This window comes from Microtetraspora sp. NBRC 13810, assembly GCF_030268685.1.
Taxonomy (GTDB): Bacteria; Actinomycetota; Actinomycetes; order Streptosporangiales; family Streptosporangiaceae; genus BSRQ01.
Genome location: NZ_BSRQ01000035.1, coordinates 1 through 50,016, shown reverse-complemented (window position 1 = coordinate 50,016; position 50,016 = coordinate 1). Strand labels below are relative to the sequence as shown.

At 69.8% G+C, this 50,016-nt stretch carries 38 protein-coding genes and 2 pseudogenes; 19 read left to right on the top strand and 21 right to left on the bottom strand.

Annotated elements, in window-relative coordinates; genetic code table 11:
* The 11 genes and pseudogenes from QSK26_RS40125 to QSK26_RS40075 all read right to left on the bottom strand — a co-directional run.
* Nucleotides 1-635 (bottom strand): annotated as a pseudogene (locus tag QSK26_RS40125) (hypothetical protein); the annotation flags it as partial.
* Nucleotides 636-1,062: 427 nt separating this feature from the next.
* Entirely contained in the window at nt 1,063-1,842 is a 780-nt protein-coding gene (locus QSK26_RS40120; protein ID WP_285780616.1) for a hypothetical protein, read from the bottom strand.
* On the bottom strand, nt 1,839-2,681 hold the full coding sequence (locus QSK26_RS40115) for an MbnB/TglH/ChrH family RiPP precursor modification enzyme (protein ID WP_285780615.1): 843 nt from the start codon (nt 2,679-2,681) through the stop codon (nt 1,839-1,841). Before QSK26_RS40115 ends, QSK26_RS40120 begins: the two co-directional genes overlap by 4 nt.
* Entirely contained in the window at nt 2,605-4,506 is a 1,902-nt protein-coding gene (locus tag QSK26_RS40110; RefSeq protein ID WP_285780614.1) for an ABC transporter ATP-binding protein, read from the bottom strand. The genes QSK26_RS40115 and QSK26_RS40110 overlap by 77 nt, the downstream gene beginning before the upstream one ends.
* Nucleotides 4,503-5,234, bottom strand: coding sequence for a nitroreductase family protein (locus QSK26_RS40105; RefSeq protein ID WP_285780613.1), 732 nt, complete (start codon nt 5,232-5,234; stop codon nt 4,503-4,505). Before QSK26_RS40105 ends, QSK26_RS40110 begins: the two co-directional genes overlap by 4 nt.
* Nucleotides 5,225-6,889 (bottom strand): TOMM precursor leader peptide-binding protein, encoded by a 1,665-nt coding sequence (locus QSK26_RS40100; RefSeq protein WP_285780612.1) that lies wholly within the window; start codon nt 6,887-6,889, stop codon nt 5,225-5,227. The genes QSK26_RS40105 and QSK26_RS40100 overlap by 10 nt, the downstream gene beginning before the upstream one ends.
* A gap of 37 nt (nt 6,890-6,926) precedes the next feature.
* Complete coding sequence (locus QSK26_RS40095; RefSeq protein WP_285780611.1) at nt 6,927-7,571, bottom strand: TOMM precursor leader peptide-binding protein; 645 nt, start codon at nt 7,569-7,571, stop codon at nt 6,927-6,929.
* Nucleotides 7,550-8,839 (bottom strand): YcaO-like family protein, encoded by a 1,290-nt coding sequence (locus QSK26_RS40090; protein WP_285780610.1) that lies wholly within the window; start codon nt 8,837-8,839, stop codon nt 7,550-7,552. Before QSK26_RS40090 ends, QSK26_RS40095 begins: the two co-directional genes overlap by 22 nt.
* 476 nt (nt 8,840-9,315) lie before the next feature.
* On the bottom strand, nt 9,316-10,050 hold the full coding sequence (locus QSK26_RS40085; RefSeq protein WP_285780609.1) for an AfsR/SARP family transcriptional regulator: 735 nt from the start codon (nt 10,048-10,050) through the stop codon (nt 9,316-9,318).
* Between the two features lie 177 nt (nt 10,051-10,227).
* On the bottom strand, nt 10,228-13,497 hold the full coding sequence (locus tag QSK26_RS40080; protein WP_285780608.1) for an AfsR/SARP family transcriptional regulator: 3,270 nt from the start codon (nt 13,495-13,497) through the stop codon (nt 10,228-10,230).
* Nucleotides 13,498-13,755: 258 nt separating this feature from the next.
* The gene (locus tag QSK26_RS40075) at nt 13,756-16,167 is read right to left on the bottom strand and encodes an RICIN domain-containing protein (RefSeq protein ID WP_285780607.1); all 2,412 of its coding nucleotides are present in this window, start codon (nt 16,165-16,167) and stop codon (nt 13,756-13,758) included.
* Nucleotides 16,168-16,928: 761 nt separating this feature from the next.
* Between QSK26_RS40075 and QSK26_RS40070 the strand changes: the two genes are divergently transcribed.
* Together QSK26_RS40070 and QSK26_RS40065 are read left to right on the top strand one after the other, a co-directional pair.
* On the top strand, nt 16,929-17,708 hold the full coding sequence (locus QSK26_RS40070; RefSeq protein ID WP_285780606.1) for a hypothetical protein: 780 nt from the start codon (nt 16,929-16,931) through the stop codon (nt 17,706-17,708).
* Complete coding sequence (locus QSK26_RS40065; protein WP_285780605.1) at nt 17,702-20,428, top strand: outer membrane protein assembly factor BamB family protein; 2,727 nt, start codon at nt 17,702-17,704, stop codon at nt 20,426-20,428. The genes QSK26_RS40070 and QSK26_RS40065 overlap by 7 nt, the downstream gene beginning before the upstream one ends.
* A 12-nt stretch (nt 20,429-20,440) precedes the next feature.
* Here QSK26_RS40065 and QSK26_RS40060 read toward each other — a convergent pair whose 3' ends face one another.
* The gene (locus QSK26_RS40060; protein WP_285780604.1) at nt 20,441-21,043 is read right to left on the bottom strand and encodes a CGNR zinc finger domain-containing protein; all 603 of its coding nucleotides are present in this window, start codon (nt 21,041-21,043) and stop codon (nt 20,441-20,443) included.
* A 66-nt stretch (nt 21,044-21,109) separates the two neighbouring features.
* Between QSK26_RS40060 and QSK26_RS40055 the strand changes: the two genes are divergently transcribed.
* The 3 genes from QSK26_RS40055 to QSK26_RS40045 all read left to right on the top strand — a co-directional run bounded on the left by QSK26_RS40055 (nt 21,110) and on the right by QSK26_RS40045 (nt 24,312).
* Nucleotides 21,110-21,499 (top strand): RidA family protein, encoded by a 390-nt coding sequence (locus QSK26_RS40055; RefSeq protein ID WP_285780603.1) that lies wholly within the window; start codon nt 21,110-21,112, stop codon nt 21,497-21,499.
* Between the two features lie 189 nt (nt 21,500-21,688).
* Complete coding sequence (locus tag QSK26_RS40050) at nt 21,689-23,101, top strand: MFS transporter (protein WP_285780602.1); 1,413 nt, start codon at nt 21,689-21,691, stop codon at nt 23,099-23,101.
* A 113-nt stretch (nt 23,102-23,214) separates the two neighbouring features.
* Nucleotides 23,215-24,312, top strand: coding sequence for a serine hydrolase domain-containing protein (locus QSK26_RS40045; protein WP_285780601.1), 1,098 nt, complete (start codon nt 23,215-23,217; stop codon nt 24,310-24,312).
* Nucleotides 24,313-24,333: 21 nt separating this feature from the next.
* Here the strand turns inward: QSK26_RS40045 and QSK26_RS40040 are convergent, their stop codons facing one another.
* Both QSK26_RS40040 and QSK26_RS40035 read right to left on the bottom strand, forming a co-directional pair.
* Nucleotides 24,334-25,242 carry an NmrA family NAD(P)-binding protein gene (locus QSK26_RS40040; protein ID WP_285780600.1) on the bottom strand — a complete coding sequence of 303 codons (909 nt, stop codon included), beginning with the start codon at nt 25,240-25,242 and terminating at the stop codon, nt 24,334-24,336.
* A 189-nt stretch (nt 25,243-25,431) separates the two neighbouring features.
* Entirely contained in the window at nt 25,432-26,151 is a 720-nt protein-coding gene (locus QSK26_RS40035) for an SDR family oxidoreductase (protein ID WP_285780599.1), read from the bottom strand.
* Between the two features lie 123 nt (nt 26,152-26,274).
* Between QSK26_RS40035 and QSK26_RS40030 the strand changes: the two genes are divergently transcribed.
* The gene (locus QSK26_RS40030) at nt 26,275-27,162 is read left to right on the top strand and encodes a LysR family transcriptional regulator (protein ID WP_285780598.1); all 888 of its coding nucleotides are present in this window, start codon (nt 26,275-26,277) and stop codon (nt 27,160-27,162) included.
* A 90-nt stretch (nt 27,163-27,252) separates the two neighbouring features.
* Here the strand turns inward: QSK26_RS40030 and QSK26_RS40025 are convergent, their stop codons facing one another.
* Nucleotides 27,253-27,801, bottom strand: a complete 549-nt coding sequence (locus tag QSK26_RS40025) for a winged helix-turn-helix transcriptional regulator (protein WP_285780597.1) — start codon at nt 27,799-27,801, stop codon at nt 27,253-27,255.
* Nucleotides 27,802-27,908: 107 nt separating this feature from the next.
* On the opposite strand from QSK26_RS40025, the gene QSK26_RS40020 reads away from it, so the two are divergent.
* Both QSK26_RS40020 and QSK26_RS40015 read left to right on the top strand, forming a co-directional pair.
* Nucleotides 27,909-28,211 (top strand): putative quinol monooxygenase, encoded by a 303-nt coding sequence (locus QSK26_RS40020; RefSeq protein ID WP_285780596.1) that lies wholly within the window; start codon nt 27,909-27,911, stop codon nt 28,209-28,211.
* A gap of 54 nt (nt 28,212-28,265) precedes the next feature.
* On the top strand, nt 28,266-29,033 hold the full coding sequence (locus QSK26_RS40015; RefSeq protein WP_285780595.1) for an SDR family oxidoreductase: 768 nt from the start codon (nt 28,266-28,268) through the stop codon (nt 29,031-29,033).
* A 35-nt stretch (nt 29,034-29,068) separates the two neighbouring features.
* On the opposite strand, the gene QSK26_RS40010 is transcribed toward QSK26_RS40015, so the two are convergent.
* The 3 genes from QSK26_RS40010 to QSK26_RS40000 form a co-directional block, all read right to left on the bottom strand.
* Nucleotides 29,069-29,224: a hypothetical protein gene (locus tag QSK26_RS40010; protein ID WP_285780594.1), complete on the bottom strand. Its 156-nt coding sequence runs from the start codon at nt 29,222-29,224 to the stop codon at nt 29,069-29,071.
* Nucleotides 29,225-29,384: 160 nt separating this feature from the next.
* Nucleotides 29,385-29,798 carry an SgcJ/EcaC family oxidoreductase gene (locus QSK26_RS40005; RefSeq protein WP_285780593.1) on the bottom strand — a complete coding sequence of 138 codons (414 nt, stop codon included), beginning with the start codon at nt 29,796-29,798 and terminating at the stop codon, nt 29,385-29,387.
* A 131-nt stretch (nt 29,799-29,929) separates the two neighbouring features.
* On the bottom strand, nt 29,930-30,919 hold the full coding sequence (locus QSK26_RS40000; RefSeq protein WP_285780592.1) for a sigma-70 family RNA polymerase sigma factor: 990 nt from the start codon (nt 30,917-30,919) through the stop codon (nt 29,930-29,932).
* A gap of 160 nt (nt 30,920-31,079) precedes the next feature.
* Here QSK26_RS40000 and QSK26_RS39995 point away from each other — a divergent pair, with 160 nt between their 5' ends.
* Entirely contained in the window at nt 31,080-31,463 is a 384-nt protein-coding gene (locus QSK26_RS39995) for a VOC family protein (protein ID WP_285780591.1), read from the top strand.
* A gap of 65 nt (nt 31,464-31,528) precedes the next feature.
* On the opposite strand, the gene QSK26_RS39990 is transcribed toward QSK26_RS39995, so the two are convergent.
* Nucleotides 31,529-31,663, bottom strand: coding sequence for a hypothetical protein (locus tag QSK26_RS39990; protein WP_285780590.1), 135 nt, complete (start codon nt 31,661-31,663; stop codon nt 31,529-31,531).
* A gap of 24 nt (nt 31,664-31,687) precedes the next feature.
* Between QSK26_RS39990 and QSK26_RS39985 the strand changes: the two genes are divergently transcribed.
* On the top strand, nt 31,688-32,710 hold the full coding sequence (locus tag QSK26_RS39985; RefSeq protein ID WP_285780589.1) for a helix-turn-helix domain-containing protein: 1,023 nt from the start codon (nt 31,688-31,690) through the stop codon (nt 32,708-32,710).
* Nucleotides 32,711-32,731: 21 nt separating this feature from the next.
* Here QSK26_RS39985 and QSK26_RS39980 read toward each other — a convergent pair whose 3' ends face one another.
* Complete coding sequence (locus tag QSK26_RS39980; RefSeq protein ID WP_285780588.1) at nt 32,732-33,661, bottom strand: FMN-dependent NADH-azoreductase; 930 nt, start codon at nt 33,659-33,661, stop codon at nt 32,732-32,734.
* Nucleotides 33,662-34,006: 345 nt separating this feature from the next.
* Here QSK26_RS39980 and QSK26_RS39975 point away from each other — a divergent pair, with 345 nt between their 5' ends.
* The 8 genes from QSK26_RS39975 to QSK26_RS39940 all read left to right on the top strand — a co-directional run bounded on the left by QSK26_RS39975 (nt 34,007) and on the right by QSK26_RS39940 (nt 40,822).
* The gene (locus tag QSK26_RS39975) at nt 34,007-34,501 is read left to right on the top strand and encodes an RNA polymerase sigma factor (protein ID WP_352244484.1); all 495 of its coding nucleotides are present in this window, start codon (nt 34,007-34,009) and stop codon (nt 34,499-34,501) included.
* The gene (locus QSK26_RS39970) at nt 34,498-35,445 is read left to right on the top strand and encodes a hypothetical protein (RefSeq protein WP_285780587.1); all 948 of its coding nucleotides are present in this window, start codon (nt 34,498-34,500) and stop codon (nt 35,443-35,445) included. Before QSK26_RS39975 ends, QSK26_RS39970 begins: the two co-directional genes overlap by 4 nt.
* A 237-nt stretch (nt 35,446-35,682) precedes the next feature.
* A complete protein-coding gene (locus tag QSK26_RS39965) occupies nt 35,683-36,561 on the top strand; it encodes a hypothetical protein (protein WP_285780586.1) in 879 nt (292 codons plus the stop codon).
* 385 nt (nt 36,562-36,946) lie between these two features.
* Entirely contained in the window at nt 36,947-37,225 is a 279-nt protein-coding gene (locus QSK26_RS39960) for a hypothetical protein (protein ID WP_285780585.1), read from the top strand.
* 279 nt (nt 37,226-37,504) lie between these two features.
* Nucleotides 37,505-38,098 (top strand): RNA polymerase sigma factor, encoded by a 594-nt coding sequence (locus tag QSK26_RS39955; protein ID WP_285780584.1) that lies wholly within the window; start codon nt 37,505-37,507, stop codon nt 38,096-38,098.
* Nucleotides 38,099-38,101: 3 nt separating this feature from the next.
* On the top strand, nt 38,102-39,220 hold the full coding sequence (locus QSK26_RS39950) for a hypothetical protein (RefSeq protein WP_285780583.1): 1,119 nt from the start codon (nt 38,102-38,104) through the stop codon (nt 39,218-39,220).
* Between the two features lie 199 nt (nt 39,221-39,419).
* Nucleotides 39,420-39,929, top strand: coding sequence for a SigE family RNA polymerase sigma factor (locus QSK26_RS39945; protein WP_285780582.1), 510 nt, complete (start codon nt 39,420-39,422; stop codon nt 39,927-39,929).
* Nucleotides 39,930-40,285: 356 nt separating this feature from the next.
* Nucleotides 40,286-40,822, top strand: coding sequence for a hypothetical protein (locus QSK26_RS39940; RefSeq protein ID WP_285780581.1), 537 nt, complete (start codon nt 40,286-40,288; stop codon nt 40,820-40,822).
* Nucleotides 40,823-41,335: 513 nt separating this feature from the next.
* On the opposite strand, the pseudogene QSK26_RS39935 reads toward QSK26_RS39940, so the two are convergent.
* Nucleotides 41,336-42,527 (bottom strand): annotated as a pseudogene (locus QSK26_RS39935) (IS3 family transposase).
* A gap of 681 nt (nt 42,528-43,208) precedes the next feature.
* Between QSK26_RS39935 and QSK26_RS39930 the strand changes: the two are divergent.
* A complete protein-coding gene (locus QSK26_RS39930; RefSeq protein ID WP_285780580.1) occupies nt 43,209-49,499 on the top strand; it encodes a DNRLRE domain-containing protein in 6,291 nt (2,096 codons plus the stop codon).
* The last annotated feature ends 517 nt before the right edge of the window (nt 49,500-50,016 follow it).

The following is a 50,016-nucleotide window of genomic DNA, read 5'->3' as shown; positions in this document are numbered from 1 at the left end:
TCGTCGCCGGGTGGGACCGGGACCTGGCGGCCGGGGCTGGTGGCGATGATGTCGTCGAGTTCGGTGCGGATGGCGTTCACCGGGCGCAGCGACGCGGCGACGACACGGTGACCGAGGCAGGTGATCGTCACGGCGAGCAACAGCGCGGACTCGCCGACCAGCGCCGCCAGCCAGGGGTCCACCCCCGGCGGGATCGTCGGCGAGGCGGCGTACACGATCCAGTTCCCCTCGGGACGGTGGGCCGACTGCGCGACCACGACGTCGCACCGGCCGGGTCCGAAGACCCCGTCGCAGACGACCGCGTCCCTGATGTTCTGGACGCCCGGCGTGAACTTCGTCATGGGCGGTTTGCCGCGCAGCGCCATGGTGGAGGCGACGACCCGCCCCTCGTGGTCGACGATCTGAAGGTTGCGCGACTGGCTCCGCGCGAGCGGGAACTCCACCCTGTCGCCCGCCTCCACCTTCATGGCGACCCGGCCGCCGGCGGCGCGGACCTCCTTGATGAGCGCGCCGGTGGCGAAACGGTGGATGGCGACCATGAGCACGACGGCCAGCAGCGTGGACAGCAGAGCGGCCACCATGCCGGTGAACAACGTGATCCGGGCGGTGATCGAGGTTCTGTGGTTCGCGTTCATCCTCCGGCCCCCCTCGGCCGGCGGGCCGTGAGGGCCCCAGGACTCGGTGCGGAGGGTGTCGTCGGGCTGGACTGGGTGTGGAGGTCACGGTCTGCGTCTGCGCCATGACGTTTCGACCATACCTGCTGGTGGCGCCGCATTGCCAACGCGTGGCCTCCTCGGGCCTACCTGGGAGGTGATCGACCCGCTTACCGGCCGGCTGCCAGCCTCTCGAACGTCGCAAACTCGGCAAACCTCATATAACGGAGGAAATGACCATGCCGTACTTCGAGGCCACCGACGGAACCCGGCTGTCGTACGAGGACTACGGGACGGGGGCGCCGATCGTGTTCGTGGCTACCGGCCGGCCCGGCCGGTAGCCGGTCGAGGGTCGAACCTGTGTACGAGTCTGTGGAAACTGTGGATAACCCGTTCGATCCCCGGTCCGTCAGCAGGTGCCGAACGTGATGTCGACGCCCTTGGCCCGCAGGTTCACCAGGGCGCGTCGCACCGACTCGGCGGGGATCCCGAGCGTACGGCCCAGAGTCGTGACCGGCCGCGAACCGTCGCAGTGGGCGAGGAGAGTCCGGAGGGCGGCCGGGATGCGATGGGCCAGCACCCTGGTGCCGGAACCGGGGGCGAACACGTAGTGGGTGCGCCGCTCCCGCAGGTCGTCGAAGGGAACACGGTCGATCACCCGCCGCTGGACCTGGGTGACCGGGCAGTCGAAGGTCTCCACGGTCACCCCGGGCCCGAGGGCCGGATGGGCGGCGGCCCGGCCGGAGTGCTCCTCCCGGGCCCGCCCGCGTACCTCGTGCAGCAGCACCTCGTACCGGAGCAGGTCCCGGACGACGGGAAGGTCGGCGGCGGGGGTGGTCCCGGTGACCAGCTCGCCCAGCCGTACGGCGGCGTCGATCACTCCTGGCAGGGTCGTCATCCTGGCCCCCACCAGGCAGCGGCCGAAGATGGTCTCGTCGTCCCACGCCGCGCGGCACAGGGTCAGCGTGGCGGGCAGCGCGACCTCGGCCACCTCGAACTTCTTCAGGCGCGTCACCAGCCCCGTCATCCTCAGCCCCGGCGCACCGGCGGCACAGAGCCGGCGGACGTCGGCGGGGGAGAGGCCGTAGCGGGCGGCGAACGCCTCCGGAGCCGCGCGGACGTCGGCGAGGAGCGCCGGCTCGGCCAGCAGCCGGGCGAGCAGGGCCTGCGCTCCCTGCGGCGTGCTCATCGCGCCGGCCCGGACTGCACGACCCACCGGGCCAGGCGCAGCTCGCCCACGATCTCCCCGAAGTCGTCGGGGAAGTTGTCGTCGCGCTCCAGCAGGATCCCCTTGACATGCTGCCGGTCCAGCAGGTGGCCGAGCAGCCTCAGCACCTCGTCGCTCACGGCGTCGTCATGGCTGTCCACCTGGAGCGCGTCCGGGCCCTCGGCGGCGGTGTTCCCCGCCAGATGCACCTGCTCGACCCGATCCAGCGGCAGCGCGTCCAGGAAACGGAACGGGTCGTAGCCGTGGTTGCGCGCGTTGACGGCCACGTTGTTGAGGTCCAGCAGGATCCCGCAGTCGCAGTGCCGCATCACCTCGGAGATCATCTCCGCCTCGGTGAGCTCACCCGGCAGGTCCACGTAGTAGGTGATGTTCTCCAGCAGGAACCTGCGGCCGAGCCTGTCCTGTATCCGCTGGGCCTTCTCGGCGATCCGCCGCGCCTGCCGGTACGTGCGCTGCACCGGCGCCAGGCTGTCCAGGTGGATGCCGCCGTCGCGGGTGAAGCACAGGTGGTCGCTCACCCACGGCGCGTCCACGGCGTCGGCCACCGCCGCGACGCCGTCGAGATAGTCCTCGTCGAGCGGCTCCTCGGAGCCGACCGACATCTCCAGGGAGTGCGGGACGATGGGAAAGGTCTCCCGCAGCCACTGGAGGTCCCGTAGCCCCGCCGGGTCGCCGATGTAACCGTCCGTGATGACTTCGAGCCAGTCGATCTCGTGTTCGTGCTCAAGAATCCGATCGTGCAGCTGTGAGCGGTATCCGAGTCCCACTCCGAGATCCGGCAGGATTCCGCCGACCCCCATCGATCTCCTCCTCCTGGTTCAGCGTGTTCTCTCCGGTACGTGACGGCATTCGTCCGCCGCCGGCCGGCGCCTCCTGCGCGGCCAGCATCGCCGCGTAGGCGCCGCCCGCCGACCGCAGCTCCTCGTGGGTGCCGTGCTCGGCGATGCGCCCGCGGTCGAGCACGAGCACCCGGTCCTCCGCGGCCAGCCGCGGCAGCCGGTGGGCGATCACCACGAGCGTGTGGTGCCGGTAGGCGGACCGCACGGCGTCGTGCACGCGCTGCGCCGTCATCCCGTCGAGCGCGCTGGTGGCCTCGTCGAAGATGAACAGCCGGCCGCCGGCCAGCAGCGCACGCGCGATCGCCAGCCGCTGGCGCTCGCCCCCGGACAACTGGTGACCGCCTTCTCCGATGGGCGTGTCGAGTCCGTCGGGCAGGGACGCGACCAGGTCGTCCAGGCACGCCGCCCGCAGTGCTCGTGCCATCTCGGCCTCGGGGACGTCGTCCCCGGCGAACTCCAGGTTCTCCCTGAGCGTGGCGTTGAGGAACGACGTCTGCTGCGGAACGAGGGTGGCCTGCTCCAGGAGGGATTCCGGGCCGGCCGGCAGGCCGTCCACCGTGACGACCCCGTCCGCGGGCCGGAGCAGGCCGGCGAGCAGCGAGCCCAGCGTGCTCTTGCCCGAACCCGTACGGCCGACCACGAGGTGCAGTTCGCCGGGGGCGAGATCGAGGTCGATCCCGTCGAGGGCTGGACGGTTCGCGCCGGCGTACTGGAAGCGGAGGCCGCGCACCCGGGCCGCCGGCGGGCCGCCGGCCGCCTTGCGCACCGGCGGGAGCGGGTGGGCGGGCAGGTTCGTGTACTCCATGATCCGCTCGAACGTCGCCACCGACGCCTGGATCTGGGCGCTGAAGGCGAGGAGCGTCTGCATCGGGTCCGACAGCCGCATCTGCAGCATGACCAGCGCCACCAGGGTGCCGACCGACAGTTCGGGCAGGTAGAGCCCGGCCACCAGGTAGATGATCGGCGCGATGGCGGCGAAGCAGAAGCCGATGAAGGTCAGCGTCCTGGCGCCGATGACGCGCTGCTGGATCGTGGTGTCACTGATCGACTCGCAGACGCCGGTGAACTGGTCCCGTTGCCGGTCCGTACGCCCCAGGGTCCGGCCCAGCACGGTGCCGTTGAGGGAGAGGGCGTCGGACACATGGCGCATCATCGTGGTGATGTGCCGCTGGCGTTCGGCGGCCAGGCTCCGGCGGCGCCGGGCGAACCTGTTGTTGAGCAGCGACAGCAGCGTGGTCAGCAGGAGTGACGCCACCGCCAGCGGCCAGGAGAGGACGACCATCGCGACGGCGGCCGTGGCGGCGTGCGCGATCGCGGCCACGACGGAGCGTACGGTCTGGCTGAAGAACCGGTCCACCCCGTTCACGTCGCTGACCAGCCGCGCCTGAAGCTCACTGGCGCTTCGCGCGGCGAAGAACTCCAGCGGCTGCGCGTGGGCCCGGTCGAACACCTCTGTCCGCAGGTCCACCACGAGTCGCTGACTGATCCAGTTCGTGATCGCCGCCTCGGCCACGTTCAGCGCGCTGGCGACGCCGCCCAGGACGACGAGCCCCCCGCACAGCAGCAGCAACAGCTCGGTGTCCCGCTGCGGCAGCGCCCGGTCGAGCAGCACCAGCAGGGCCAGCGGATTGAGGACGCCCAGGCCCACCCGGAGCAGCACGATCAGCAGCGCGAGGGCGGTGTGCCCGCGGTAGGGCCGCAGCCGGGCCGCCATGAAGCGGGCGGTGTCCCAGGTGGTGACCGCCTGCGCCGCGGTGCCGTCACCCCGCTGTGCCGAGATCGTCATGAGTCGCCGGCCCGCCGGCGGCCGAGCGCGACCGTGAACAGGTGCCGGACACCGGGATCGTGCCGCCGCATCGCCCGCGTCACGCCGGAGTCGGGCTGGCCGAACACCGAGCAGTCCAGGCCGTATGTGCGTGCCGCGAGCCAGATCGTGTGCCCGAGCGCGCCCGCGTGCACGAGGAGCCCGCCGTAGGAGTCGCCGGAGGCCGCCACGACCGCGCCGCCGATGAAGATCAGCGCCGGCGCGTCGGCGAACGCCCGGGGCCAGTCGGCGGAGGGCGGCGACTCGGGCAGTTCGGCGTACGCACCCGACGGTGACGGGTGGTACAGGCCGGGGGCGAGGCCACCCACGCGGCGGAGCGCCAGCAGGGTGGTGAGCGGCCCGCCCGGCGCGTGCCTGCTCAGGTAGGAGTGCTCGGCCAGGCCCAGCACGGCTGTCAGGGTGTCCAGCGGCAGCGGCTCGGCGGTGAACGCGCGTACCGAGCGGCGGCCCCGGAGCACCTCCTCAAGCGGAAGACGTCCGCCGGCCGCCGGGTGGGCCGGGCTGTCCGGAAGACGTCCGCCGGTCGCCGGGTGGGGCGGGGTGTCCGGGAGACCCCCGCCGGCCGCCGGGTGGGCCGGGCCGGTTTCCGCGCAGAGGCGTGGGCCGGGGGGTGCGGGGGGCAGCGGCGACCTGGTCCGCACCAGGTCGTCGACGGACCGGGTGAACTCGTCCTCGCGTATCAGAGGCATGCCGACTCCCCGCCGTCCCGCCTGTCGTGCCCGTCCCCGATACCGGCGATCCCGGTGACGAACTGGTCCCGGCGGTCGAGGCGGAGAACCTCCGCCACCCGCTCGTCCCAGCTCCGCGCCCACCGGGTGTGCCGGCCGTAACCCGCCGCCACGGTGTCGAGCTGGGTCACGGCGCAGCCCGCGTCCAGATGGACCAACCGGTGCGAGTGCTGATACTTACCTGCGTTGCGCGCGTGGGCGGCGACCAGCACCACCACGGTGGAGTACCCGGCGGGCCGGAGGTCGGTTCCGGCCAGCAGGCCGGCGGCGGTGACGGCGTCGGGGCGGACCGCCGTCAGGGCATGTCCCAGATCGTCGTACCGGAAGAGCGTGCCCGGCAGGCCGGGGAAACCCGCCTCCCGGAGCAGGTACAGCTCCACCGACCCGAGGTTGCCGCCGGTCGGCGTCCAGCGCTGCATCCTGTCCGCGCCGTCGTCCCGCCTGAGGCCGCCCACGCGGCGGAGCAACTCGCCGAGGACCTCTTCGTCGGCCGTCTCCGGCCGCTGCCCGGCCTCCTCCCGGCCGAAGGTCCCGCCGACCGGAAGGCCGGTGCCGGGAAGCGGGCGCCGGGGATGGCTGGACAGCCGGGGGCGTTCGCCCTCCAGACCGGCGACGCGCTCCGCGGCGGCCCCCCGCCCGGCCTCCCTGGGGGTCAGCACGGCGGGGGTTCGCTGGGTCCACCACTCGTACTGCTCGATCGCCGCCGCCGCGGGGGACAGCGCGCGCCCGGCTCCGCAGTGCGCGCACTCGGGATACGGGGCCGCCACGAAGTGCTCCGTCGTGAAGTCGCGCAGGGAGATCCGGGCGACCCGCCGCCCCAGTCTCATCCCGGCGACCTTGGTGATCATGGACACCGTCTCCGCGGCGGCGACCCCGGCGGCGAACTCCAGCGCGTCGGGCGTCTCCTGGTCGCTCGGCTCGCCGTCCCAGGCGGCCTCGCGGCGGCTGCGTTCCAGGCACTCCACACACGTGCTGAACCCCGGGAACAGGTAAGGGCCGACCTCCAGATGCCCCCCGGCCAGGAGCACCCGCAACACGGGCACGCCCTGCGCCGCGCCTTCCCGCGCGGCGGACGCGATCACCTGGGCGGCGTCCGGGCCGGTCCCGACCGCGACGACGAAGTCGGTCTCCGCGAGCGTACGGTCGCCGTCCGCTGTGCCCGGCACCAGGCTGACCGCGCCGGCACCGCTGAGAGTCAGGTCCGCGCCGACGCGGGCGCCCACGGCGTCGTGCGCGAAGACGGCGACGCGGGACCCGGCCAGCAGGGCGGTGACCTCCCCCGTGCCGCGGTAGCCCGCCAGGTCCTTGACCCGGCCGTAGTACGAGACCACCGCGGCGGGCAGGCGGGGCGGGACGGGTTCCGCGCCCGGATGGTCCAGCAGGCCGCTCCTGTCGAGAAGCGAGATCGCCTTGGCCAGTTGCCGGGGGGAGAGGTCCAGTTCGTCGCAGATCTGCCCGCGGTCGCGTACCCCGTCGAGCAGCGGCAGCAGCCGTGGCAGCACCCGCGTCGCGGCCTCGCCGCGGAAGACCTGCCGGCGCGGGGTGCCCGTCACGACCAGGCCGTCCCCGGCCGCCACCACCGCCAGCCCGGTGAGGAGCCTCGGGGCGGCCGGCACGTCATCCGGCCTGTCATCCGGCCTGTCATCCGGCCTGTCATCCGGCATGGGCCGGCTCCGATCCGCCGAGTCCCAGCAGCGCCCTGAGATCGCGTTCGGCGGGCGCCTCGCGGCACCGCGGGCAGGCGTGCTCCGCCACGACGTGGTGGCGGCTGACGGCCAGCGTCGGCAGGGCCACCGTCACCAGGTGTCCCGGCGACGGCCGGCCCGCGGCGGACTGCCGCAGCAGTCCGGCGGCCAGCCCCGCCGCGAGACGGGCGTGTTGCGGGAGGCTGCCGCGGGGCCCCAGCGTCCGGTCGCGTTCGTACCCGGCGCGCAACGCCGGGGTGGTGTCCCAGTGCGGGTCGTGCTGAACGGCACGCCGCTCGAAGCAGCGGAAGCACGGACCGTCTCCCGGCATGACGAAGGGACCCACGCGCAGGGTGAGATGGTCCAGGACGACCGGCAGCCACGGCACCCGGGTCTCGTGGGCGAGCCGGTCGGCGCGTTCGCACAGGGCGTGGTCCGCCCGCCACAGCGCGGCCACCACCACGTCCGGCCGCATGGCGAAGGACTCGTCGAGGTCCGTGCCGCGCAGGATCCGCGCCGCGGGCAGACACGTCTCCAGCACGGCGTTCACCTGGTGACCGAACTCGCCGCCGGAGAACAACACCGCCTTGCTCAGGCGAAGGGCTGCGGCCACGGATTCAACTCCTCCTCGGAAAGGACCCGGTACCCCATCAGACGGGGGGCGGTGTAGAGCCGGCTGTGCCCCTTGAACTGCGCCCAGGGATGGGTGCTCATGGGTTGCAGGTCCGGGATGACCACGTTGACCGCGGTGAGGCCGACGTCGCTCAGCTCCTGGGTGGTGCGGTCGAGCACCGCGACCTGCATCCCCGCCGCGGAGAGGCGGCCGGTCAGTACGGCGAGGGCCTGGCCGGGATCCCGCGGCAGTGACCCCCGTTCGCCCGGGGTGACCCCTCGGTCGCCCGTCCCGAGCAGGAAGTCGAAGGCGTGGGCCCGCTCCCGCGCGGCCATGAACCGGCTCGTCTCCCCGATCTCGCCCCGGATGTCCTCGTAGCCGGTGAGCGGGGCGGCGCGGTGGACGTGCTCGTCCCCGCCCAGCGTCTCGAGGAGTGCCTTCTCCGCCGCCTGGGCGAGGCTTCTGCCCGTGCCGGCCCCGACGAACCTGGACGCTCGCGGGTCGTGGTCGGCGGCCCCCACGGCGTAGACGGTGGGAACGCCGAGTTCGGAGGTGGCGTCCAGGAGGTGCACCCGCATGAACCTGCGCTCGAACCACTCGATGAGGGTGGCCATGGCGTCGGTGGTCAGGCCGGGCCGGAGCGGCGGCAGCGGCAGCCGTTGCAGCCACAGCACGGCGACGCTGTCACGCTCGACAACCTCGCAGATGCCCCGCACGACCGCTTCCACCGGGTCCGTGTGCACGGCGTAACCGGTGGAGATGGGGAAGGTGAACTGCTCGGCCGACACGGCGGGGTCCGCGGCGTAGCTGGCCATCACGGCCGGCACCCACAACGCCCTTCGCGTGACCAGGTCCAGCCCGCGCACCCACCGTATGGGGGCCGCGCGGTCGAAGGGCACGACGGGACATCTCGGATGGGCGTACTCCGTCGCGGAGCAGCGCGGGTATCGGCGTGGTTCCAGGCACCCGCCGGCGAGTTCGTCCGCGCTCGCCCACAGGGATTCCCCGTCGATCGGGGCCATCGCCGCGTAGCGCTCCGCCGCCTCGGCGACGGCCAGCAGCCGGGCGACCTCGGCCGACTCCGGAGAACTGCCGCCACACGTGACGTGGTGGTCCCGCAGCGCCCCTCTTCCCGGCCTGCCGCTACCGAGCCTGGAATAGCATCTGTGCGTTTCCCCCAGCTCCGACTCTTTGGCGGGCCGGTCGACGCCGCTTATCACGCCGAACGGGGAGACGAGTCCTTCAAAAGCTGCGAGCGTATCGGTCACATTGCTTTTTCGTGTTCCGCGCACGCCCATTCCTCGCCTCTTTTCCTTCTCTCCGACTCCGCGGACCGCAGGTCCGCGCCGGGCCCTCTCAGCGGAGCGCAGGGCAGGTCCGTCCCCTGCGCGCGGACCTTACCTGTGAACCGCCGCGTATCGACGACCCGGCGCGAAACCCCAGGACTTGCGCACCGTGCTCACCAGCACGTCGGAGGTTTTGCGCGTGTCCCGGCCCAGTTACACCTCGGCGAGCCGCCCGCCGCACCCCTGGCAGATGGGGCCGGCCGGAGCCAGGTCGAACTCTTCCGTCTCCTCGACCTCAAGATCGAAATCTTCGTTAGTCAATGCCACAGAAATCTCCCTTCGTCAGCGACGATCTTCTTGGTGGCCGGCATGAGCGCCTTTCCGTCACTTAGTTTCCCAGCCGGATCTTTCGCTGTTCTTTCGAGGATCTGTCGGGTAATCGCCGAGGGTGCCGGGTCTCAGACCGCCGCGGCGGCCGGTTCCGCCCTGACCGGGGTGGGCTCGCGGCGCAGGATCCGCGCCTGGAGATTCCGCAGGTCCGGCCCCGGCTCGACGCCGAGTTCCCCGACCAGCCGGTGCCGCAGGCCGGCGTAGTGGTCGAGGGCCTCCTGCCGGCGTCCGCCGTGGTACAGCGCGGCCATCAGCAGACCGGCGATGCGCTCGTCGAGTGGATGCTCCCTGGCCAGCCGGTACAGGTCCGGCGTGTCCTCCACGTGCCTGCCGAGCCGCAGGCCGGCCTCCGCCCGGCCTATCTGGGCGCTCGACAGCTCATGGTGGAGCTGGACGCGCACCCGCGCCGCCCAGTCCGAGCCGAGGCCGGGCAGCGGGAGCGCTCCCCAGAGCGCCAGCCCGCGATCGAACAGCTCGGCCGCCGCCTCGTCGTCTCCGTGCCGCGCCGCGTTCCGCGCCTGCCGCAGCCAGGCCCGGAACCTGTGCAGGTCCACGCTCTGCGGATCGACCGCGAGGAGATATCCGCCGCGCTCACGGCGTACCGGGCTCGCGGTGGCCCCGGGGTCGGCCCGGCCGAACGCCTGGCGCAGCCGGGTGGCGCAGGTGTAGAGGGAATCACGCGGGTGCCGCGGCAGATCGTCGCCCCAGATCTGCTGGATCACGGTGTCGTCGGACACGAACTGCTCCGGTTGCCAGGCGAGCGCGGCCAGCAGACGGCGCGCCGGCTCCGACTCCGGGCGCACGCACCCTCCACGACCGCTGACTCGTACGTAATTGAGCAGGTGAATCTCCATCGATAGCCCCCTGACTGGAATGGATCTCGATGTCCAACTTGGTACGCGCCCGCATGGCCGCCGTTCGGATCTTGTATGGCTACGGCAGGCGGACGGGACCGGCACCGCCGGAGGGGGCGGACCCGCTCACCCGGTGGACGTCGCCGCCTCGCCCGGCACGGGGACGCCGATGGCGTCGAACAGCGCACGGGCGGAACGCCAGGCCGCCTCCGCCGCCCGCTGATCACCGGCCCGCCGGTGCGCGTGTCCCAGCGTCGTCAGGGTGCGGGCGCGGACCAGCCGCTCTCCCATCCGCTCGGCGGCCCGCAGCGCCCGCCGGCACGCCTCGACGGCGCCCGCCGCGTCGCCGAGGTCGAGGAGGACCGCCGCCAGCACGCCGTGCGCGCGCCCCAGGGCCAGGGGGTTCCCCTCCAGCGCCAGCTCGATGGCCCGGCGGGCGTGCCGGTGGGCGTCCTCCGTCCGGCCCTCCCCGCGACGCGCCTCCGCCGCCGCGATGAGGACGTCCACCAGCCCGGTACGGTGCCCGGTACGGTCGGTGATCTTCAAGGCCAGGGTGACGTGCTTCATGGCGTCGCCGGTACGGCCGAGCCACACCTCCGCCAGCGCGAGCCCCGCGAGGGCGTCGACCTGGCAGTTCTGGTTCTCGGCCCGCCGCGCGATGTGCAACGCCTTCCGGTGCGCCTCGGCCGCCTCCTGGTACCGGCCCAGGTCGTTGTACACCCGCCCGAGGGTCTCGTAGGCCACGGCCTCGGCGTACCGGAAGTCGTTCCCGGTGGCGGCCTCGCAGGCCTGGTCGAGTGCGGTGATCGCGCCGTCGAAGTTGGCGCGCTTCTGCCGGATGAGCCCGAGGTTCACCAGGGTCAGCGCTTCGAGGTGCCGGTTCCCGGTGTCCACCGCGAGCGGCAGGGTGCGGGTCAGGCAGGACTCGGCCTCGTCCAGCACGCCGAGCGTCAGCAACGCCGACGCCAGGTTGTTGAGGGTCACCGCCTCCCCGCGTTTGTCACCGATCGCGCGGGCGATCGCGATCGAGGCCCGGTAGCGGGGAAGCGCCTCCTTCGGCTCGCCGAGTTGCTTGAGCACGACGCCGCCGCCCCGCAGCGCGATCGCCTCGCCCTTCGGCCAGCGGACCGACCGGGACAGCGTCTCGGCCCGCTCGTAGTGCGCCTTCGCCGTCTCCAGCTCGGCCATCCGCCACCGCGCGTGTCCCAGCGACAGGTGCATGGCGGCCCGGCCGGTGTCGTCGCCGGCGCCGTCCGCGGCAGCCAGCGCCAGCTCGGCGAGGCGGACCCACTCGGTGAGCGGCCTGCGATGGTGCAGCACATCCTGCACGGCGTCCACCAGCAGCCATGCCATGGGCCGCGGGCCGTGCTCGGCGGCATGGGCGATCGCGGCCGTGACGTCCTCCCACGCGGCGTCGATCCAGGCCATCGCCCGGGACTCGTCGTCGAAGGACTCCGCGACGGCGCCGGCCGGGGATCGCTCGTGCGGCACGACGAGCTCGTGGAAGCCGCTGATCCGCGTCACGTTCACGATCGAGGTCAGGTAGTAGTCGAAGAGGCGCTGGACGGCCGCGTGGCGATCGTCGTGGTGATCCTCCGCGGCGGCCCGCTCCGCCGCGTACTCCTTCAGCAGGTCGTGACAGGAGAAGCGGTCCGCGCCGATCTCCGACAGGAGATGGATGCGGGCGGCGGCGTCCAGCAGGTCACGCGCCTCGCCGGGGGACAGACCCGCCAGCGCCGCCGCGGCCGACGAGGTGAGCCCGCCGCTGGGCGCCAGCCCGAGCAGGCGGAACATGCGCCGGGCCGGCGGGGTCAGGGTCTGGTAGGAGAGGGTCAGCGCGGCCCGCACCGCCGTGTCCTCGTCTCCGTCGATGCTCAGCCGGGTCAGCCGCCCCCGCTCCGCCAGCTCCCTGACGTAGTCGTCCACGCCGTGATACGGCTGGTCCGCGAGCCGCGCCCCGGCCACCGTCAGAGGCAGCGGCAGGCGTCCGCACTGCTCCGCCAGCCGGGTCGCGGCGCCGGGTTCGGCGCTGATCCTCTCCTGCCCCACCCGCTGCGCGATCAGTTCCAGCGCCTCTTCGAGGCGGAGGGGGTCGAGCGAGAGCCGGCTGGCGCCGTCCAGCGCCACCAGGCCCGGGAGCCGGTCCCGGCTGGTGACCACGACCAGGGACCGGGGGTCACCGGGTAGCAGCGGACGGACCTGCTCCGGCCGGGCGACGTTGTCGAGCACCACCAGGACCTGCCGGCCGGCCAGCAGCGACCGGTAGAGCTGGCCCTGCGCGTCCACATGGTGCGGGATCTGGTCGGGCGCACGGCCGAGTGCCTGCAAGAGGAGCGGCAGGGCCTCCACCCGCGACATGGGTTTGCCCGGGTCGAATCCCCTCATGTCCAAGAAAAGCTGGCCGTCGGGGAACCGCTCGGCCGCCCGTCGTGCCCAGTGCACGGCCAAGGAAGTCTTCCCGGCCCCGGCGGCGCCGACGATGAGGACGACCCGGCTCGTGTCCGAGCTCAGCCGGTCGAGCCGCGCCAGCTCGACCTTGCGTCCGACGAAGCGCCCGGTGGAGGCGGGAAGCTGCCGCGGCACCGGGAACGAGCCGGCCGACGCGCCGGGGGGACCGGGCGTCTCCGGCTCCCGGGCCGCGGACACGTCACTCCGCAGGATCCGCTGGTGCAGCTCCCGCAGGCTTCCGCTGGGCTCCACCCCGAGCTCGCCGACCAGATAGTCGCGGAAACTCCGGTACGCCTCCAGCGCCTCGGGCCGGCGACCGCTCTGCTGGAGTGCGCGCATGAGCTGCCCCCGCAGCCGCTCCCGGAGCGGATTCTCCGGGATCAGCTCGCTCAGGTCCGCCACCACGTCCTGGAAGCGCTCCAGGGCCAGCATCACCTCGGCCTGGCACTCCAGGGCGTCCAGCCGCTGCTCGTTCAGCCGGGACGCCTCCGCGCGGATCGCGACGCCGCCGTTGACGTCGGCCAGGGGAGCGCCCCGCCAGAGCGCGACGGCCCGGCGATACGAGTCCAGGGCCTGGTCGAAGTCGCGGAGCCCCGCCGCCCGCTTCGCGGCGCCGACCAGCTCGGTGAACACCTCCGTGTCCAGCTCGCCGTCCCGCACGCGCACCAGATAGCCGGGGTTGCGGGTGACCACGAGGTCGCTCCCGCGAGCACCGCACGCCCGGCGTAACTCCGCGACCAACTGCCGCACCCGGGCGGCGGCCGAGGCCGGCGGCTCCTCGCCCCACAGGCCGTCCGTGATCCGCTGCACGGACACGGGACGGTTGGCCTGAAGCAGCAGGATCGCCGCCAGGAGCCGCTGCTGCCCCGTCAACGCGACAGGCCGGCCCTCGATGGTCAGCTCGACCGGGCCCAGCAGCCGGAACCGCACTCCCGATTCCGCTACCACGTAGTCATCCGGTCCTGTCTCCGCATGGTGAGTCCACCCTAATCCAGAAACCAGGACGCCCGCGGGGCTTCGCACGCCGTCGCCTCCCGGCCCGATCCGCTCCGGCCCCCGGCCGCTCCGGCTTCCCGCCTGGCGGGGGTGCCCGTCATCCACGCCGGGGCTCGGCTGAGCGCGAGGACGTGGATGACGGGGGCGTGTTCGTCACACGGGGACGATCCCCGGTTGACGCCGGAGAGACCGAGGGCCCCTCACCGGGCCTCAGGTCGTGGTGGGACAGGCGCCGGGTCCGCGCCAGCCGTCACACCAGTTCGCCTTCGGTCCCCAGATCGCTCCCACGGAGGGAAGGCCGTTCCCGGCGGTCAGGTCCTTCAGCGAGAAGGTGAGGAGATAGACCACGTTCCCGGCCTTCACCGTGTAGTTCCCGCCGAGGATGGGTCCCCAGAACATCCAGCGCTCGTTGCGGCCGGGGCCCGAGGGTTTGCTCGCGTCGTAGTAGTGGTCGGTGGTGAATATCGTCATGGCCCGCATCTGGTAGTTGACGACCTGGAAGTGCATGCTGACCACGCACTTGGGGCCGACGACATAGGCGCGGGTGTCGAGGAACATGCCCCCGACGGGTCCGCTGCCGGGCCGGTGGGCCGCGGTGTTCCAGTAGCCCTGGGCCCGGCACCTGCCGTGGCGTATGTCGACCAGCCGCTCCGGATACTTCACCGTGAACCATTCGTTCGCCGCCTTGGCGTCCGCCGCCCTCCCGGCCGGGGCCGGGCTCGCCGGGCCGGTCGCGCCGGCGTCCGAGGACGGGCCGGCCACCGTGGGCGTGATCCCGCCCGGTGTGATGGTGGTGGCGGTCTCCAGGGTCCAGGTCTGCTCGGGGCCGGTGTTGGCCGGCCACTGGATCAGTTTGGCGCCGTCGGCGGTGCTGCCGCCGCCGGACACCGACAGCATCAGGGAGCTGTTGACGTTCTTGAGGCGGCTCTCCGTGCCCGCCGGGTGGGCCTGCATGATCCACTGCTGTTCGGCGCCGGACCCGCACGGCCACTGAACGGCCTGCGCGCCGTTGGCGACGCTGCCGGAGCCGATCGCCAGGCACTGCCCGCTGCCGGCGTTCCTGAGCTGCCGCTGTGAGTTCCCGTGCCAGGCCCACCGCTGGTCGGTTCCGCTGCCGCAGGTGCGCTGCACCGCGGGGGCCGCGTTGGCGGTGCCGCTGACCGTCAGGCATCTGCCGCTCTTGACGTTGCGGATCCGGTAGGTGGGCGGGGCCGGGTCGGCGAGCGCCGTGGCGCCGCCGCCGCAGGCTTCCGGAGCCAGCGGGGTGAAGCCGTAGGTCTTGATCAGCCCGGTGTTCTGGCAGATCAGCGAGTTGGGCCCGGTGAAGACCTCACGCCAGGGGCTGGTCCGCTGCTTCGCCACCGGGATCACGTTGTACAACCGGCGCACCAGCGGCCGGCCGTAGTACTGGTTGAGGATGAACGGCCGCTCCACCGTGCCGTCAGCCTGGGCGAGCCCGCCCAGCACCCGGGCGGAGCGCTTGTCCGCGGCCACGCCTTCACGGCCGAGCATCTGACCGATGTAGTCGGCGATGGAGTACGGGATGACGCCGTCAATCTCCAGAGACTGTCCGTCGTTGGCCTGGATCGGGGACCCGTCGGTCCTCGTGGTGCGGATGCACGGGTACCGGTTCGCGGTGAGGTCGGCCTCGGTGATGCCGACCTTCGCCAGCCACGCCGTGCGTACCTGACCGGCCACCGGCAGCAGCGGCGTCGCCGGGAGGCCGCGTACGTCCGTGATCCGGCACTGGTAGAGGTCCCTCAACTCGGTGAGGGTCATGTCCGGCAGATCCGAGTAGTAGTGGGTGGCGTAGCTGACCCCGTCGGGGAACGCCGAGTAGTTGTCCACGACGGGACCCAGGGTGTCGGTCTCCGGCATCTGCACGACGTGCCCCATGCGGAGGTCGGGCCACTTGCGCGTCACGAAGGGCGAGATCGACACCGGCATGATCGCGGACGGGTCCGCCGCGACGGGCCCGGCGTCGTTCTCGTGGATCGGGGTTCCCTCGTAGGTGTCCTTGACGCACGGGTACTTCCCGCTGCTCACCTCCGCCTCGCTGATGTCGAGCGCCGCCAGCCACTCGCTGCGGACCAGTGACCCGGAGGCCGGCAGCAGCGGGTGGAACGCCGTCGAGGCGGGACCACAGGTGTACAGCTCCCGCAGGTAGTCCAGCCCCTTCCCGAGCAGGGCGACCCTGCGGTTCGTGGTGAACGTGATCCCGTCCAGCGCGTACGGCAGGTAGGTCACGTTGGGCACCGGGGCGGTCGGCAGCGAGCTCGGCTCGCCCCCCAGCCGGGCGAAGTCGAGACACCCGTCCGCGGCGCCGATCGAGTAGCCCAGCGCGCCCTGCCCGGCGGCATCGCTCAGCGGGCGGTTCAGCGTGCAGTCCGGGTGTGTCGCGGGATCCTTGGTGGTGATCGTGCGCTTCGCGCCGGGGTAGGCCCGGTAGGAGGCGAGTACCTTCTCCCCGTTGATGGTGATCTTGTCCGACAGCGCGTCCATCAGGTCCTGCGTGGTCGCCGACCCGACGCCGGCCAGCGACCGGTACGTCGGCGCTCCGGTCGGATCCGCCAGCGCCGCCTGGACGGGCAGTCCGCTGAGCGCGCTCGCCAGCAGCGCCACGCCCAACGAAGCGGCCGGCCATCTGAACCGGCCGGTTCTCCTGCTTTTTCGCCGTAACTGGTCCATGTGCGGTCCCCTCTGCCGGTCCCCGGCCGCCCAGTGCCCGGTCATGAGCCGAGCAGGGCACAGCCCCGCTGAAACGACCATGGGGGATCGGTCCGTAAACGTTTACCCGCTGTTAAATGGATCTTCAGCGATTTGTGGCGGTCAATGGTGTGCGGGCCGAGCGGAAAGGCCGATTTCTAGGGAAGTGCGGGTACGCCCACACGCATCCATGGGCCACGCCCACCGGTGATCATGCTGCGTCTCCTTGCTCAGCAGGTCCCGGTACGAAGATTGCCCCACCGGCATCCGGCATCACAAGTGAAATCTTCTACAGCACCATTAAGCTGATCTTCATGTTCACCGTGCAACGCATCCCGCCTCCCGGAAACGCCGAGGAGGGTTCTTTCAACGGATATGCATTGCGCTGACGACCGGTAACCGGTGACGACGCCGGCAGTGGAGAAATTCTCCGATAGCTCAACAGCGCGGCCGGCCCGGCTGTATACAGCAATACAGCGAGGGTTCGCCGTATACAGGGGGACGGTTTCATGGCCAAAGCGCGCCGGAACAGGCGTGCCGGACCGGCTCAGGCCAGATCGGCTCAGGCCAGATCGGCTCAGGCCAGATCGGCTCAGGCCGGTGCGGCTCCCGCCCCTCGGGCCGAGGCCGATCCGGCGGGGGACGCCGATCCGGCCGGGGCCGGGCGATGGAAGGCCATGTGGACGTGGCTGGCGGGGATCCTCAGCGCTGTGATCATCGCGGCGGTCGGTGTCGTGTTCACCGCCTGGTTCAACGCGCGCGGCTCCGACACGGTCGACCGGATCGGCGGGGAGCCCCCGATCAAGGTCGGCCACGTGGCCGTCGACTACGCCGAGCAGGACGCCGTTCTGCGGAAGCCGGTGACCGATCCCGGAGATCGAGCGGCCCTGCTCGGCAACGCGTCCGGCTCGCGACGGGACGCGGTCCTGGCGCGCCATCGGTGGGCCCCGCTCGAAAAGGCGGATGTCACCGTCGTCCTCATCGGGAACCGCAGCAGTCTGCGCATCGTCGACATCAAGCCGCGCGTCCTCGTCCGCGAGCCGGTCTCGGACGGCGCGCTGCTGATCCACACCCCCGCCGGAGAGGTCGGCACCATCGAGCTCGCCGCCGATCTCGACGACCCGGCCCCGCGCTTCGCCACCGCCGAAGACCTGGACATCTCGTACTTCAGAAAGAAGCAGATAGACCTGAAACGGGACGAGCGGGTCACGCTCGTCATGTCGATCACGGGCACGGCGGCGTACTACGAGTTCGATCTCCTGGTCACCGTGCTCGCGGAGGACCGGACCGAGCAGCTGACGATCAAGGGGCCGGACACGAGCCCGTTCCGGGTGACCGGCACCGCCGACGCCTACCGCGCCTACTACACCGTCTCCCCGGCCGGTGGCTGGCAGCCGATCTCCCGTGACCGGGCGTGTGCGATCGAGCGGAAGATCCAGAAGGTCGAGGGGTGCTGACCGTGCACCGGCGCCGCTCGGTCGCGGTCCTGCTCGCCGTGGTCCTGGTGGCCTGCGCGATCCCGGCCGCGGACGCTCCGCGGCTCCCGCTCGTACCCGTCGGGTGGCGTGTGGCGTGGTCGGTGCCCGCGGACGGCGGCACCGGCGAGTCGCCGTTCGAGAGTCCGCGCCACGCCGTGTCCGACCGCGCGGTCGCCGTGGCGACGCGCCAGGGCACCGTGCGGATCCACGATCCGCGTACCGGCGAGCACCGGCGCACCATCCCCGCCGGCCCGGCTCGCACCGCGCCGGTCACCGGCGTGTGGGTCGCGGCGGACACGCTGGTCGTGTCGAGGGGAACGCCGGACCTCGCCGGCCACACGCTGGACGGCCACGACCTGACCACGGGCGCCCCGCTGTGGCGCCGCACGATCGCCCTCGCCGGCCATCGGCCCCCGGCGGAGGGCGCCGGCGGGTACCGGGGCCCGCGGATCATGGTGACCGGGCGCGGCATCGCGGTGTTCGAACGGTCGGCCGAGCCCCTCGACATCCATGCGCTCGATCTTCGTACCGGGGCTACCACGGCACGGGTGACGTATCCGCGGGGCTGCCACCTGCGAGCCGCCGCGACCGCCCGATCGGTGGCGCTGCTCAGCCGGTGCGCGGGAGACGAACTGCGGCTCACCTCGATGGATCCGCGCACCTTGCGGCACGGGTGGACGCGGCTGCTGTCATCGTTCGCCTCGCCGCCGGACGGCGGCCCTCCGATCCAGGTCACGGCCAACGCGGAGGGATACGTGCACGCCTCGGTGGGGGACGACGACTTCTTCTACGGGGCGGACGGCCGCCTGCTGTCCACCGATCCGGAAACCGCCGGGGTCACGACCCCGGCCCGCTGGAGCCCGCCCCTGTACGCCGGCTCGTACTCCGCGCCGGCAGGCCGGGGCGCGGACCTCCACGACGGGTGGCCGTTGCCCGCCTACCTGATCTCCGTGGACTCCGGCACCGGACGGCTCGGCGGACTGCCGCTCGACATGCCCGCCCATCTTGCATCTCTTGTCGGGACGATCCGGGACATGGCCTTCGTGTACAACGATGTCCCCGGTGACGGCCGGATCATCGCGTACGAGCTGATCTACGGACTTTCCCGCGGTCCGGCCCGGTTCGGCGATGTGCCGGCGAGCGCCTGGCCGGATGCCTGCGCCCTGCTGACCGGCCGTGACCTGTCCGTCCTCGCGGACGGCTACCGCGCGGTTCCCGGCGGGGACGAGCCGGTGGGAACGGCGCCGGCGAAATGCGACTGGATACCGCCCACAGACGACGGCGCCGTCGTCTCGCTCTCCGTGGAATGGGTGTCCTCGTCGAGCGCGGGCGCGGGCAGGCTGTTCGCCGCCGAGGCCGCCGCCGTCAAGGAGGCCGGCGCCTTCGATCCCACCACCGAGGAGCCGGGATTCCTCTCCTACAGCGTGGCCAGGACGAACGGGATCTACGGCGCGACGATCATCAATGTGGGCGCCGTCGTCGTCCGGCTGAGCTCCTCCTCACGGCAGGCGGTGCGGCTCGTCTCCCCGTCGCTACGGGACAATCTGCTCGCACGTCATCAGCCGGGCGTCCGCGCTCCCGGCCCCGTACGCGGGCGCGGCTGGAGCCATCCGACCGACGCGGTCGTCCATGCCGAGCCGGTGGTGGCCGGCGGTGTCGTCTACGCCACGAGCGGCGATGGCACGGTGTCCGCGCTGGACGCCGCCACCGGCGTGATCCGGTGGCGGTTCCAGACGGGCGGTCCCCTGGTGTTCGATCACGCGGTGGCGGACGGCACCGTGTTCGCCGCGAACTCGTCCGGCAGGCTGGTGGCACTGGACGCCGCCACCGGCCGGATGAGGTGGAGTCGCAGGATCGGCGCGGCCGGCGGCCTCGCGGTCGCGGCGGGCCGCCTCCACGTCTGGACCAGGAACCCCGCCTGGGCCGTGCACGCCGAGGTCGGCACGCTGGACGCCGCCTCCGGCAGGAGGTTGTGGACCTTCCGCCCGGAGGGCCAGGTACTCAACCCCGATCCCGTCCTCGCCGGCGAAGTCGTCCATGTCGGCGGCGACCACGGCATGGTGTACGCGCTGGACGCCGCCTCGGGAGCACGGAAGTGGCGGTTCCGGGCCGGCGGGGGACGGGCCCGCACCCATCTGGTGCGGGCCGGCGGTGTCGTCTACTCCGCGAGCACCGACGGCGAGGTGCACGCGCTGGAAGCCGCCTCCGGGAGAGTCCGCTGGAGCGCGGAGATCGACGGCTCCGCCGACTTCCGCCCGATGGTGACCGGCGGGATCGTGTACGTCGGCGGCAGGGACGGCACGACGTACGCGCTGGACGCCGGCTCCGGCACGCGGCTGTGGCGCTTCCGGACCGGGGGCGAGCAGTCCGGCTACCGGTGGGACGTCGCGGTGGCCCGGGGCCATGTGTACACCGCCGGCGCCGACGGCAGGCTGTACGCGCTCGACACCGTCACCGGCGCGCCGCGATGGAGCCTCCCGCTGGGCAGGGGCCCTGTCTCCGGCCCCGTGGCGGAAGGCGGAACCGTTCACATCGGGGACGGTGCGGGAACGCTTCACGCGCTTGACGCCGTCACCGGCAGGCTCCGATGGAGCTTCCGAACCGGCGGCACCGTCGAGACCGGCCCGGTCGTGGCAGGTGGCTTCGTGTACGTGGGCAGCTCGAACGGCAACGTGTACGCGTTGCCCGCGGCAGGCTAGGCGCGGGCCCTCTCACGGCTCGGTGGCTCGGCGGGCGCGGAGAGCGCGGAGCTTGTGGCGGTTGCCGCAGCGCTCCATCGCGCACCAGCGCCGGGCGCCGGGGCGGGAGGAGTCGACGAAGACCAGCGGGCAGTTGTCGCCCGCGCACTCGCGGATGCGCCCGGACAGCGGCCCGGACAGCAGGTCGATCATCTCCCGCGCCAGCGTGGACAGCGCCTGCGTCGCCCGAACCGGCGGCGCCCATCCTGCGGTCGTGCCGCCGGCGGCGAGCTCGGGGACCAGCGGGGCCGTGCTCGCGGCCCGGTTGATGGTCGCGACCGCCCCGGTGGGAAGGGGGCGACCCGCGGCCTGGGCGTGCGCCGTGTCCCAGATCGCCTGGCGGAGGGCCTTTGCCGCGGTCAGCTCGCGAACGGTCACGGGGACCGTCATGGCCGCGCCCAGCGACGGCTGGGCCAGCCACTCGGCCAGATCGGCAGGCTCGTGCAGGGTCTCGAACACCGCGTACCGGCCTTCGCCGCCCGTGTGGGCGAAGTCCAGGCAGACGGCGCCGGCGTCGAACCAGAACGACCCGCCCTTGGGGTCGTGCAGCATCCGGCCGGTTGCATTCGCTCGCATGTAACCACTATAACTGGCGTCACACGACACCGCTATAACCGGTGTCATCGTCACGGGAGGCAGCACATGGGCGTACGACACGTCAATCCGGAAGGGCTCCACCGCAGTCCGGCCTTCAGCCAGGCCGTCGTGGTCGAACAGCCGGCGAAGACGATCTACATCGGCGGGCAGAACGGTGTCGACGCCGACGGCAAGATCGTCGGCCCCACGGTCGGCGAGCAGGCCCTCCAGGTGTTCCGCAACCTCGCGACCATCCTGGAGAGCGAAGGGGCGACCCTGGCCGACATCGTGCACTGGCGCATCGCCGTGGTGGAGGGTCACACGTTCGACGAAGGGGTGGCCGCCTTCCAGCAGGTGTGGAACCGGGCCGACCCGCCGCCGGCCATCACGGTCCACGTCGTCGCCGGCCTGGGCCCCGGGTACCTCGTCGAGATCGACGCCGTGGCCGTCGTGTGACCCCGGCGGGCGGGGCCGTCCACCGGTCGCGGCGCCGATGCCCGTGCCCCGGCCCCGGTCCCCGGCCGCCCGGGTGGCCCACTGCCCGGGGCGACCGCACACCGCCGCATCCGCGCCTCCGAACGACCACGATCCGCGTCGGATGAGGGTTCCGATGCGGCACATACCGGCGAAACGAATGAACGGATCATGACGAACGAAGCCGATGCCCCACCGGCCGGGCGGAGTGCCGCCAAGCCGCCCGCTCCCGCCTGGGCGATCGTCGGGCTGATCTGTCTGGCGCAGTTCATGATGGTCCTCGACGTCGCGATCGTGAACGTCGCGCTGCCCGCCATGGAATCCGAGCTCCGCCTGGGCGCCGAGGGGCTGCAGTGGGTGGTCAACGGCTACATCCTCACCTTCGCCGGGTTCCTGCTGCTGGGCGGCCGGGCGGCCGACCTCTACGGACGCAGGCGCACCTTCGTCGCGGGCCTGGCCGTGTTCGCGATCGCCAGCCTGGCCGGCGGGCTCGCCACCACGCCGGAACTGCTGATCGCCGCGCGGGCGTCCCAGGGACTCGGCGCGGCCGTGGTCTCCCCGGCCACGCTGACGATCCTCACCACCGCGATCCCCGCAGGACCGGCGCGGGCCAGGGCCATCGCCACCTGGGGCGCGGTCGGCGCGGCCGGCGGGGCGGCGGGGTCGCTCGCCGGCGGGCTGCTCACCGACTACCTGTCGTGGCGCTGGATCCTGCTGATCAACGCGCCGATCGGGGCGGTCGCGATCATCGCGGCGCTGCGCCTGTTAGCCGAGAGCCGCGACCTCGGCTCCCGCAGGCTCGACCTGACCGGCGCGATCACCGTGACAGCCGGCCTGTCGGCGCTGGAGTTCGGCGTGCTGCAGACCGCCGCCCACGGCTGGGGCTCGGCGCGCGCGCTGGTCCCGATGGGCGTGGGCGTGCTGCTGCTCGCCGTGTTCGTCCTGGTACAGGCCAGGTTCGCGCGGGCGCCGCTGATGCCGCTGCGCATCTTCCGGGCCCGCTCCGTGTCCGGCGCGATCCTCGTGTCGTTCCTGCTGGGCGCCGCGGGCTTCGCGGTCTGGTACTTCCTGTCCCTCTACATGCAGCAGGTACTGCACTACAGCGCGCTCCAGACCGGCCTGGCGTTCCTGCCGCACACCCTCGCCATCGTCGTCGCCTCCAAGGCCACGCCGCGGCTGATGGGCCGGATCGGCCTGCGTCCGCTGCTCACCGCGAGCGCGCTGATCTCGGCGGCGGGCTTCGCCTGGCAGGCCACGATCACGCCAGAGAGCGGCCTGCTCACCGGCATCGTGCTGCCGGGCATCCTCATCACCGGCGGGATGGGACTCAGCGCCGCGCCGATCGCCATGGCCGCCACGGCCGGGATCGCCCCCGGCGAGGCGGGGCTGGTCTCCGGCATCCTCAACTCCTCCCGCCAGGTCGGCGGCTCGCTCGGCCTGGCCGCGCTGACCACCCTGGCCGCCACCCACACCGGCACGCTCACCTCCGGGTACGCCCTGGCGTTCTGGGCCTGCGCCGCCCTCGTGGCCGCCGGGGCGGTAGCCGTACTCGCCCTTCCGAGGACCCCGGGGGAGCCCGCCTGACGAGCGCGACCGCCGTCGAACCGGTCACCGCCTCCCTTGTGTGGGATACCCTCCCCCCGTATATTGCCGGTACGAAGCAGGGCAGGCCGGGCTGTCGTGGAAGGAGGAAGACCGTGCCGAAGGCCGAAGGGTTCGTCGCGGACGGCTATGAAGGTGTGCGCGAGGTCTTTCAGAAGCTCCTGGACGAGGGCAGGGAGACCGGGGCCGGGGTGTCGGTCTGGCGGGAGGGCCGGGAGGTCGTCCGATTGAGCGGCGGGTGGGCCGACGCCGGGCGGCGGCGTCCGTGGCGGGACGACACCCTCGTCCAGCCCTACTCCTTGTCGAAGACGTTCGTGACGCTGGCCGCCCTGGTCGCGGTCCGTGACGGCGCGCTCGCCCTGGACGAGCCGGTGGGCGCGTACTGGGCCGGGTACGGGGTGCACGGCAAGGAGCGCACCACCCTACGCCAGGTGCTCACGCACCAGGCGGGCCAGCCGCGCTTCCCGGCCGAAGCCGCGGGCCTGGACCTGCTGGACGACGCCGGGCTGCGGGCGAGCCTGGCGCGCGCGGCGCCGGAGTACGTGCCCGGCACGTCGCTCGGCGAGCACGCGCTGACCTATGGGCACCTGGTCGACGGCATCCTGCGCGGGGCCGCCGGCACCACGCTGGGCGAGGTGTTCGACGAGGTGGTACGCCCCGCGCTGGAGCTGGACGCCTGGTTCGGCGTACCCGATCACGAGTCGGCACGGGTCGCCGACCTGGAGTACGCCCACCCGGACTGGCCGCGCCGGTTGCACGCGGCGCCGTGGCTGGAGATCCCCGACGGCGTGCTGGACGTCGGGCGGGCGAACTCCGACGCCTGGCGGAAGGCGGTGTTCGGCGCGGTCAACCTGCACACCAGCGCCACCGCCATGGCGGCCTTCTTCTCCCGCCTGACCCGCGACGACGGCCCCGTACGCGCCCTGCTCGGCCCGTCGCTGCACGACGAACTGCTCGCTCCCCAGGTGACGGATTTCGACGAGGTCTTCGGCACCAGGATCACCTGGACGCTCGGCTTCGTCCGCGACCACGGCAAGATCGCCAAGGGCGGGATCGGCGGCTCGGCGGCCTGGTGGTCGCGCAGGCACCACCACGCGTGCGCGTACCTGACCCGCCGGTTGGACGACCACTCCCGCGCCGCCGAGATCGCCGCCGCGCTGGGCGACGACCTCACCGTGGTCGGCGAAGACTGACCGACGCCTCGTGGCTGGTCGTCAGGGAGCGGGGGCGAAGTAGGGGCCGCTGGTGTCGAACTCGGGCCTGTTCGCGAGGACGAACTGCTCGACGGACAGCGGGGCGTGATGGCCGATCTTCTCGACGTTGTCGTTCGTGCCGGCGAACACGCCGTTCCGGTAGTCGACGGCGACGTTGCTCAGGTGCTGGATGAGGTGCGCGGGCAGACCGCGTTCCGCCATGGCCGAGGCGAACTCCTCGACGCTGATCGGCTCGTAGTGCACCGGGAAGCCGAGCGTGCCGGCCATGGTCCGGGCGATGTCCTGGTGGTTCAGTTCGACCGGGCCGTGCAGGGTGAGGACCGCGCGGTCGTGCGGCTCGGGGTCGAGCAGCACGGCGGCGATCACGTGGGCCTGGTCGGCCGAGGCGATCGGCGCGTGCCGGCCCTCGCCGAACGGAAGCCGCAGGTACCCTTCGCCGTCCCGCACCTCCCACCATGACGTCAGCCACTCGGCGAAGAAGGTCGGCCGCAGGTGCGCGGTGAGCAGGTCCGTCCGGTCGAGCAGGCGCTCGGACAGCCAGTGCTGCCGGGCGGCGTCGCTGCCCGCCTCCCGCCGGGCGGAGATCTGCGACATGTTGACCACGGACCGGACGCCGGCCTCGGTCGCCGCCTGGGCGAAGTAGGTCGTCGCCTCGATGAGACCGGGATGGATCGGATAGCACAGGTAGGCGCCGGTCACGCCCTGCAGCGCCGCGGCCACGCCGTCCAGGTCGTGGAAGTCCGAGACGACGACCTCGGCGCCGGCCTCGGCCAGCGAACGGGAGCGCGCGTCCTCACGGTGCACCATCGCCCGGACCCGGTGACCGCGCCGCAGCAGCAGGTCGATCGTGCCGCTTCCGGTCTTGCCGGTCGCACCGGTGACCAGGAAAAGCCTGTCATCGTGAGTCATCCGAACACCTTTCGTAGGACTACGGGTTGCCGTCGAAGGGAGAACAGCGCTTCTTCGGGGCGTCTCGCGGCCGCCCTGTTCACGCGGCACAACGGCGTGTAGTCCCTCGACATAACCGGTTCACTGACTGAACTAGCCCTGGTGGCCACCGTAGCACGCCCGGTTCAGTGAGTGAACCGGAAAGACGGGTCAGACGAGGATGTGCCCGCCGTCCACGGTGAGGACGGTCCCGGTGGCGAACGGCTCGGTCATCAGGAACACGTACGCCCGGGCGATGTCCTCGACCTCGCCGACCCGCCCCACCGGGATCGCGGCGCCGACCTCGGTGTACATCCGCTCGCGCTCCTCTTCCCCCATCCCGGACCACAGCGGGGACCGTACGAAGCCGGGCGACACGACGTTCACCCTGACGGGCGCGAGCTCGACGGCCAGCGCCTTGGTCAGGGACTCCATGGCGCCGCAGATGCTCGCCGCGACCGCCCAGCCCGGGCCCGGCCGGTCCTTGGCGGTGCCGGTGGTGAGGGTGACCGACCCATCCTTGCGCAGGTACGGCAGCACGGCGCGGACCGCCCCCAGTGCGCCGAAGTAGCGCAGTGTGAAGAAGTTCCACGCCGCGTCCAGGTCGAGCGTGTCCATCGGCATCAGCTTCAGCGGCTCGCCGGCGGTGTAGACCAGGTGGGTGAACTCGCCGAGGTCGTCGAACAGCCGGCCCACCGCCTGGGCGTCGGTGAGATCGACGACGCGGCCGTCGCAGCGGTCGGGCAGCCGGGTGAGCGCGTGGTCGACACTGGCCCGCCGGCTGGAGGCGACCGTGACCACGGCGCCCTGTCGCGCGGCCGCCTCCGCGGTGGCCAGCCCGATGCCCGAGGTGCCGCCGAGCACGACGACGCGTTGACCTTGCAGATCCATGATTCGGCCCTTCACAGACGGGATTCGGATGTCTCCACGATGGACCCGGCCCATCGCCGCCGTCCAAAACCCTCTACCCCGCCTGTAATACCCTATGGGTATCAAAGGTGGAAGGAGGCGCTGGTGGACGTCGATCTGCGGAAGCTGCGGTACTTCGTCGCGGTGGCCGAGCGGCTGCATTTCGGGCGGGCGGCCGAGGCGTTGCACATCGCGCAACCCGTGCTGTCCCGCCAGATCCGGGTGCTGGAGGAGGAGCTGAAGGCGCAGCTCTTCGTGCGTACCAAGCGGGCCACCGAACTCACCGCCGCAGGCGAGCAACTGCTCGCCGACGCCGGCCCGCTGCTGGCCTCGGCCGAGGCGCTGCGCCGCCGCGTCAGCCGCGCCGCGCGCGGCGCCGACATCTTCACCGTCGGATTCATGCCCGGACTGATCGTCACTCCGGCGGTCCGGGCGCTGCGCGAACGTCACCCCGGGCTGAGCGTGGAGGTGGTGCGCACGACCTGGGACGACCAGACCGAGGCCATCCACGATGGGCGGGTGGACATCGGCTACGTGCGCCTGCCGATCGACCAGCGCGGACTGAGAGTCCGGCCGCTGCTGACCGAGCCGCGCGTCGCCGTGCTGCCCGCCGGCCACCGTCTCGCGGGTAAGGACATGATCGGCATCGCCGACCTCGCCGACGAGCACCTTCTGCAGAACCCCGATGCCGTTCCCGAATGGCGCGACATCGCCACCGAGCTGCGGCGGCCGGGCACGCGCCGCCCCGCGCCGGTCTTCCACGCGGTGGAGGAGAAGCTCGAACACGTCGCGGCGGGCCACGGCGTCATCGTCCTGCCGCTGTCCGTGGTGACCTTCTACACCCGGCCGGACGTCACCTACGTCCCGATTGCCGACATCCCGCCGAACCAGGTGTGCCTGGCCTGGGACAGCGCCCGCCGCAACCCCCTGATCGGCGAGTTCGCCGCCATCGCGACGGACCTCCGGGCCGACGCCCCCTCACCCGCCGGGTGACGCCGGCCGTGGCCAGGACCGGCACCTGCCGGTACGTCGATCCGCGGACTCGGGCGGACCTTACGCGGGCTCGGCGCGCGTCGCGGTGAGTCAGCCTTGGCCGGCCGGTGGCGTGCGCACCGCCATGATCGGTTCGAGGAGTCGTCGTGGCGTGTTGATCGCGTCGGACACGGGGTCGCTCTCGGAGTCCGCCGGATCGAACCCGGGGCCGCGTTCGATCCGGATCTCCGGGATCGGGACGACCGAACCGCAGTCCTGGCAGCGTCCCTCGTGGTCGAGAAGACCTCCGTCCTGGTCATGGCGGACGGCCCGCTTCACGCCGGACGGGGAGTAGAACGCGTCCCCCCAGTTCATCAGGGCACGCACGACCGGCCACAGTTCGATGCCCTTGGCGGTCAGCCGGTACTCGACGCCTCCGGCCGCGTCCTCGTCACGTATGAGCACGCCTTCCTGGACGAGGGACTTGAGCCGGTTGGTCAGGACGGCGCGGGGGATCCTGAGCTGGGTGGCGAAGTCTCCGAACCGGCGCACCCCGAAGAACGCGTCGCGGACGATGAGGAGCGTCCACCGCTCTCCGACGACCTCCAACGCTCGCGCCAGCGAGCAGTTGCGATCCGCGTAGGTACTGGGGAGTGTCATGCGGCGATTCTACCTGCACCAGTTCACTCAGTGAACTAGGTCGTGCTACGGTCCCCACCAGCGCTAGTTCAGTCAGTGAACTGGCCATGTGCTTGGGGAGGCCGCCCGTGTACCAATTCCTCGTCTCCTTCACCGTCCGGCCGGAGCGTCGCGACGACTTCGTCCGGGCGGCCAGGAGGGCCGCGCGTGACTCCGTCGCCAACGAGCCCGGCTCCCACCGGTTCGAGGTCATCGCGGACGAGAAGAACCCGGATCTCTTCTACCTGAACGAGGTCTACGCGGACCTCGACGCCTTCAACACGCACGCCGCCGGCCCCTACTTCGGCGCCTTCTTCGCCGAAGCCGGCGCCTACGCCGAAGGCCCGACGTGGCTCATGAGAGGAAACGTCGTCGGCGACAGCGCCGCCTGAGCCGTGACCGGGGCCGGCTCACAAGTCACCACCTCACGAGGAAGGAGTTCCCTCATGTCGTCCGTGCTCATCACCGGCGCCTCCCGAGGCATCGGCCGGGCTGTCGCCGTCGAACTGTCAGCCCGGGGCCACCGGGTGATCGCCACCGCCCGTCGTCCGGAAACGCTGGCCGGCGTGCCTGCCGACCAGCGCCTGCGCCTCGACGTCACTGTCCAGGAAAGCGTCGACCAGGCCATTGAGGACGCCGGTGACATCGATGTGGTGGTCAGCAATGCCGGCGAGACGGTGCGCGCGCCTCTGGAGAGCGTCCCGCTGTCGGAGGTCGAACGGCTCTTCCAGCTCAACACCCTGGGCGCGCTGCGGGTGGCGCAGGGCGTGCTCCCGGCAATGCGTGAAAGGGGAGCGGGCCGCCTCGTCTTCGTCTCCAGCATCCAGGGGCGGCTGGTACTGCCCATGATCGGCCCCTACGGCGCCAGCAAATGGGCGCTGGAGGCGCTCGCGGAGACGCTCGCCATCGAGACGGGCCACTTCGGCGTCAAGGTGAGCGTGGTGCAGCCCGGTGCGGTCGCCACGGGCGGACCTGCGCGCGCCAAGGTGTTCCTGAAGGAGAACGACCCGTACACCCCGCTGTATGAGGCGCTCGATGTGATCCGTGGCGAGTCCGTCACCCCGGAGGAGGTGGCCGCCACGGTGGCCGACACGATCGAACACCCCGAACCTCCGCTGCGCGTGCCGGTCGGTGCACCCGCCGAGCGCATCCTGCGGGCCCGCAAAGAGGCCCCGGAGAGCGAGCCCTTCCTGATGGCCGAGCTCAACTGGTAGCCGGGGAGTTCGGCGAACGGTGACAGGGGGCGACGTCAACGGGTGCGGAGTGCGTTCAGGAGCAGGGCCACCGTTCGGTGGCGCAGGTCGTCGGACCAGGCCGCGGCCAGGGCGCCATGGGTGGTGGCGGTGAGAAGGGCCATTCGCCCGGTACGACCGGCGTCCTCCGACCTGGTCAACGGCTCCGTCACCGCAGTCGTACGGCCACCGCCCTCGCCTTCGCGAAGCGTTCCCGCGACGAAGACGAGGCTGGTGGCCGTCCCACCGGAACAGTGACCCGATGTGGCTGCGCCGGCGATCGGAACGCTCAACGAACGTTCCGGGGCTCATTTCGCGCCGCGCAGCCGCGGCTCACTGCGCGGGCGTCAGCACCGGGCTGTTGTGATAGGCGGCGATCAGCCACTGGCCGTCCCGCTTCTCGAAGACCCAGGTCGCGTTCACCTTGCGCAGGTCGTCCGGAACCTCGGTCTCACCGGCGAACAGGATGGCGGATTCGCTGATGACGATCGCGCCGTCCCTGCCGACAAAGCGGATGCTGAGCTGCTTGTTGTAGGTCGAGCTGCCCTTGAGCGGCCCCTCGAAGCCCAGGGCCATGTTCTGACGGATCACGTCACGGCTGTCGCGGAGCGAGCCGGTCATGATGGCGGTCGCGTCCGCGGTGTAGTTGGCGACCATGCCGTCGGCGTCGCCGGCCTCCCACGCCTTGTAGGAGTCAACCAGCACGGCCTGGATGGCGGCCTCGTCTTCCGCACGAACGTTCGACATTGGATCTCCCTTGTGATCGGCTCGCCCGGGGTGTTCCGGCGAACTCGTCAGTACATACCGGCGGCGGGGTCGGAACTCATCGCGCCGCGGTCAAGAGATCTTGCCGAGAGAGGCTGCCGTTCGATCTACGGCTAAGCGTCACCGCCGACGTGGGGAAGACCCTGGGCGTCGAGTCCGGCCGGCAGGCCGAAAGCCGCGAAGACCTCCGGACTCTGGAACACCGAATTCCGGCTGATGCCCTCGGCGGTGACGGTGAAGATCTGGAGCGTGTGCAACCGGTATCCGCCACCGACGCGCTGATAGGCGGCGAATCCGGGCTGGCCGCCGTTGGCCGCGACCTCCTGAAGCAGCCAGTCCTTCCCGGCCGCCTCGAAGACCCACTCCATGAACAGGCCGTAGTTGCCGCGGCCGGAGAACCAGTTGAGCATCGGCGGCATCTCCATGAGCACGTCCTCGGTGAGCAGCCGCTTGAGGCCCTCGACGTCGGCGAGCTCGAACGCCCGCATGTAGCGTTCGACCCAGGCGCGCTGCTCGGCCGCGGACGGCTCGCTGACCCCTTCCTGCCGGACCTCGACCTCCTTCAGGCGGGTACGCGCCCGCTGCAGGGAGCTGTTCACCGACACGACGGTGGTGCCGAGGACCTCCGCCGCCTCGGCCGCGGAGAAGCCGAGCACGTCACGCAGGACCAGCGCACCGCGCTGACGCGCCGACAGGTGCTGCAGGGCGGCGGCGAACGCCAGGCGCAGGCTGCTGCGGTCGATCACGGCCACAGCCGGATCGCCCGCGTCCAGCAACGCGTCCGGCAGGGGCTGGAGCCAGGCGTGCTCTCCCCGGACGAGCGGCCCGAGCGGATCCGACGCGGCCACCAGCCCCGACGGCAGCGGCCGATGACCGCGAACCTCCAGGGCGGTCAGGCAGACATTCGTCGCGATCCGGTAGAGCCAGGTGCGCAGTGAGCTGCGAGTGTCGTCGTACTGCTCCCGCGCTCGCCACGCCCTCAGGTACGTGTCCTGGACCAGGTCCTCCGCGTCGTGAGCCGAGCCGAGCATCCGATAGCAGTACTCCAGCAGCTCCGTCCGGAACGGTTCGATCCGACGATCGAAGTCTTCTTCCCCCGTCATCACGCCACGCCCCTTCTTCACTGCCGCCACACCATACCTGGCGACTACACGGACAATCCGCCATGAACGGGTAGATCACCACGCGGTGCCGGGGAGGACCGGTGACCTTCACCGGCAGTCCACGGCGCCCCTGTCACGTCGTCTCGTAAAGTGACGGACCATGGCATGCCGAATCAGCGAACTTGTCATCGACGCCGCGGACGCCGACCGGCTGGCCGCATTCTGGAGCGAGGTCCTCGGCTACGTCGAACTCGGCCGGGAAGACGACGGAAGCATCGAGATCGGGCCGCCCGACGCCGGGTTCGGCGGCCCGCAGCCCACCCTCGTCTTCAGCCCGACCAATGACCCCCGGACGGGAAAGCTCCGGCTGCACATCGACGTCAACGCCACCGACCGCGACCAGGACGCTGAGCTGGAACGACTGCTCGCGCTCGGCGCCAAGCCCGTCGACGTCGGCCAGACCGGCACAGAAAGCTGGCACGTCCTGGCCGACCCCGAAGGCAACGAGTTCTGCCTCCTGCGCACCCGGCTCAAGCCCCTGTAGCAATCGCGTCCTCCGTGCCGGGCCGCACCCGCCCGGCACACGCCGGGCAGGGCGGCGCCACCGAGTCATCGTTCGGCTCGGCGCAGGCGGGCGGTCGTCGCCTCGATGCCCGGTGCCAGCTTCTCGATCCTGCGACGGGTGAATGCCGAGGTCACCAGCTTGCCCAGCCGTGTGTGGTCCGGCGGATCACTCAGAAGCATGTACGTATAGGTGCCACGGGCCACGTGCTCGGGGAGGACGGAGGCGTACCCGCCCACGCCGCCCATCCGGCCACCGTGCTGCCGACGACGCCGATCCGGGTGGAGAACATCGAGCCGGTGCACTGCGAGCCCCATTGGCACCGCGAGTACCACACCGAGGACGTGCTGGCGTTCCGGGACATGGCGCGTTCGGCCCACGCGGCGGGCACGCTCGGCCAGGCCACCGGCGGAAGCCCCGGCCGCAGCGCCCGCTACCAGGAGTTCATGCGTCCGCAGGGCTACGCCGACAACCTGCGCGCCGTCTTCCGCATCGGTGACGGCACGTGGGGCGCGTTGGATCTGTTCCGTCGCGCCGACCGCCCGCACTTCAACGAGCACGACCTACGGCACATCGCCGCTTTGGCCCCGGGGGTCGCGCAGAGCCTGGCGGGCCTGGCCGTCACCAGCGGACGCGGACAACCCGGCGAAGCCGCCGAGCCGCCGGGAACCGACCTGTTCGACGACGACGGCCAGGTCACCTTCGCCGACGCGCACGCGGAGCGCTGGTTCGCCGAAGTGTGCGGCACCTCCTGGGGCAAACCCGCCAACTCGCTGCGGACAACGCCCATCTACTCGGTGGTGGCCCGCGCCCGCGCCGTCGCCGCGGAACGGGAGTCCGGCCCCGCCGTCGTACGGCTCCGCGGCGACAGCGGACGCTGGTTCAGCATCAGCGCTTCGGTGTTGCGCGACCGGCGGGGAAAACCGGGGCCGGTATCGGCGGTGGTGGAACCGGCGACTTCGAAACAGATCGTTCCCCTCATCGTGGAGGCGTACTCGCTGACCCCGCGCGAGCGGGAGGTCACCGAGTACGTGGCCCGCGGGCACGGCACGTCAGAGATCGCCACACGGCTGCGTCTGTCCCCTCATACCGGGCGCGACCACCTCAAAGCGATCTTCGCCAAGGTGGATGTCAGCAGCCGCGGCGAACTGGTGGCCAAGCTGTTCGGCGAGCACTACAGCCTTCTCATGCACTCCCCAGACGCCGAACTGGTGCACGTCCACTCCTGAATATCTCCAGTCATCGCAGCGTCACCACCTGTCGGCAGGCGCATATGAGCCGGCGCAGACGCCCGCCTCGACCCGCGCGCCCGCCTCGACCCGCGCGCTCGGCGTCCCGCCCGCCCGAAGCTGAACGGTCCGATCGGCCGGCAGTGCCTCCCGCGGCAGAGTCGCGCTCGCCGTCCCGAAAGGTTCGCCGATCGGGGCCGCCTGGCGGACGGGGCTGTTCAGGCGGGCGATGACCTCGGCCATGACCTTCTCATGCAGCCGGGTGAGCTCCCCGTCGCTGAACCCGGCCAAGTCGCCAAGCCCGTGATCGTCGTCGGCGGCGGTCCAGAGCTGGTCGATCTCCCGCTCGGCCGTCGCGAGGCTCGCGGCGGCCAACGGGATCAGATTCGCCATCGAAGGCGTCGATTCCGCCCCCGTGAGCTCTGCCGTGATGAAACGCGGCGCCAACCCCAGCGTGCTCAGGACGTGTGCGAGCCACGGCTGGGCGTGGTCCCAGCCCTCGCGGGGCGTGCCGGGACCGTACCCGCCGCCCCGGCTGGCGATCACGATGAACTCGCGCCCGCCCAGCAGGCCGGTCCGGCTCTCCGGGTCGATGGACAGGCCCGGCGCGACGAGGTGGTCGACCCACGCCTTGACGCTGCTGGGTGCGGCGAAGTTGTAGAGCGGCACGCCCAGCAGGACGGTGTCGGCTGCCTTGACCTCCTCGATCAGCCGCTCGGACAACTTCCAGGACCAGGTCTCGGCCGGCGTGTGCCGTTCGCGTGGCCTCTTCCGGGCCATGCCGCCGGCGTCGCACAGGTGCGGGACGGGCTCCCGGGCGAGGTCACGATAGGTGACGGTGCCGCCGGGATGCGCCCTGCGCCAGACGGCGGCGGCCCGGGCGCTGAGCCTGCGGCTGGTCGAGCCCCGGTGGTTCCGCACGCTTGAGTCGATGTGCAGCAGATGAGACATTTCTTGACCTTCGAGTGTTGCCGATGTGAGTACGGGTGAGATCTGACGCGGCGCGATCGCGACTCAGCGCACAAATGAGATCATTTCCCCCATGCGGCCCGATCATGGACAAAGCCATGCCGCAGCACTGTGAAAAAGTCCGCACTCGCCGACGATCTCCAAACTTTCTTCATCCACAGCTTGTGGACGACGCCGCCTTCGGGACCTGCTCGCCGGTCGTGGCAGGGGAGCCGTGGAAGGCGGCGCGATGGTTGTCCGGGGTGAAGACAGCCGGCCTGGGCCGGCGTACGAACTCGGATGTGACCATCGGGCGGATGGTTGCGTCTGTAGTGGTGTGAAGACGACATTCCATTCGCGGAGGACGCCATCGGCAGCCGCATCGAGCAGCTCTATCGGGAGCACTGGCCGTTGGTCTGCGGATATCTCATACGCCGGACCCGTGACCCGCATCTCGCCGAAGATCTCGCTCAGGAGACGTTCGTCAAGGCCACCGGCGCGATGCTCGGCTGGCGCGGCGACTCCCCGGCCGCGTGGCTGCTCGCCATCGCCCGTAACGTCCTCCTCGACCATGTACGGCGCAGCCGGATCTCCCTCCCGCTGCCCTCTCCTGACGCTCTGGGCGTTCCCGAACTCACCTCGGACGCCTCGGACGCCGTCGCGGTCCGCGACGTGCTGGACCGCATGCCGGAGCGGCAGCGACAGTTGCTCACGCTCGTCTACTTCGACGGGTTCTCCCTGGTGGAGGTGGCCGCGATGACCGGTGTCTCCGTCTCGTCGATCAAAACCGCTCTGTGGCGCGCCCGCGCAGCCTTCGCCGAATGCTATGGAGGACACCGATGACCACACAGGACGACATCCCGCCGATCCCGGACTTCGATCCCGGCAGGACGAAACGGGCCGTATGGCGGGGTGTACTGCGCACGGCCGTGACCGCCACCGCGATATTGCTCGTCGGCGTGCTGCTGCTCGACCTGGGAGCCCAGTGGATCCAGCGGCGCGGCGACCGGGAGGACCGCATGGTGGACGTGCTCGAAACGGCCCTTCGGGTCGCCAACCCCGGCTACTACACCGCCGCCGGGAGCTGTTGCGACACCACCGCGTTCTCGCTCTCCTTCACCGTGCGGCTCGCCCCGCTCCGGGCCGGCGATGACGCCTCGAACTACTTCTCCGGCGGCGCCGTCTTCACCGTCAGTCAGAACCAGTTCGGGCGGGTCGAATGGCCGCCTCCGGGTTTCGTCAAGGAGACACCCCTGTTCACGGCGCTCGATTCGGTCGGCACGGACGCCCCTCCGAGCAAGGCGGACACCAAGACGATCCTGGATCGGCTGCCCGAATCGATGCACGCCCTGGCGGTGGTCGATCTCGCCAAGCCATTGGGGGAAAGTGAGTTCTCGGCATTCGTCCAGCGGCACGCAGCCGTCCCCCCGGAGACGGCGATCTACGACGGGCGCATCGGCGGCACTCCGATCAGCTGGCGCCTGGCCACCTCGCTTCCCGACGCGACGCAGGGCGACGCCCCGGAGCTCGCCCCCGGCGAACTGCCCCGGAACGGGCTGGCCGGGTTCCGTCGCTGGGTCGGAGACCTGCGCGACCATGACGCGGTCAACCTGGACAAGTTCGGACTCGATCTGAAGCTGCTGCGAAAGTCGGCTGCTGACGGCTTGGCGTACGCCTACATCACCCAGCGCGCCCGCGTCAGCGACCTCCGCGCCCTGATCGACGACCCCCAGGTCCGCGCGATCAGAGTGGCCGACGTCGCGTACGACCTCACCGGCCTGAACTGATCGCGGAGGCCGCCCGGCGCGAGCGCGACATCACGGCGGACGAGCGCAAGGCCGCCGAACAACGCCTCCGCACCACGTTGGTTCCCGCCCGGGGGGACGTGGATGTCAGGTCATGCTCTCCGCGAACCGGCGGATTGTTCACGTGGCGTACCGATCTCCCAGCGACTATCTCGGTGAATCTGTGCTCCGGGCCTCTCATGGCTGGGCACGGCTGTGACGGTCCGGGGGATCCTGCGGATGGGGAAGCACGTGTACGGCACAAGGCGAGAAGGTAGAAAGACCGGCCGGTTCAGACTGCTGGCCGTCTCCCTGGGCGTGGCGACGCTCGCGAGCATGCTGAGCGGGTTGCCCGTCCAGCCCGCACGGGCGGATCCGGCCGGACCGTCGGTGTACCGGGCGCTCTCCGGTGTCGGGTCGGCGACGACGCAGGATCTGATGGACGCGTTGTCGGACGTGGTGACGGTGAACGGGCAGAAGGTGCTGGCCTCGTACAAGGCGGACCCGGGCGCGTCAGGCACGATCACGACCAAGAACCCCGCGACGCATCCGGACTGCACGCTGAACCGCCCGGCGGACGACGCCGGCGGGCAGAGCGCCCTGGGGTACTCGTTAGGGGCGGAGAACGGGTGTCTGGCCGACGGCGCCCAGCTGGTCCAGTGGCCGGCCGACGACGGCCCTGAAAAGGACTGGACCCTGCAGACCGCCACCACCGTCTCACCGGGGGAGGACACGCTGATGAACACCACGACCGCGGCGGCCACCATGTCCTCGGCCACCAGGACAGGCGCCACGGCGGGCCCGGCCCCGGTGGGGAAGGCGGCCATCGCTGCGGCGGCGGCGAACCAGTGGGTCACGGTGACCTATCCCAAGCGGCTGATCGACATCCGCAACGGCAGATGCAGCTTCCAGGGGTACTGGAGCCAGAAAGGCGTCAGGCCCGGCAGCGAGCCCATCGGCGGCTCCTTCCTTGACACCCGCGGATATCTTGTCGGCCCCAAGTGCGCGGTGTCGATGCACCTGCAGGTCATCAACTACAAGAAGAAGAAAGTGGGGATATTCGTCGCCGACCATTACGTCGACGCCGGCAAGCCCTCAAGCCCCGGTAAGCCTGGCTAAGCGGGTCCGCTGGCGCGGCAGCCCCGGCCACCCCAACGTGCCTTACGGGGCCTGGCCGGGTGGATAGTGCCGGCCCTGGCCGAATAAGAAACAATCCCTGAGTTCCCGATCAGCTCTGGTTCCCCGTGTGGCCTGGGAGCTGGGGTTCTCCATGAACCGTGGGCCTTCCGGGGGCTAGCGAAGGAGTTCGCCGACGGGGGCACGATAAGGGCTCGACGGCGGCGGCCAGGGCGGCCGGCTCGGCGGCGGTGGCGATCATCCGGGGCCGTTCGGCCGGATAGCCAGCGGCATTCATCGGCCTCAGCACACCGATTGGACGCTGCCTCCCGTATTGCAGGGGCTCGCCCTGGTCTACCAGGCCCGCGGGCAGGCAATGAAGAGTGAGATGGCCGAGGCCAAACTTGACGAAGCCGCCCGGTTCCTGGAAGCACCGCTCGACGCCGGTGATCCACTCCGTTTCCACACTGCCGACTTCGCCGAGATGCAACGGACCACCTGCCACCTCGACCCCGGGACACCGACGCACGCTGTCGCCATTCTGCAGAACAAGGTGGCGGCTCCTCCTGTCACCCACCATCGCGACCGCGCCCTCTACATGACCCGGCTCGGGCTGGCCCACGCTGCGGTCAACGCCATGGTGGGCGTTCGGAAGCGCCGGTCATGACAGCCACGTCGGCCATAGTCGACAGATGAGCGAGCACCTCCTGCTCCTGCTCAGATGTGATCTTCAGCGCACCGCCCAACCGCGGCCGCCGATCTCTGGCCCGTCCGCGTAGCGGTACGCCGGGTACAGTGACCTGCCGTGGCTGATCGGCGTGGGGAGGCTACGGGCCAGGCGGGACGCTGATCGTCATCGCCCTCCGGCGGGCTCCGCGAAAAAACCGCGAACAAGGATGCCCGCATCGGGCAATCAGCGCCGACCCTCTTTCGAGAAAGGCGCCGGATGCATGACCCTTCTCCATACCCCGCCACACGGCTGGCCGCGGAGCCGGACGACGCGTCGGTCATCGCGAACTCGTGGCACACGCCGGAGTGGTTCTCGATGATCTTCGACCGGTACTTCACCGTGATCCACCGCTACGCCGCCGCTCGGCTCGGGCCCGGCGCCGCCGACGACGTGGCCGCGGAGACGTTCCTGGCCGCGTTCGACCAGCGCGACCGCTACGACCTGACCCGACCGGAGGCCAAGGCCTGGCTGTACGGCATCGCCACCAATCTCATCGGCCGTCATCGCCGCGGCGAGCGCCGTCTCTACCGGGCCCTCAGCCGCTCGGCTGCCCGCGACGACGTGGAGGGTCACGCCGACCGGGTCACCGACCGGGTGACCGCCGAGCAGCTCAGTCCCCGGCTGGCACGCGGCCTGGACAGCTTGTCCCGGGGCGACCGCGACGCGCTGATGCTCGTGGCCTGCGCCGACCTCAGCTACGCGGAGGTGGCCTTCGCCCTGGGCATCCCGATCGGCACTGTCAGCTCCCGGGTGCACCGGGCCAGGGCCAAGCTACGCAAGATACTGGGTCACGCGGCGAAGGGGATCTGAATCATGGAAGAACTGCAGGAGCTGCGCCGCTATCACGACGCGCTGCCGGGGGCCGCTCCGGAGTCCATCGGCGCGGCCCGGTCCCGTCTGGCGGGTCACATGCGCGGGAGCAGGCGTCCGCAGGTCCGCCGCATCCGACCGGTGTGGGGGCTGAGCCTGGCCGGAGCGGCCGCCGTCGCACTGCTCGCCGTGGCCACGACGGTCGTCCCAGGCGTCACTCGGGACACTCCGGGCGTTACTCGGGAAAAGGGCGTGGCGGTTCCCCAGGTACGGCCCTCCACCGCCGTCACCGAGCTGCGGCTGCGCCCGGTGGCGAACGCCCAGGACCTGGCCGACAACGCGGCGGTGCTGGCCTCCGACGAGCCTGAATGGAGTTCCGGGCCCACGCAGTGGGGCTACGTGAAGAGCCTGCGCGCCCAGACGCGGGTGGACGGCGGGGAATGGCTGCGCGGCATGCCGGCGGTGACGAACACCCGCGAACACTGGCGGCAGCTCAACGACAAGGCGTTCGCCACCGTCAAGAAGGGCAAGCTCGAGATCTCCAAGGGGCCGGAGTTCGAGGTGACCTACCTCTACCTGCTCGCCCTGCCGACCGACGCCGACCAGTTGCTGGCCCGGATCTACGAGACCGTCGACAAGGAGAACGCCAGGCATCGCACCTCCTTCCTGCGCTTCGCCCAGGAACGGGCGGAGAACAGCGGCAAGACCCCCGAGGAGGCGAAGCGGATGGCGGAGGAATCACTGCCCCCCCTCACCTCCGTACAGCGCGACAGGTGGGCGTTCCAGCTGATCGCGACGGGCATGGGGGACACCGCCCTCCCACCCACGCTCCGCGCCGCCATGTACGGCGCCATGGCCAAGATCTCGGGCGTCCGATACGAAGCCAAGTCCTCCGATCTGCTCAAACGCCGGGGCATCACCCTCTACCACGTCCTGGACGGCTACCTGCGCGACGAGATCTTCATCAATCCGAAGACCTACGAGTACCTGGGCTACCGCACCATCGTGGTCAAGGACCACAAGGACGGACCTTTCAACACCATGAAGAAGGGCGAAATCCACAACTGGGACGCCCTGATCAAGGCCGCTGTGGTCGACGAGGCCGGGCAACGGCCCGGCTGACGCCGGAACCCGTTCCACATCGCTCCGGATTCCTTCTGAGCGCCATGCGGCGCGCACTTGAGCCACAACACAAGATCAGTCCGATTCCGGGAGCCATGACGCTCCCCCTGTCATCCCGTTCACTGATCGGCCCTCGACGCAACGCCAGAACGGGCTCGACGCATCTTGTCTGTGTGAAGCTATTTTTTCTTGGAGACCGATGAGCCTCGATGAGGAGTACACCGCCTATGTAAGTGGGCGGCTGCCATGGTTGCGGCAGATCGCCTACCCGCTGTGCCAGGACTGGCACCGTGCCGACGATCTGGTGCAGACGGCGATCACAAGGCTGTACGTCAAGTGGCGCCACGCGCGCCTGGCCGACGACCTCGACGCCTACGTCCGGGTGATCCTGATCCGGGTCTTTCTCGCCGAGCAGCGAGGAGGCTGGTTCTCCCGGGTACGGCTGATGTCCACGCCGCCCCATTCCTCCTTCGAGGGCAGCGACCGCGACATGGTCATGGACCTGTGCCGCGCACTGGCCGCAGTTCCGCCGCGCCAGCGTGTGACCCTCGTGCTGCGTTTTCACTGCGACCTGAGTGTCGAGCAGACCGCCCGCACACTCGGCTGCTCCACCGGAACAGTCAAGAGCCAGACCGCCCGCGGCTTAGCCACCCTGCGCTCGACACTCGGCGCGCAGGACCCTCGTGTAGCGCAGACGGAGGAGTACTGATGGACACCAGGAACCTGTTCGACGAGCTGGCACGCCAGGAGCAGCCGCCTATGTCGGTGCGGGTGGACCAGGCCATCGCCGCCGGACGCGCGACACGCCGCCGCCGGGTCGGCGTCACCGCGATCTCGGCACTGTCGGTGTGCCTGGCCGTCACAGTGACCTGGCTCGCTCTCCCGCAACTGGGACAGCGCGATGGCGTTGCCCTCGCCGTGCCCACCGGACCGTCTGCCGTGCCCACTGGACCGTCTGCCGTGCCCACTGGACCGTCTGCCGTGCCCACTGGACCGTCTGCCGTGCCCACTGGACCGTCTGCCGTGCCCACTGGACCGTCTGCCGTGCCCACTGGACCGTCTGCCGTGGCCAAGACGGAGCCGTCCGGTGCGGGGTTCAAGAAGTTGAAGAAGAAGTACCCACCCATCGGGAAGATCGCCTCCATACCGGAGATACCGATCTGGATGTGGCTGGGCCGGCAGTCAACCGCCGGCGCGGAAGGTGTTGTCCTGTGCGACGCGTGGGATTCGCGCGGCGCTACTTGCGCCGGGTTTCCTCCGCTCAATGCCAAGGAGTTCGCTCGCTCACAGGGCTTTACGTCGGGCATTCTGGACGCGAAGCAGGTGCGAGCCCTCCATCCCGATGCCACCGCGGAGCAGCTGCGCAGACTCATTGATGAACAGGAGCGCGTGAACGCCCTCGGAAAGATCTTCTTCGGCATCGCCAGGGCCGAGGTTCACGGGATCACGGCGGTCACCACGGATGGGCGCGAAATCACCGGAAGCGTCGTGCGGAGCGTCGGAGCCGGGCTCGGAGTCTGGGCTGTGAAATTCCCTTCCGACGTCACAACGGCAGCGCTTGTCTTCACTGGCGCGAACGGGAAGACCCTTCAACGCATCTGACCCGGTTGACGCTCAAACCCGGTGTCCGGTGTGGCCAGGCCCTCGGACGGAGTCCTGTAAGCGGAGATCGAACAGATCGCCCGCCGCTCCTATGAGGGCCACATCCGCCTCCACCCACTCAGCGTGGCATGGCCTGACGGCACTGGTTCGCCCCTCGCCGAACCCGAGCCCGGCCCGGACGGCCTCTCCGACATCATGGCGCGCCTCCACCGCCTCTACCTCCCATCGGCCCCAGGCGGGTGCGTCATGATCGGAGCTGCACATGAACCGCCGAGACCGGGGCATGTGACGGCGAGGTGCCCAGCTGCCGACTTCTCTGTGGTGTCCTCTTGGGCATATTGATCCAGACCAGGCCGGATCCAATGCCTGGATCTGCGACACCCGGACGAGGACCTGCCTGCCGACTTTGAGTCACGCCGCGCCGAGCACTACCGCGAGCGGCCGCTGGATCAACGAGGCCCCGGCGGAACACATGGAGTTGCCCCGGTTCGATAGACACATCAGGGCTTGCGACTACGCGGCAGCATAGTCGAGGTCTTGGGCGTTGTGGAGCGCGTGTCGGCGTTCGTATGCAACGGGGCTGAGCTGGCCGTTGGCGGAGTGCCGGCGGCGCGGGTTGTAGAAGCCCTCGATATAGCTGAACAGGGCACGCTCGGCTTCTGACCTGGCGCGGAAGGTCCGCCGGTCGATCAGCTCACACTCCAGCGAGGCGAAGAAGCTCTCGGTGATCGCATTGTCGGAGCAGGTCCCGGTACGGCCCGTCGATAGGCGGACGCCGGCCTGCTCACACCGCTGACCGAAGGCGACAGACGTGTATTGCTTGGGCCCTTGTCGCTGTGGTGAATCACCCCCGCCCGCGGGCGACGCCGGTGTGGCGCCATCGCCGGCGCGTCGGTCACCAACTCGGTGCGCATGTGCTCGGCCATCGCCCAGCCGACGATCCGGCGAGAGAACACATCCAGCACCACCGCCAGATAGACGAAGCCCTCCCAGGTCGGCACATACGTGATGTCAGCGGTCCGGACCCGGTCCGGCTCAGCCGCGGTGAACTGGCGTTTGACCAGGTCCGAGGCGGCCGTGGCGCGCTTGTCGGCGATGGTGGTGCGACATCCCTTCCGCCGGCTCACCCCGGCCGGCCCGACAGCGCGCATCAGCCGGGCCACCCGCTTGCGGCCCACCCGGGCCCCATCCAGCTCGCGCAGGCCGGCGTGGATGCGCGGCGCCCCATAGATCTCATCGCAGGCCTGGTGATGCGCCCGGATCCGCTCGGTCAGCTCGGCGTCGCGGTGGGCTCGAGCCGATGGGCCGCGCCGCTGCCGGGCCACCCAGGCGTAGTAGCCCTGGCGCGACACACCCAGCACCCGGGCCAGCAGGGAGACCTCGTGGTGGTCCTTCTCCGCATGAATCAGCCGGAACTTCATCTCGGCAGATCCGTCTCCCGTGCGAAGAAGACCGCGGCCTTACGCAAGATCTCCTTCTCCTCGCGGAGAATCTTGTTCTCGCGTCGCAGGCGGGCCAGCTCATCCTTCTCAGCACTGGTCAGCACGTCTTGGCGGCGGCCGTCATCCAGATCGGCCTGGCGCACCCAGGTACGGATCGACTGCGCGGACGGCTGGAACTCCTTGGCCGGCTCCTCCGGCGTCCGCCCGGCGCGCACCAGCTCCACCATCTGCCGGCGAAACTCCGGCGGATAGCTGTTCGGCACAGCAGACTCCTTCTTGGGAACCAGGGTTCCTCAGAGATCAGGTGTCCACCAAACCGGGCCAACTCCACCGTTGCGCGGCGGAGCTCACCCGCGATCCACGCTGTGCCTTCGTCCAGTCGCTCATCGCCGCCCCCTGCCACCGGCCTCACTCTTCGACGCTGGTTGCCCCACCTTAAGAGTGGGACGGGGACATTGTTTCCCCAGGCCGGACGGTGCACAACAAAACGCGCGTCCGTAAATGTAGGGGCATGCTTGCCGCTGACGGTTCCTCGCAGAAGCAATTACTTCCGTGCGAGAAGCCGCCGGTCTTCAGTCGGTGGCGGCATTTGGTCACGCGGTGTCACGATGACCAACCGCTCTAAAGTCGGCTCTTGACAGAAAGACGGAGGGTGGATGCTCCACAAGATCATGCGCACTGCGAACAGGCTTGCGGTGTCACTCGCGCTGCTTGTGCCTTTGGCGGTGCCCCTTCATCCGCATGTTCCTAAACGCGGCCCAGGCCGCACTTCATCGGGACGTAGCTCTCTGGATCTGCCGGACCGGTCGCCACTCCCGCCCCAGCACGCGAACGGCTCGGCCGGCCGAGCCGTCGTCGGCGTCGCCGGACTGGCCAAGTCGATCTCCGCCTCATTGGCCTCACACGTGCGGGGCACGTCACGAGGAGCGGTTGTCGTGGGGTCCGTGACCGCGCTGCTTCTCGGCATCCCCCACGTGGCAGAAGCCATCACGATGCCGTCCGGTGTTTCCAAGGCCAGGGAGGCGACCGCGACACAGCTTGTCGCCGAACGGCCTGATCGGGTCTCCGCAGCGCTCACCGCGCGTCTGCAGAACAACCGCGTGCTGGTCGCGGACGAGACCACCGAGAGCACCAGCACGTACGTCAATCCTGACGGGACCCTCACGCTGGAGGCGTCCAGCGGTCCCTCTCGGATCAAACAGGGGGATAAGTGGACGCCGATCGACACCACCTTGGTGTCGATCGGCGGAGTGCTCAAGCCGCGCGCAGCGTTCGGTGGGCTGGAGATCTCCGGCGGCGGTGATCAGAAGCCGCTGGTGAAGCTGGTCCCCGGCGAGAACCTGGACTTCGCGCTGTTCGCACCAGCGAAACTTCCTACCCCGGTGGTACAGGGAGACAAGGCCGTCTTTCCCGACGCGGCGGGCCCGGGTGCCGACATCGTCGTCACGTCGCTGCCCACGGGTGTTCAGCACGATGTCGTGCTCCGGCAGCGGCCCACCGGCCCTGTCGAGTACCGGTTCCCCATGAAGAGCACGGGCCTGTCCTTGTCCGAAACTGAGGAGGGCGCGCTCCAGATTACGGCCGGCAAGGGGAAAGTGCTTGCGGCGGCGCCCCGGCCCTTCATGTTCGATGCCGAGCCCGCTTCGGCTTTGACGAAGACCTCTACCTCTCGCCGAGCCGCGAAGATCGGTGATATCGACGTGCGCGTCGCTGGGGAAGAAGGCAGGCAGGAGATGGTGCTCCGGCCCGACCCGGACTTTCTCCAGGACCCCACGACGACCTACCCGGTCACGGTGGACCCGGCGATCACCCTTCCGCTGGGAGCTGGCCGGACCATCCTCTCGCGCTGCCCTGACGGCAACTTGTTCATGGAGTTCACGATCAAGGTCGGCATGAACAATTGGGAGTGTCCCGCGAACCCGAGCAGAAAGATCTTCTCCCGGTCACTACTCGCCTTCGACACCAGCTCGCTCGCCGGGCAGGATGTGATGAACGCGCGCCTTGAGATGGTCGCCGACCTGTGGAACTGCCCGACCGGACAGCAGTTGAAGGTTCAGCGCATCATTGACCCATGGAGCACGGCCGCAGTGTTCTGGAACAACCAGCCCGCAGTGACGGCCGACGGCGCGGTTACCTCCTCCCCACCGGCGATCTGCACTCCGGCCTCGGCGCCCGCCGCCGACGTGCCCTGGAGCATCCCGGTCACCGACATCGCCAAGGCGTGGGCGACAGGCGCCCAAGGACACGGGCTGATGCTCCAGGCCGCCATTGAGGACAGGTCAAGACCCACGTTCACCTGGGACTTCCACCAGCCTGGCCAGCCCAAGCTGGTCGTAACAGTCGGTGCCACACCGTGGGTTGAACACCTGCGAACCGTGCCCGTGGCCAGCCCGACCCGCGACCTGGAGTCAGCGGCGGGCCAGGAACCGAAGATCGCCGGACGCCTTTTCACCACCACCACCCGGCCCACGTTGCACAGCGGTGTCCGCGGAACGGGGGCGAGGCTGCGAGCGGACTTCGAGATCGAGCACGACCCGGCCTTCAGCGGCCAGGGAAGCGGCCTCATCTGGTCGGGCAGCGCGGACGACGTGCCCGCCGGAGAGGTGGCGAAGCTCACCGTCCCTGAAGGAACGCTGCAGGACGGGTGGCGGATCCGCTGGCGCAGCCGGGCTGTGGATGGGGATCTTGAATCGGCCTGGTCGCAATGGCAACCCATAGGCATCGACGCGACTCGGCCCGCGGAGCCGCGAGTGTGGTGCGCCGGAGCATCCGCTGAAGGAACATGGGTGCGGCGGACGGAGATGAACTGCACCTTCGAATCGCCCTCGAGGGACGTCACGGAGTATCTGTGGGAATTCGATAACCCTGTACCCACCAAAATCCAGGAGGCGGGCTACTGGGAAGACTTCCTGGGTGAGACCAAGACCATCAAGCAGGACCTTACCGACGGCTGGCACACACTGTATGTGCGCACGCGTGACAAGGCGCACAACCTGTCGGACGTTGTGGCATACAGTGTGGGCATCGGCCCCGGTGGTCTTGTGACGGCGCAGAAGCAGACCCAGACGCACCGTACGGTGACTCTCGACGCGGCGGCTCCATCGAGTCGTAACGCGGTTACTTACATATATTCGACGAGCACCCTGCCGTGGGCGGTGTGGAGCGATGTTCCCACTCAGGACGTCTTCGCGCCGGGGAGCGATACGCCGATCGATTCCTGGCCTCAGGTCCGCACCGATACGTCGAAGAACTTCAGTGCCCTGGTCTGGGATCTGGCCAAAACTCTGAAAGAAAGCCAAGAGCCCGAGGGCCTCATTTACCTTCGGGCCTGCTTTATGGGTGGCACAGAGGCGGCGGAATGCTCTGAACCGCTCGGGGTCTCGCTCAGCCGATCCGCCATCAGCGACAGCCATGCCATCAGTGACATCGGTCCCGGCTCCGTGGCGCACCTCAACGGAGACTTCGCTCTGAAGAGTACCGACGCCTCCGCCTTCGGCGTTCAGATGACGCGTACTCATCGATCGCTCAATCCAGCATTCGAGTCGTCGGTTCCGTACGAGTCCCGAGTCTTCGGCCCCGGTTGGCAGGCGGGCTTCCCCTCAGCTCCCTCATGGGTGTCCTCCTATGTCCCGTCGGACGGCAGCCAAAAGGGCTGGATCCAGCTGATCGGCCCGGACGGGTCCACCTACACGTACACCAAGAAGGGCACGGTCTACAGCGGAATCGGTGATGCCGCGGACGGCACCTCCATTTCCGTGACGAATGAAGAACTGACCGTCACGGATCGCGCCGGGGCGCGGACCACGTATGTGAAAATCCACGGAAGCTGGGTGGTCGCCCGCACCGAAGGGCCGGCGGCCGAATCCGCGGTGACCTATTTCCGGGATTCCAAGGCCAGGATCACCCGGATCCTGACTCCGACGGCTGCCGGCGTACAATGTGGCGCGACACTCACGCCGGGCTGCCGGGCGCTTGAGCTGTCATACGCCACTGCGACGACTGCGACGGGAGTGTCCTCCGGCTGGGGTGACTTCCGAGACCAGGTGAAAAGCGTGTCGTTGACGGCCTTCGATCCGCAGACCGGGGCCATGAAGACCGTTGGTCTCGCCACATATTCCTACGACTCCACGGGCCACCTGCGCCAGGTCACTGATCCTCGTACGAATCTCGCCACGGTTTATTACTACACCGGCGAGGGACGGATCTCCCAGATGACGCCTCCGGGGTTGGCACCCTGGCGTATGGAGTACGACGACGCGGGTCGGCTGGCGCACGTACAGCGAGAAGGTGGGGAGATCGATCCCACCTGGGCGGTGGCCTATGACGTTCCCATTGGCGGATCGGGTGCGCCTGTCGATCTCACGGTCGCGCGGACGGCGAAGTGGGGGCAGGTCGTCGACCTGCCTGTCACCGGAAGGTCGCTCTTCCCGGCCTCGCATGTCCCTCCGCGTGGCGCTGGAGGGGTCTACAGTCCAACGGCGGCGGATTGGGAGTACGCGTCGATTGTCTACAGTGACGTGAACGGCCGAGCCGTCAACACAGCGAAATATGGCGCAGGAGCATGGCAGATCAGCGCCACCAGATACGACGAGAAAAGCAACGTCGTTTGGGATCTGACTCCCGGCAACCTGGCGCAGGCGCTGGACCCCACAGTGGATACGGATGTCTACGTCGCCCAGCGCGGCGATAGCGCGGAACGTGCGAATCTGCTCGCCAGCACGTCCACGTACTCCGAGACCAAAGATCTGCTGTCCGCCGAGGGGCCGGTAAGACCGGTACGCCTGGAAGGCGGCGACGTGGTATCGGCTCGCCAGCGGACGACTTATACGTATGACGAAGGCAAGCCGTTGTCTTCGATGGATTATCACCTGGTCACCACCACGAGGATCGAACCGATGGTGGTGGATGGCACGGTCGATCCCGCTGGGTCCGATAAGCAGGTGATCACGATGGCCTACGATCCGATCCAGTCAGGAGACGCTTCAGGCTGGACTCTGCGCAAGGCGACCAGCACTACGACACCCATGCAGGGGCAGGACGCCATCGTCAATCGTGTCCGCTATGACGAAGCCGGTCGCGAGATCGAGCGCCGGGCGCCGGCGTCGGACGGCGGTGATGCCGGAGCGACGATGTTCCGGTATTTCACTGCCGGAGAGCATCCAACGACCGGCTTGTGCGGCAACAAGCCGGAGTGGTCAGGTTGGCCATGTCAGGTAGGCCCCGCGGGTCAACCTGCTGGTAATCCGTTACCAGTCCGGCAGACTACATACACCTATTACGGTGATACGGCGATTCGCACAGAAGTCGCCGGTCAGGTGACACGGACCCTCACCTTCACTCATGACGCGGCTGGGCGCGTGACCAAGTCGCTCGCGCAGGTCACGCCGGCAGATGAGGGTGGGACGGCGGTCCCCGAGACGACCTACGGCTTCGACCCGGCTACCGGCCTGCCCACCGAAACCTCCAGCGCTGGAGGGGATACCGTGAGCCTACGGTATGACAGCTTCGGGCGGGCCGTATCCACAACGGATGCCACCGGAAACGTCTCTGCCGTCACCTTCAACGTGGATGGACAGATCGCCACCACCCATGACGGGAAAGGGCTGATCACCTTCACGTACGACGGCGTCGACGCCGCCGGGAAGACAGAGCATCGCGGCCTCATGACCCGGGTGGACAGCGGAGGAGGAGGCACCTTCACCGGCGCGTACGACCCCGATGGGAGGCTCACGCGCCAGGTCTACCCAGGCGGGCTCACCGGTACAGCACGCTACGACAACACCGGGACCCAAGTCGCGCTGGCCTACACCAAGAACAACGCGTCCTGGCTGAGCTTCGCCGCCACACCAGACAATCATGGACGTGTCGCCAGCCGGCGGGGCCCAGGAGACAGCGGGCAGAATTACGACTACGACGAAGCCGGTCGCCTGGTGCAGGTCACCGACAGCTATGCGGGTACATGCACCACACGCGTATACGGATTTGACGCGAACACCAACCGCACCAGTCTGTCGGCCTATCCAGGCGGTGACAGCGGCCAGTGCACCACGTCTACCACACCCAGTGTGCAGCGATACGACTACGATCAGGCCGATCGTGTCATCAACACGGGCTACAGTTACGACAGTCTCGGACGCACTAGTAACATTCCGGCCACCGACGTGACCGGTACGGGCGCTGTCTCCATCGGCTACTTCACCAACGACCTCGTCGCCTCGCTGACGCAGGACACGCAGTCCACCCGTTTTACGCGGGATCCGCTTGGCCGGGTGAAAAGCATGACGACCGCCGGAGGCTCCCGCCCCGGGACGGTGGTTCATCACTACAGTGGAGCCGAGGACAGTCCGGCGTGGACTACCGAGTTGGATGGCTCCTGGACACGTAACATCGTCGGCCTCGCCGGTATGGCGGCGATTCAGCGGCAGGACGGAAGCATTTCCCTGCAACTGGCCAACATGCATGGAGACATCGTCGCCACAGCCGACACCGATGACACCACCGGAGTGGCCAGTTACTCCGAGCACACCGAATATGGGGTACCCCGCACGTCAAGCGCGGCCGATGATAACCGCTACGGTTGGCTGGGCAGCAGCCAACGAGCTGCCGACTCCATCGGCGGGTTGATTCACATGGGCGTACGCCTCTACAACCCTGCCACCGGGCGTTTCCTGCAAGTCGACCCCAAAATGGGCGGCAGCGCCAATGCGTACGACTACTGCAGTGGCGATCCCATCAACAAGCTGGATCTGGCTGGGACCGACGAATTCCTCGGCGGTCACGGCGAGTGGTCGGACATCACTCACAAGAGGGGATCGGGCGAGGAGGGGGTAATCGAGGCCGGGTATGGCGTCACATGTGCGGTGGTCAAACCCAGCGGAGCATGCATCATAGTGGACTTCGATCTGGAAGTGCACGATTATTATCGCACTCACACACAGAAGAATTCCTATTCAGAAAGCAGAAAAGTCACCATCTGGGTGTGTGATGGTAAGGCCATCAGCGCCAACGCCAGCTGTGGAGGACCGTTGGGGCGCCCGGCGCCGAAACAGATAACGGAAACCAGAAAACGTATCGAAACCATCGTGACCAGCTACCACAAAAAAGTTTCCATTCATACCTGGCGTGCCGGTGGTAAGGTTCTGATGAGGCGCGTCATCGATACGGGCTGGCTGCAGACGGGGCGAAAGGTCTCAAACTCCTATACGGAATGGGTTCGTCCTCACGGACCATACTGACCTTAGGTAGGCGATATCCATAGGAGCAGCGTCTCCTCGACGGAGGCGCTGTTCCTATTGTCATGGGACTTGCCGCCGAGATCGTGACAGCTGCCCTGACCACCCCAGTCGGGTCGGAAGGGCGCAGGCCCAAGGTCGTTCGGGACCGCCGTCTCCGCCCTTGAGGGCGGTGCCAGCCCAGCAGGGAGTCCGTGCCCGCCGCCTGCTATGGCTCCACACAGCCCGAGAGATGCAGCTCGAGGAAGCGTCAGAGTACGATCCGCGAGTCTATGCCCGTGATGTCGTAGTGTGATCGCACGGATTTGTAGCGTTAACACCGATGGGTGGGTCCGAATGTGCTGGGAAAGCCGCGTGACTGAGCGCAAGCCGTACCCGAGCGACTTATCCGACTGAGGTGCCCCTGATCTTCCGGACACGGTGCCAAGTAGGGTGCTGACTGGTCTGGAAGGAAGGGTTCGTGGCGGGGAAGAACTATTCAGAGGAGTTCAAGGACGAGGTCGTCAAGGCCGTCTTGGAC

What these genes read in the sequence shown, in the direction of transcription:
- QSK26_RS40110 (WP_285780614.1), bottom strand. Translation starts at nt 4,506, where the DNA reads ATGACGATCTCGGCACAGCGGGGTGACGGCACCGCGGCGCAGGCGGTC.
- QSK26_RS39970 (WP_285780587.1), top strand. Translation starts at nt 34,498, where the DNA reads ATGACCACACAGGACGACATCCCGCCGATCCCGGACTTCGATCCCGGC.
- QSK26_RS40050 (WP_285780602.1), top strand. Translation starts at nt 21,689, where the DNA reads ATGACGAACGAAGCCGATGCCCCACCGGCCGGGCGGAGTGCCGCCAAG.
- QSK26_RS40070 (WP_285780606.1), top strand. Translation starts at nt 16,929, where the DNA reads ATGTGGACGTGGCTGGCGGGGATCCTCAGCGCTGTGATCATCGCGGCG.
- QSK26_RS39960 (WP_285780585.1), top strand. Translation starts at nt 36,947, where the DNA reads ATGGCCGAGGCCAAACTTGACGAAGCCGCCCGGTTCCTGGAAGCACCG.
- QSK26_RS40035 (WP_285780599.1), bottom strand. Translation starts at nt 26,151, where the DNA reads ATGGATCTGCAAGGTCAACGCGTCGTCGTGCTCGGCGGCACCTCGGGC.
- QSK26_RS40055 (WP_285780603.1), top strand. Translation starts at nt 21,110, where the DNA reads ATGGGCGTACGACACGTCAATCCGGAAGGGCTCCACCGCAGTCCGGCC.
- QSK26_RS39980 (WP_285780588.1), bottom strand. Translation starts at nt 33,661, where the DNA reads ATGTCTCATCTGCTGCACATCGACTCAAGCGTGCGGAACCACCGGGGC.
- QSK26_RS39995 (WP_285780591.1), top strand. Translation starts at nt 31,080, where the DNA reads ATGGCATGCCGAATCAGCGAACTTGTCATCGACGCCGCGGACGCCGAC.
- QSK26_RS40060 (WP_285780604.1), bottom strand. Translation starts at nt 21,043, where the DNA reads ATGCGAGCGAATGCAACCGGCCGGATGCTGCACGACCCCAAGGGCGGG.
- QSK26_RS40040 (WP_285780600.1), bottom strand. Translation starts at nt 25,242, where the DNA reads ATGACTCACGATGACAGGCTTTTCCTGGTCACCGGTGCGACCGGCAAG.
- QSK26_RS40115 (WP_285780615.1), bottom strand. Translation starts at nt 2,681, where the DNA reads ATGGGGGTCGGCGGAATCCTGCCGGATCTCGGAGTGGGACTCGGATAC.
- QSK26_RS40105 (WP_285780613.1), bottom strand. Translation starts at nt 5,234, where the DNA reads ATGCCTCTGATACGCGAGGACGAGTTCACCCGGTCCGTCGACGACCTG.
- QSK26_RS39950 (WP_285780583.1), top strand. Translation starts at nt 38,102, where the DNA reads ATGGAAGAACTGCAGGAGCTGCGCCGCTATCACGACGCGCTGCCGGGG.
- QSK26_RS40000 (WP_285780592.1), bottom strand. Translation starts at nt 30,919, where the DNA reads ATGACGGGGGAAGAAGACTTCGATCGTCGGATCGAACCGTTCCGGACG.
- QSK26_RS40120 (WP_285780616.1), bottom strand. Translation starts at nt 1,842, where the DNA reads ATGAGCACGCCGCAGGGAGCGCAGGCCCTGCTCGCCCGGCTGCTGGCC.
- QSK26_RS40005 (WP_285780593.1), bottom strand. Translation starts at nt 29,798, where the DNA reads ATGTCGAACGTTCGTGCGGAAGACGAGGCCGCCATCCAGGCCGTGCTG.
- QSK26_RS39990 (WP_285780590.1), bottom strand. Translation starts at nt 31,663, where the DNA reads ATGCTTCTGAGTGATCCGCCGGACCACACACGGCTGGGCAAGCTGGTG.
- QSK26_RS39945 (WP_285780582.1), top strand. Translation starts at nt 39,420, where the DNA reads ATGAGCCTCGATGAGGAGTACACCGCCTATGTAAGTGGGCGGCTGCCA.
- QSK26_RS39965 (WP_285780586.1), top strand. Translation starts at nt 35,683, where the DNA reads ATGGGGAAGCACGTGTACGGCACAAGGCGAGAAGGTAGAAAGACCGGC.
- QSK26_RS39955 (WP_285780584.1), top strand. Translation starts at nt 37,505, where the DNA reads ATGCATGACCCTTCTCCATACCCCGCCACACGGCTGGCCGCGGAGCCG.
- QSK26_RS40015 (WP_285780595.1), top strand. Translation starts at nt 28,266, where the DNA reads ATGTCGTCCGTGCTCATCACCGGCGCCTCCCGAGGCATCGGCCGGGCT.
- QSK26_RS40025 (WP_285780597.1), bottom strand. Translation starts at nt 27,801, where the DNA reads ATGACACTCCCCAGTACCTACGCGGATCGCAACTGCTCGCTGGCGCGA.